The 57,671-nt window shown below is 69.0% G+C and carries 45 protein-coding genes and 2 tRNA genes (2 of these 47 cut by a window edge); 24 read left to right on the top strand and 23 right to left on the bottom strand.

All coding sequences use genetic code 11. The features are described 5' to 3' along the window. Nucleotides 1–424: the end of a peptidoglycan bridge formation glycyltransferase FemA/FemB family protein gene (locus ACIQM3_RS25975; protein ID WP_033296787.1), read on the top strand. 695 nt of this gene lie to the left of the window's left edge; only the last 424 of its 1,119 coding nucleotides appear in the window; its start codon lies off the left edge, out of view; its stop codon occupies nucleotides 422–424. 78 nt (nucleotides 425–502) lie between these two features. Continuing rightward, complete coding sequence (locus tag ACIQM3_RS25970) at nucleotides 503–1,534, top strand: alanine racemase (RefSeq protein ID WP_401628007.1); 1,032 nt, start codon at nucleotides 503–505, stop codon at nucleotides 1,532–1,534. Nucleotides 1,535–1,547: 13 nt separating this feature from the next. Here ACIQM3_RS25970 and ACIQM3_RS25965 read toward each other — a convergent pair whose 3' ends face one another. Further along, nucleotides 1,548–3,053 carry a glycosyltransferase family 87 protein gene (locus ACIQM3_RS25965; protein WP_401628005.1) on the bottom strand — a complete coding sequence of 502 codons (1,506 nt, stop codon included), beginning with the start codon at nucleotides 3,051–3,053 and terminating at the stop codon, nucleotides 1,548–1,550. 168 nt (nucleotides 3,054–3,221) lie between these two features. Further along, a complete protein-coding gene (locus ACIQM3_RS25960) occupies nucleotides 3,222–5,600 on the bottom strand; it encodes a transglycosylase domain-containing protein (protein ID WP_401628004.1) in 2,379 nt (792 codons plus the stop codon). Nucleotides 5,601–6,308: 708 nt separating this feature from the next. Between ACIQM3_RS25960 and ACIQM3_RS25955 the strand changes: the two genes are divergently transcribed. The 3 genes from ACIQM3_RS25955 to ACIQM3_RS25945 all read left to right on the top strand — a co-directional run bounded on the left by ACIQM3_RS25955 (nucleotide 6,309) and on the right by ACIQM3_RS25945 (nucleotide 9,535). Beyond that, the gene (locus tag ACIQM3_RS25955) at nucleotides 6,309–7,010 is read left to right on the top strand and encodes a helix-turn-helix transcriptional regulator (protein WP_401628002.1); all 702 of its coding nucleotides are present in this window, start codon (nucleotides 6,309–6,311) and stop codon (nucleotides 7,008–7,010) included. A gap of 62 nt (nucleotides 7,011–7,072) precedes the next feature. Next, nucleotides 7,073–8,155, top strand: coding sequence for an inositol-3-phosphate synthase (locus ACIQM3_RS25950; RefSeq protein ID WP_401628000.1), 1,083 nt, complete (start codon nucleotides 7,073–7,075; stop codon nucleotides 8,153–8,155). Between the two features lie 90 nt (nucleotides 8,156–8,245). After that, nucleotides 8,246–9,535, top strand: a complete 1,290-nt coding sequence (locus ACIQM3_RS25945) for an MFS transporter (RefSeq protein WP_401627998.1) — start codon at nucleotides 8,246–8,248, stop codon at nucleotides 9,533–9,535. 97 nt (nucleotides 9,536–9,632) lie between these two features. Here ACIQM3_RS25945 and ACIQM3_RS25940 read toward each other — a convergent pair whose 3' ends face one another. Further along, on the bottom strand, nucleotides 9,633–11,075 hold the full coding sequence (locus ACIQM3_RS25940) for a CCA tRNA nucleotidyltransferase (RefSeq protein WP_401627996.1): 1,443 nt from the start codon (nucleotides 11,073–11,075) through the stop codon (nucleotides 9,633–9,635). A gap of 180 nt (nucleotides 11,076–11,255) precedes the next feature. Here ACIQM3_RS25940 and ACIQM3_RS25935 point away from each other — a divergent pair, with 180 nt between their 5' ends. The 7 genes from ACIQM3_RS25935 to trxA all read left to right on the top strand — a co-directional run bounded on the left by ACIQM3_RS25935 (nucleotide 11,256) and on the right by trxA (nucleotide 21,310). Next, nucleotides 11,256–13,553 carry a DUF6049 family protein gene (locus ACIQM3_RS25935; RefSeq protein WP_401627995.1) on the top strand — a complete coding sequence of 766 codons (2,298 nt, stop codon included), beginning with the start codon at nucleotides 11,256–11,258 and terminating at the stop codon, nucleotides 13,551–13,553. Nucleotides 13,554–13,602: 49 nt separating this feature from the next. Then, the gene (gene murJ, locus ACIQM3_RS25930) at nucleotides 13,603–15,762 is read left to right on the top strand and encodes a murein biosynthesis integral membrane protein MurJ (RefSeq protein ID WP_401627993.1); all 2,160 of its coding nucleotides are present in this window, start codon (nucleotides 13,603–13,605) and stop codon (nucleotides 15,760–15,762) included. Nucleotides 15,763–15,891: 129 nt separating this feature from the next. Continuing rightward, nucleotides 15,892–17,610, top strand: coding sequence for a serine/threonine protein kinase (locus ACIQM3_RS25925; RefSeq protein WP_401627991.1), 1,719 nt, complete (start codon nucleotides 15,892–15,894; stop codon nucleotides 17,608–17,610). 605 nt (nucleotides 17,611–18,215) lie between these two features. Next, complete coding sequence (gene sigM / locus ACIQM3_RS25920; protein WP_401627990.1) at nucleotides 18,216–18,914, top strand: RNA polymerase sigma factor SigM; 699 nt, start codon at nucleotides 18,216–18,218, stop codon at nucleotides 18,912–18,914. After that, entirely contained in the window at nucleotides 18,911–19,831 is a 921-nt protein-coding gene (locus ACIQM3_RS25915) for an anti-sigma factor family protein (protein ID WP_401627988.1), read from the top strand. The genes sigM and ACIQM3_RS25915 overlap by 4 nt, the downstream gene beginning before the upstream one ends. A gap of 126 nt (nucleotides 19,832–19,957) precedes the next feature. Then, nucleotides 19,958–20,929 carry a thioredoxin-disulfide reductase gene (gene trxB, locus ACIQM3_RS25910; RefSeq protein ID WP_401627987.1) on the top strand — a complete coding sequence of 324 codons (972 nt, stop codon included), beginning with the start codon at nucleotides 19,958–19,960 and terminating at the stop codon, nucleotides 20,927–20,929. A 45-nt stretch (nucleotides 20,930–20,974) separates the two neighbouring features. Then, nucleotides 20,975–21,310, top strand: coding sequence for a thioredoxin (trxA, locus tag ACIQM3_RS25905; protein ID WP_401627986.1), 336 nt, complete (start codon nucleotides 20,975–20,977; stop codon nucleotides 21,308–21,310). A 104-nt stretch (nucleotides 21,311–21,414) separates the two neighbouring features. Here trxA and ACIQM3_RS25900 read toward each other — a convergent pair whose 3' ends face one another. From ACIQM3_RS25900 to rpmH, 9 genes are all read right to left on the bottom strand, one after another. After that, on the bottom strand, nucleotides 21,415–22,032 hold the full coding sequence (locus tag ACIQM3_RS25900) for a GNAT family N-acetyltransferase (protein ID WP_401627985.1): 618 nt from the start codon (nucleotides 22,030–22,032) through the stop codon (nucleotides 21,415–21,417). A 307-nt stretch (nucleotides 22,033–22,339) separates the two neighbouring features. After that, entirely contained in the window at nucleotides 22,340–23,437 is a 1,098-nt protein-coding gene (locus ACIQM3_RS25895) for a ParB/RepB/Spo0J family partition protein (RefSeq protein ID WP_401627983.1), read from the bottom strand. Continuing rightward, nucleotides 23,434–24,528, bottom strand: coding sequence for a ParA family protein (locus tag ACIQM3_RS25890; RefSeq protein ID WP_401628376.1), 1,095 nt, complete (start codon nucleotides 24,526–24,528; stop codon nucleotides 23,434–23,436). Before ACIQM3_RS25890 ends, ACIQM3_RS25895 begins: the two co-directional genes overlap by 4 nt. A 303-nt stretch (nucleotides 24,529–24,831) precedes the next feature. Next, a complete protein-coding gene (rsmG, locus tag ACIQM3_RS25885) occupies nucleotides 24,832–25,548 on the bottom strand; it encodes a 16S rRNA (guanine(527)-N(7))-methyltransferase RsmG (protein WP_329230755.1) in 717 nt (238 codons plus the stop codon). 100 nt (nucleotides 25,549–25,648) lie between these two features. Continuing rightward, on the bottom strand, nucleotides 25,649–26,158 hold the full coding sequence (locus tag ACIQM3_RS25880; protein ID WP_393763648.1) for a protein jag: 510 nt from the start codon (nucleotides 26,156–26,158) through the stop codon (nucleotides 25,649–25,651). A gap of 14 nt (nucleotides 26,159–26,172) precedes the next feature. Beyond that, complete coding sequence (gene yidC / locus ACIQM3_RS25875) at nucleotides 26,173–27,441, bottom strand: membrane protein insertase YidC (RefSeq protein WP_401627980.1); 1,269 nt, start codon at nucleotides 27,439–27,441, stop codon at nucleotides 26,173–26,175. Between the two features lie 3 nt (nucleotides 27,442–27,444). After that, nucleotides 27,445–27,804 (bottom strand): membrane protein insertion efficiency factor YidD, encoded by a 360-nt coding sequence (yidD, locus tag ACIQM3_RS25870; protein WP_078850490.1) that lies wholly within the window; start codon nucleotides 27,802–27,804, stop codon nucleotides 27,445–27,447. Continuing rightward, nucleotides 27,801–28,172: a ribonuclease P protein component gene (gene rnpA / locus ACIQM3_RS25865; protein WP_401627979.1), complete on the bottom strand. Its 372-nt coding sequence runs from the start codon at nucleotides 28,170–28,172 to the stop codon at nucleotides 27,801–27,803. Before rnpA ends, yidD begins: the two co-directional genes overlap by 4 nt. Nucleotides 28,173–28,191: 19 nt before the next feature. Beyond that, nucleotides 28,192–28,329, bottom strand: a complete 138-nt coding sequence (rpmH, locus tag ACIQM3_RS25860) for a 50S ribosomal protein L34 (protein ID WP_003967884.1) — start codon at nucleotides 28,327–28,329, stop codon at nucleotides 28,192–28,194. A gap of 380 nt (nucleotides 28,330–28,709) precedes the next feature. Between rpmH and dnaA the strand changes: the two genes are divergently transcribed. The 9 genes from dnaA (at nucleotide 28,710) to ACIQM3_RS25815 (ending at nucleotide 41,406) form a co-directional block, all read left to right on the top strand. Then, the gene (gene dnaA, locus ACIQM3_RS25855; protein ID WP_401627977.1) at nucleotides 28,710–30,491 is read left to right on the top strand and encodes a chromosomal replication initiator protein DnaA; all 1,782 of its coding nucleotides are present in this window, start codon (nucleotides 28,710–28,712) and stop codon (nucleotides 30,489–30,491) included. Between the two features lie 980 nt (nucleotides 30,492–31,471). Next, nucleotides 31,472–32,602 (top strand): DNA polymerase III subunit beta, encoded by a 1,131-nt coding sequence (dnaN, locus tag ACIQM3_RS25850; RefSeq protein ID WP_033296764.1) that lies wholly within the window; start codon nucleotides 31,472–31,474, stop codon nucleotides 32,600–32,602. 145 nt (nucleotides 32,603–32,747) lie between these two features. Next, nucleotides 32,748–33,626, top strand: a complete 879-nt coding sequence (gnd, locus tag ACIQM3_RS25845; protein ID WP_383112766.1) for a phosphogluconate dehydrogenase (NAD(+)-dependent, decarboxylating) — start codon at nucleotides 32,748–32,750, stop codon at nucleotides 33,624–33,626. Between the two features lie 52 nt (nucleotides 33,627–33,678). After that, nucleotides 33,679–34,809: a DNA replication/repair protein RecF gene (recF, locus tag ACIQM3_RS25840; RefSeq protein ID WP_401627975.1), complete on the top strand. Its 1,131-nt coding sequence runs from the start codon at nucleotides 33,679–33,681 to the stop codon at nucleotides 34,807–34,809. Then, on the top strand, nucleotides 34,806–35,390 hold the full coding sequence (locus ACIQM3_RS25835) for a DUF721 domain-containing protein (RefSeq protein ID WP_401627973.1): 585 nt from the start codon (nucleotides 34,806–34,808) through the stop codon (nucleotides 35,388–35,390). Before recF ends, ACIQM3_RS25835 begins: the two co-directional genes overlap by 4 nt. Before the next feature lie 412 nt (nucleotides 35,391–35,802). Further along, nucleotides 35,803–37,872: a DNA topoisomerase (ATP-hydrolyzing) subunit B gene (gene gyrB, locus ACIQM3_RS25830; protein ID WP_401627971.1), complete on the top strand. Its 2,070-nt coding sequence runs from the start codon at nucleotides 35,803–35,805 to the stop codon at nucleotides 37,870–37,872. Between the two features lie 68 nt (nucleotides 37,873–37,940). Next, nucleotides 37,941–40,568, top strand: a complete 2,628-nt coding sequence (gyrA, locus tag ACIQM3_RS25825; RefSeq protein ID WP_401627969.1) for a DNA gyrase subunit A — start codon at nucleotides 37,941–37,943, stop codon at nucleotides 40,566–40,568. A gap of 93 nt (nucleotides 40,569–40,661) precedes the next feature. Next, nucleotides 40,662–41,258 carry a DUF3566 domain-containing protein gene (locus ACIQM3_RS25820; RefSeq protein ID WP_104787387.1) on the top strand — a complete coding sequence of 199 codons (597 nt, stop codon included), beginning with the start codon at nucleotides 40,662–40,664 and terminating at the stop codon, nucleotides 41,256–41,258. A gap of 71 nt (nucleotides 41,259–41,329) precedes the next feature. Then, nucleotides 41,330–41,406 (top strand) — tRNA-Ile (locus ACIQM3_RS25815). A 334-nt stretch (nucleotides 41,407–41,740) separates the two neighbouring features. Here ACIQM3_RS25815 and ACIQM3_RS25810 read toward each other — a convergent pair. Continuing rightward, on the bottom strand, nucleotides 41,741–42,100 hold the full coding sequence (locus tag ACIQM3_RS25810) for a DUF6344 domain-containing protein (protein ID WP_401627967.1): 360 nt from the start codon (nucleotides 42,098–42,100) through the stop codon (nucleotides 41,741–41,743). Between the two features lie 281 nt (nucleotides 42,101–42,381). Between ACIQM3_RS25810 and ACIQM3_RS25805 the strand changes: the two genes are divergently transcribed. Both ACIQM3_RS25805 and ACIQM3_RS25800 read left to right on the top strand, forming a co-directional pair. Beyond that, nucleotides 42,382–42,516 (top strand): DLW-39 family protein, encoded by a 135-nt coding sequence (locus ACIQM3_RS25805; RefSeq protein ID WP_003958712.1) that lies wholly within the window; start codon nucleotides 42,382–42,384, stop codon nucleotides 42,514–42,516. A gap of 468 nt (nucleotides 42,517–42,984) precedes the next feature. Beyond that, nucleotides 42,985–44,322, top strand: coding sequence for a hypothetical protein (locus ACIQM3_RS25800; protein WP_401627965.1), 1,338 nt, complete (start codon nucleotides 42,985–42,987; stop codon nucleotides 44,320–44,322). A 25-nt stretch (nucleotides 44,323–44,347) separates the two neighbouring features. Here ACIQM3_RS25800 and ACIQM3_RS25795 read toward each other — a convergent pair whose 3' ends face one another. Both ACIQM3_RS25795 and ACIQM3_RS25790 read right to left on the bottom strand, forming a co-directional pair. Further along, nucleotides 44,348–45,796, bottom strand: a complete 1,449-nt coding sequence (locus ACIQM3_RS25795; RefSeq protein WP_401627964.1) for a serine/threonine-protein kinase — start codon at nucleotides 45,794–45,796, stop codon at nucleotides 44,348–44,350. Nucleotides 45,797–45,887: 91 nt separating this feature from the next. Next, a complete protein-coding gene (locus ACIQM3_RS25790; RefSeq protein WP_401523231.1) occupies nucleotides 45,888–46,436 on the bottom strand; it encodes a helix-turn-helix domain-containing protein in 549 nt (182 codons plus the stop codon). Nucleotides 46,437–46,607: 171 nt separating this feature from the next. Between ACIQM3_RS25790 and ACIQM3_RS25785 the strand changes: the two genes are divergently transcribed. Further along, nucleotides 46,608–46,680: transfer RNA gene (locus tag ACIQM3_RS25785), tRNA-Ala, on the top strand. A gap of 64 nt (nucleotides 46,681–46,744) precedes the next feature. Here ACIQM3_RS25785 and ACIQM3_RS25780 read toward each other — a convergent pair. The 8 genes from ACIQM3_RS25780 to ACIQM3_RS25745 all read right to left on the bottom strand — a co-directional run. After that, entirely contained in the window at nucleotides 46,745–48,085 is a 1,341-nt protein-coding gene (locus ACIQM3_RS25780) for a metallophosphoesterase (protein ID WP_401627962.1), read from the bottom strand. Further along, complete coding sequence (locus ACIQM3_RS25775; protein ID WP_401627960.1) at nucleotides 48,085–50,322, bottom strand: MMPL family transporter; 2,238 nt, start codon at nucleotides 50,320–50,322, stop codon at nucleotides 48,085–48,087. Before ACIQM3_RS25775 ends, ACIQM3_RS25780 begins: the two co-directional genes overlap by 1 nt. Nucleotides 50,323–50,506: 184 nt before the next feature. Next, nucleotides 50,507–51,637, bottom strand: coding sequence for an alpha/beta hydrolase (locus ACIQM3_RS25770; RefSeq protein ID WP_401627959.1), 1,131 nt, complete (start codon nucleotides 51,635–51,637; stop codon nucleotides 50,507–50,509). Next, nucleotides 51,634–52,710: an NAD-dependent epimerase/dehydratase family protein gene (locus ACIQM3_RS25765; RefSeq protein ID WP_401627957.1), complete on the bottom strand. Its 1,077-nt coding sequence runs from the start codon at nucleotides 52,708–52,710 to the stop codon at nucleotides 51,634–51,636. Before ACIQM3_RS25765 ends, ACIQM3_RS25770 begins: the two co-directional genes overlap by 4 nt. Continuing rightward, a complete protein-coding gene (locus ACIQM3_RS25760; RefSeq protein ID WP_401627955.1) occupies nucleotides 52,707–54,965 on the bottom strand; it encodes an MMPL family transporter in 2,259 nt (752 codons plus the stop codon). Before ACIQM3_RS25760 ends, ACIQM3_RS25765 begins: the two co-directional genes overlap by 4 nt. Further along, entirely contained in the window at nucleotides 54,934–56,580 is a 1,647-nt protein-coding gene (locus ACIQM3_RS25755) for an FAD-dependent monooxygenase (RefSeq protein ID WP_401627953.1), read from the bottom strand. Before ACIQM3_RS25755 ends, ACIQM3_RS25760 begins: the two co-directional genes overlap by 32 nt. Beyond that, a complete protein-coding gene (locus tag ACIQM3_RS25750; protein ID WP_401627952.1) occupies nucleotides 56,577–57,290 on the bottom strand; it encodes an HAD family hydrolase in 714 nt (237 codons plus the stop codon). The genes ACIQM3_RS25755 and ACIQM3_RS25750 overlap by 4 nt, the downstream gene beginning before the upstream one ends. Continuing rightward, on the bottom strand, nucleotides 57,287–57,671 hold the 3' end of the coding sequence (locus ACIQM3_RS25745) for a ScbA/BarX family gamma-butyrolactone biosynthesis protein (protein ID WP_401627950.1). It continues 653 nt past the right edge of the window; the window shows 385 of its 1,038 coding nt (coding positions 654–1,038); its start codon lies off the right edge, out of view; the stop codon is at nucleotides 57,287–57,289. Before ACIQM3_RS25745 ends, ACIQM3_RS25750 begins: the two co-directional genes overlap by 4 nt.

Genomic DNA, 57,671 nt, shown 5'->3' with positions numbered 1-57,671 from the left:
CCACTTCCGGCCGCGCCCGCTCTCGTACTTCCAGCGCATGTGGTCGGTGCTCAACTCCGAGGACCCGAACCGCATGCGGCTCTACTTCGCCCGGCACAACGGTGTGAACCTGTCCGCAGCCACGATGCTCGTCGTCGGCGGACACGTCTGGTACTCCTACGGCGCCTCGGACAACATCGGCCGCGAGGTGCGCCCCTCGAACGCCATGCAGTGGCGGATGCTCCGCGACTCGTACGCGATGGGCGCGACCGTCTACGACCTGCGCGGCATCAGCGACTCGCTGGACGAGACCGACCACCTCTTCGGCCTGATCCAGTTCAAGGTCGGCACGGGCGGGGAAGCCGTCGAGTACGTCGGCGAGTGGGACTTCCCCCTCAACAAGCTGCTGCACAAGGCGCTCGATATGTACATGTCGCGCCGCTGAGCGCATCCTGACCACCATCCATCAGCTCCTCCCCTCTCTCACCCACACCGCAGCCACCAGAAAGGTTCCGGGCCGGCCATGGCGCTCTCCCTCTACGTCGACACCGCGCGCTGGCGGGCGCACCAGAAGTCCGTCCTGGACCAGTTCCCGGGCCTCGTGCCCGTCTGCAAGGGCAACGGCTACGGCTTCGGACACGAGCGCCTGGCCGACGAGGCGATCCGCTTCGGCTCCGACACGCTGGCCGTCGGGACCACGTACGAGGCCGCTCGCATCAAGGACTGGTTCAGCGGCGACCTGCTGGTGCTGACGCCCTTCCGCCGGGGCGAGGAGCCGGTTCCGCTGCCCGACCGCGTGATCCGTTCCGTCTCCTCCGTGGACGGTGTGCACGCCTTGGTCGGCGCGCGCGTCGTCATCGAGTGCATGAGCTCGATGAAGCGCCACGGTGTGAAGGAGGAGGAGCTGGGCCAGCTCCACGCGGCCATCGAGGACGTACGCCTCGAAGGCTTCGCGCTGCACCTGCCGCTCGACCGCACGGACGGGTCCGACGCGGTCGAGGAGGTCATCACCTGGATGGACCGCCTGCGCGCCGCCCGGCTGCCGCTGCACACGATGTTCGTCAGCCATCTGCGGGCCGAGGAGCTGGCGCGGCTGCGGCAGCAGTTCCCGCAGACCCACTTCCGCGCGCGCATCGGCACACGGCTCTGGCTCGGCGACCACGAGGCGACGGAGTACCGCGGCGCGGTGCTCGACGTCACGCCCGTGGTCAAGGGGGACCGTTTCGGCTACCGCCAGCAGAAGGCCGCGTCCGACGGATGGCTGGTGGTCGTCGCCGGCGGAACCTCCCACGGCGTCGGCCTGGAGGCCCCGAAGGCCCTGCACGGAGTGATGCCGCGGGCCAAGGGCGTCGCGCGCGCCGGGCTGGCCACGGTCAACCGCAACCTGTCGCCGTTCGTCTGGGCGGGCAAGCAGCGCTGGTTCGCCGAGCCGCCGCACATGCAGGTGTCGATCCTCTTCGTGCCCTCGGACGCCCAGGAGCCGAGGGTCGGCGACGAACTGGTGGCCCACCTGCGCCACACCACCACCCAGTTCGACCGCCTCGTGGACCGGTAGCCCCGGCCCTCCCTCAGTCGGAAGCCGTCCTCCCGCCAGTGCCCCACTCCACCCGCGGTCCCTCGACCGCGGGTGCTGTGTGCTGGTCCGGATGAGGGCGCACCTGCAGGAATGCCTTCCGGTCCGGCGCCCCGTCGAGCGCCCCGCCGGACGGATCGTCGGAACCGTCGAGCCTCACGGGATCCCGCTCCGGCCTCAGGATGTCCCTGACGATCAGGGCGCAGAGGTAGAGCGTTCCCGCCAGGTGCAGGGCGATAGCGACCTGATAGCCCTCCTGGGGCAGTCCCTGGTGCTTGTCGCCGCTCGTCGTGTACGCGAGGTAGAACCAGATCCCCAGGAAGTACATGACCTCGCAGGCCTGCCAGACGAGGAAGTCCCGCCAGCGAGGCCTGGCGAGCGCGGCCAGAGGGATCAGCCAGAGCACGTACTGCGGTGAGTAGACCTTGTTCGTCAGGATGAAGGCGGCCACCACGAGGAACGCCAGCTGGGCGAAGCGCGGCCGGTGCCGGGCGGTCAGTGCCAGCCCCGCGATGCCCGCGCACAGCACGGCCATCAGCAGCACCGAGGCCGTGTTCACCGTGTCCACGTCGATGGGCCGGCCGGTCCGCTGGGTGATGATCAGCCAGAACGAGCCGTAGTCGATCTGCCGTTCCTGGCTGAACGTGTAGAACTTCTTCCACCCCTCGGGGGCGTACAGCATCACCGGCAGGTTGACCACCAGCCAGGCCGTGGCCGCGCCGAGGAGCGCCGTTCCGTACTCCCGCCACCTCCCGGCCCTCCAGCACAGCACCAGCAGGGGCCCGAGGAGCAGTACGGGGTAGAGCTTCGCGGCGGTGGCGAGGCCGATGAGGATGCCGAAGGCCACGCTCCTGCCGCGCGACCACATGAGCATCGCGGCGGCTGTCAGCGCGACGGCGAGCAGGTCCCAGTTGATCGTCGCGGTGAGCGCGAGCGCGGGTGCGAGGGCCACCAGCAGACCGTCCCAGGGGCGGCGCCGGTGCGTACGGGCGACACACACCGCGAGGATCACGGCGCAGATCATCAGCATGCCCGCGTTGACCATCCAGTACATCTGCTCGCGCTGCTGTGCGGGGTCCGAGGACGGCGTGAGCGTCAGCCAGGACGCGACCTGCATGAAGAGGCCGGTGAGGACGGGGTACTCGAGGTACGCCATGTCGCCGCTCAGCCGGTCGAAGTACGGCACGAGGCCGTCGGCGAAGCCGCGTCCGACATAGAGGTGCGGGATGTCCGAGTAGCACGCGTGCGCGTACTGCGAGCTGGTTCCGCGGAACCACGCCCAGTTGTAGCAGGGGATCTTCTGCACCATGCCGAGCGCGAACATCCCGATCGCCGCGAGCGCGATGACGCGCACCGGTGTGAGCGGTCCCGATCCGAACCGTGCCCAGCGGCCCGCGGGCCCGCCGATCAGTTCGCTGCCCGCTGCGGCGATCTCGTCCTGTCGCGTGGGCGGTACGACGGACGGCTCCTGGTGCACGCTCGTGTCTTCTGCGCTTGGCATGCCGCACATCCTGCCGTACGGGGCTGTGTACGGGCGTTGCCCGCGTCCGGGACACACGAAGGGCCGCCGGCACCTGCCAGGTGCCGACGGCCCTCTTGTACGTGCCCGGAGGGCCCTCACAGGGCTCCCGGAGGGCGCGGGGTGTGATCCACGCCGCCCTGAGGGGTGCTAACCGCCGCCGCCGAAGATCCCGCCTCGGCCGTTCTCCTCGCCCTCGGTCGTGCCCTCGGTCGTTCCTTCGGTCGTCCCGGTGTCCGTCCCGCCGTCGGTGGCACCGGTGTCCGTCCCACCGTCGGTCGACCCGTCGGTGGTCCCTTCGTTGCCGTTGCCGTTGCCGTTGCCGTTGCCGTCGGTGGTCCCGCCGTCCTGGTTGTTCCTGCACTCCCAGTCGAGCGGCGCGCACGTCTCGCTCGGCGAAGCCGTCGGGGACGACGGTGTGGCAGACGGCGTCGGCTCCTTGCTGGACTCCGAAGGCGAAGGCGTCGGGCTCGGCGTCGGGCTGGGGCTGACCGCGCCGCCGCCGTAGAGCCTCTCGCCGATCGGTTCCGGCTTCGGGAAGTTCACGACCTTCGTGCCCTTCACCGCGTCGGTCATGTAGTCCTGCCAGATCTGCGCCGGGAACGAGGCTCCGTGGATCGACTTCTCGCCACCCGTGCCGTACATCTCCAGGAACTCGCGGTCCTTCTTCGTCTCGTCGTCGTCCATCCGGAACATGCTGACGGCCGTCGAGATCTGCGGGGTGTAGCCGACGAACCACGCCGACTTGTTGCCGTCCGTCGTACCGGTCTTGCCGGCCACGTCACGCCCTGGGATCTGGGCCGGCGTACCCGTCCCGTTCTCGACGACGTTCTTCAGCACGTCGGTGACGTTGTCCGCAACCCTGCTGGGGAACGCCTGCTTGGTCACCGCGTCGTGCTGGTAGATGACGTCGCCCCTGTGCTTGACCTCGGTGACCGAGAAGGGCTCCCGCTGCTTGCCGCTGGTGGCGAAGGTGGAGTACGCGCCGGCCATCCGGATGGCGCTCGGCGAGGACGTCCCGATGGAGAACGAGGGGAAGTTCGAGTCCGCCATGTACTCGTCGTCGCGCAGCCCCGCCTTCACGGCGGCCTCCTTCACCTTGTCGGTGCCGACGTCCATGCCGAGCTGGACATAGGGGGAGTTGGCCGACTCCTGCATGGCGTAGCGGAGGGTGATGTCTCCGTAGTCGTGGTCTCCGTCGTTCGTCTGGAGCCACTCCTTGCCTTCCTTGTTCTGCCAGACCTGACCGTTGTACTGATTGATCTTCAGCTTGTTGTCGCCGTTGTAGATGCTCTTCGGCGAGACGGGCGTACGCTCCGAGTCGGTCTGCTCCTCGCCACCGTCGGGATCGCGCTTCCCGTGCTCCATGGCGGCCGCCAGCACGAACGGCTTGAACGTCGAACCGACCTGCGCACCGGTCGCGTCGGCGTTGTTGGTGTAGTGCTGCGTCGCGTCCTGACCGCCGTACGTGGCGATGATGGCGCCCGTCTTGGTGTCCACCGACGCACCACCGAACTCGACGTGCGTGTCCTTGTCGGGTCGCTTCTCAGGGTCGATCTTGGCGTCGTACACCTTCTTGATCGACTTCTCGAGCTCCGAGACCTTCTTCTTGCTGAAGGTCGTGTGGATCTCGTAGCCGCCCTGGGCCAGTTCCTTCTCGGTGACGCCCTCGTCGTTGTGCGCGAGGAAGTACTTCGTGGCGAGGTCGACCAGGTATCCGGTCTGACCACCCAGCTTGGCGTCCTTCTTCGGCGGATCCGGCATGGGGAACTCGGTGAAGGTCGCGCGCTTTGCCGCGCTCAGCCGGCCGTCCTTGACCTCCTCGTCGAGGATCCAGCTCCAGCGCTTCTTGGCCCGCTCGAGGTTCTTCGCCGCTGTCGCGTTCACCCGGTCCACGTCGGGGGCACCCGCTGGGTCGTAGTAGCTCGCGCCCTTGAGCAGCGTCGCCAGGAAGGCGCACTCGCTCGCGTTGAGCTTCTCGGCGTCCTTGCCGTAGTACGTACGCGCCGCCGCCTGAAGCCCCGACGCATTCCGTCCGTAGTAGGAGACGTTGAGGTAACCCGCCATGACCTCCTTCTTACCTCTCGTCTCACCGACCTTGAGCGTGATGAAGAGTTCCTTGACCTTCCGGCTCAGGGTCTGGTCCTGGGAAAGCATGGAGTTCTTCACGTACTGCTGAGTGATCGTGGAACCGCCCTGGGTCTCTCCTCCCCGGGCCATGTTCCAGAAGGCGCGGGCGATACCCATGGGGTCGATGCCCCTGTCGGACTCGAACGACTTGTTCTCGGCCGAGATGACAGCGTTCCGCATCGCTTCGGGGATCTGGGCGTAATCGATCTCCTGGCGGTTGACGGAACCGCCGGTGGCGACCATCTGTGTGTTGTCGTCCCAGTAGTAGACGTTGTTCTGCGCCTTGGCGAGGCTCTGGACCTCGGGCGGCACCACCAGCGCGTACGCGAGCCCGGCCGCCCCCATCATCAGGCCCAGGAAGCCCAGGCACAGGCCGGAGACCAGCCTCCACGACGGCACCCAGCGGCGGAAGCCGTACTTACCGGCCCGCGGGTAGTCGATGAAGCGCTTCTTGCCGGAGTCGGCGCGACCCCGGCCACGGCCCTCGTGACCACTGCTGTCGCCACCTCCCCGCCGCCTGCTCCCGCCGCGCTGGGCGGCTCGACGGGCCTCGGCGCGGCCGCCGTACGACGGATCCTCGCCCTGCGCTTCGGAAGGTGATGCTGAGGTGGCTCTGCGTGACGAATCGGTGCGGCGTCCAGCAGGCTGTTGGGCGGCTCGTCTGGCCGCTGCGCGCCCGCCACCTTGCGGTTGCGGCGTTTTGCGACGGTGCTCGCTCATCGAACGACTACTCCTCGGGCAGGCAAGAGCGCCTGGAAGCGGCAGTTGAGATCCGGTCCCCCCGAATTACGGACGAGCCGTGCGGAAGGCTCACCCGCAGTACATCCGACAGTCCGCGATGACTGACGCTCGACGGCGTCTCACGGTTCCCGGTGGTCTGCATGCCGCACAGACTACGCACGGTCAAAAACCTCCGGGGACCGAACTTCACCCCAAATTACGCAAGTCACTCCCTATGAATCGGGGATGTGACGCCGCTCACGAACCCTCCCCTTGTCGAACATCGCGGGCCGATCTATCGTGCTGATGTATCGAGTCGATACATCAGCACGGCATAAGGTGGGTCCGACAGCCCGTGGATGTACCAGGCGGAGGAGGAGGCGAAGGATGAGCAGACGCTCCGGCATCCTCGAATTCGCCGTACTCGGCCTGCTCCGCGAGTCACCCATGCACGGGTACGAGCTGCGCAAGCGCCTCAACACGTCGCTGGGGATCTTCCGCGCCTTCAGCTACGGCACCCTCTACCCCTGCCTCAAGACGCTGGTCGCCAACGGCTGGTTGATCGAGGAACCGGGAAGTGTTCCGGCACAGCCACCTGCCACAGGCCGTGGGGTCGCCCCCTCGTCCTCGCTGGCCGGGCGCCGCGCCAAGATCGTCTACCGGTTGACGGCAGAAGGTAAGGAGCACTTCGAGGAGCTGCTCTCGCACACCGGTCCGGACTCCTGGGAGGACGAGCACTTCGCGGCTCGGTTCGCCTTCTTCGGACAGACGGAGCGCGAGGTGCGGATGCGCGTGCTCGAAGGACGCCGCAGCAGGCTGGAGGAGCGCCTCGAAAAGATGCGCGCCTCTCTCGCCCGCACCCGTGAACGACTCGATGACTACACGCTTGAGCTGCAGCGGCACGGCATGGAGTCCGTGGAGCGCGAAGTGCGCTGGCTGAACGAGCTCATCGAGAGCGAGCGGTCGGGACGGGATCAGCGACGATCCTCGCCCGAGGGCTCCGCTCAGCACGACACATCAGGAGAGACGGGCGGCCTGCCCCGGCACCGGGACGACACCCGGCCGGATCCGTCCGACGACACCAAGTGATATCCCCGCAGACCCGCAAGGCGTCATCGGGGAACACCGAGAACACACAGGGAGCAATCGGCATGGGTTCGGTTCGCGTAGCCATCGTCGGCGTGGGCAACTGCGCCGCCTCGCTGGTGCAGGGCGTCGAGTACTACAAGGACGCCGATCCGGCCGGCAAGGTGCCCGGTCTGATGCACGTTCAGTTCGGCGAGTACCACGTGAGCGACGTCGAGTTCGTCGCCGCCTTCGACGTCGACGCGAAGAAGGTCGGCCTCGACCTCGCGGACGCCATCGGCGCCAGTGAGAACAACACCATCAAGATCGCCGACGTGCCGAACACCGGCGTGACCGTTCAGCGCGGCCACACCCACGACGGCCTGGGCAAGTACTACCGCGAGACGATCGAGGAGTCGGCGGACGCCCCCGTCGACATCGTCCAGATCCTCAAGGACAAGCAGGTCGACGTCCTTGTCTGCTACCTGCCCGTCGGTTCCGAGGTGGCTGCGAAGTTCTACGCGCAGTGCGCCATCGACGCCAAGGTCGCGTTCGTCAACGCTCTCCCGGTGTTCATCGCCGGCACCAAGGAGTGGGCCGACAAGTTCACCGAGGCCGGTGTCCCGATCGTCGGCGACGACATCAAGTCCCAGGTCGGCGCCACCATCACGCACCGCGTGATGGCGAAGCTCTTCGAGGACCGGGGCGTCGTCCTGGACCGCACGATGCAGCTGAACGTCGGCGGCAACATGGACTTCAAGAACATGCTCGAGCGTGAGCGCCTGGAGTCCAAGAAGATCTCGAAGACGCAGGCCGTCACCTCGCAGATCCGTGACCGCGAGCTCGGTGCGGACAACGTCCACATCGGCCCCTCGGACTACGTGGCCTGGCTGGACGACCGCAAGTGGGCGTACGTGCGCCTCGAGGGCCGCGCCTTCGGTGACGTTCCGCTGAACCTGGAGTACAAGCTCGAGGTCTGGGACTCCCCGAACTCCGCCGGTGTCATCATCGACGCCGTGCGCGCCGCGAAGATCGCCAAGGACCGCGGCATCGGCGGCCCGATCCTCTCGGCCTCCTCGTACTTCATGAAGTCCCCGCCGGTCCAGTACTTCGACGACGAGGCCCGCGAGAACGTCGAGAAGTTCATCGCCGGCGACGTCGAGCGCTGATCCGGCGGATCACTGCTTCACGCCTGTCCATGTCGGGGGGTCCCCGGGCAATCCGCCCGGAGGCCCCCCGCATGTGTGACCCTTGCACACATGCCTGTCGTGCGTGATCTGGGCGTACTCCTGCGCCTTCGGAACTTCCGTCGCCTGCTCGCCGTACGACTTCTCTCCCAGTCGGCTGACGGCGTCTATCAGGTCGCGCTCGCCACGTACGTCGTCTTCTCGCCGGAGAACCAGACCACACCGGGTGCCATCGCCTCCGCCATGGCCGTGCTGCTGCTCCCCTATTCGCTGATCGGCCCGTTCGCAGGAGTCCTGCTCGACCGCTGGCCCCGCCGCCAGGTCTTCCTGTACGGGAACCTGCTGCGCGCCGCGCTGGCCTGCTGCACGGCCCTGCTGCTCCTGAGTTCCGTACCGGACTGGCTCTTCTACGCCTCCGCGCTCTGCGTCACCGCCGTCAACCGTTTCGTGCTGGCCGGGCTCTCGGCAGCGCTCCCTCGCGTCGTCGACACCGAGCGGCTCGTCCTCGCCAACTCCCTCTCCCCGACGGCCGGCACGCTGTCCGCCACTGCGGGCGGTGGCCTCGCCCTGGGCATCCAGCTACTGACGGACGGGTCCGATGCCGCCGTGGTCATGCTGGGCGCCGTCCTCTACCTCCTCTCGGCGGTAGCCTCCCTGGCCTTGCCCCGCACGCTCCTCGGACCGGACCGGGACCTGCACCATGTGCCACTTCGCGAGGCACTCGGCACCACCGCCCGGGGGCTCGTCGCAGGGTTGCGCCATCTGGCCGAGCGAAGGGACGCGGCGCACGCGCTTGCGGCCATAACGGTGCTCCGCTTCTGCTACGGAGCGCTGACGGTGATGGTGCTGATGCTGTGCCGCTACGCATGGTCCGACAGCGAGTCCGACGGTCTCGCCCTCCTCGGGCTCGCGCTCGGCGCGTCAGCGGCGGGGTACTTCGTCGCTGCCCTCACGTCCCCGTGGGCGGTCGGACGCTTCGGGCGGTACGGGTGGATGGCGGGGTGCGCCGGGGCAGCCGCTGTCCTGGAGCCTGCATTGGGGCTCCCGTTCACCCCCGGCCCGATGCTGGTGGCGGCATTCGTTCTGGGGCTGGTGACCCAGGGAGCAAAGATCGCGACGGATACCGAGGTGCAGACCTCCGTGGACGACGCTTATCGCGGCCGGGTCTTCTCGCTCTATGACGTGTTGTTCAACGTCGCCTTCGTCGCCGCCGCCGGAGTGTCCGCCCTCGCACTCCCCCCTGACGGGCGGTCCGTCGTCGTGGTGCTCAGCGTCGCCGTGCTCTACGCCATCGTCTCGATGGCCATGATTCATCGGCGGCGGGTGAGCATCGCGCTCCAGCGCGCCCACATCAACGAGTGAGGGGCGATGTTTCACGTGAAACATCGCCCCTCACCGACTGCCTTGGCTCACCCTCCGGCGCCCGGCACCATGTTTCACGTGAAACACGGCGGGCTCCTCACCCTTGTGCGGCCCACCACTCCTTGAGGGCGGCGACCGCGGCATCGCGCCCCATCGGGCCGTTCTCCAGCCTCAACTCCAGCAGGAACGAGTAGGCCTTGCCGATCACCGGCCCGGGCCCCACACCCAGGATCTGCATGATCTCGTTGCCGTCCAGGTCGGGCCGGATCGCCTCCAGCTCCTCCTGCTCCTGCAGCTGCCCGATGCGCTCCTCGAGCCCGTCGTAGGTGCGCGACAGGGCGTTCGCCTTGCGCTTGTTCCGCGTCGTGCAGTCGGAGCGCGTCAGCTTGTGCAGCCGGCCCAGCAGCGGCCCCGCGTCCCGCACATACCTGCGCACCGCGGAGTCGGTCCATTCCCCGTCGCCGTATCCGTGGAAGCGCAGATGCAGCTCCACGAGCCTGGAGACGTCCTTGACCATGTCGTTGGAGTACTTGAGCTCGGTCATCCGCTTCTTGGCCATCTTGGCCCCCACCACCTCGTGGTGGTGGAAGGAGACGCGGCCGTCCTTCTCGAAGCGTCGCGTCCTCGGCTTCCCGATGTCGTGGAGCAGGGCCGCGAGGCGCAGCACGAGATCCGCACCGTCCTCCTCCAGATCGATGGCCTGCTCCAGGACGGTCAAGGAGTGCTCGTAGACGTCCTTGTGACGGTGATGCTCATCACTTTCCAGGCGCAGAGCAGGGAGCTCGGGCAGCACACGGTCGGCCAGACCTGTGTCCACGAGGAGTCCCAGTCCCTTACGGGGGTGACCGGAGAGCAGCAGTTTGTTGAGTTCCTCACGGACCCGCTCGGCCGAGACGATCTCGATGCGCCCCGCCATGTCCGTCATGGCCTTGACGACGTTGGGAGCCACCTCGAAGTCCAGCTGCGCGGCAAAGCGAGCGGCGCGCAGCATGCGCAGCGGATCGTCGGAGAAGGACGCCTCAGGTGTGCCCGGAGTGCGCAGGACGCGCTGAGCCAGGTCGTCGAGGCCGCCGTGCGGGTCGATGAACTCCTTCTGCGGAAGGGCGACGGCCATGGCGTTGACCGTGAAGTCACGGCGTACGAGGTCTTCCTCGATCGAGTCGCCGTAGGAGACCTCGGGCTTGCGTGAGGTCCTGTCGTACGCCTCCGACCTGTAGGTCGTCACCTCGATCTGGTAGCCGTCCTTCTGCGAGCCGACGGTGCCGAAGGCGATTCCGACCTCCCAGACCGAGTCGGCCCAGGGGCGGACGATCTTGAGTACGTCCTCCGGGCGGGCGTCGGTCGTGAAGTCCAGGTCGTTTCCGAGCCTGCCGAGCAACGCATCGCGGACGGACCCGCCGACCAGGGCGAGGCCGAATCCGGCCTCCTGGAATCGGAGAGCGAGGTCATCGGCGACGGGGGACACCCGCAGCAGTTCACTGACTGCGCGGTGCTGCACCTGACTCAGTGCACGGGGGCTGTCTTCGTTGGCGTTCGGCACAACAGAAAAGGGTACGTGCACCGACCGGCCCGGGCGTCATCGCTTCTTGCGTCCCTGCGAGACTCTCCCGATCATGTGGCACGGTCCCCGGCACTCAGGCGTCGGGCGCATCGTTACCATGCGGGGACGCAGAGACCGGCAGGGCCGGCACCAGCTGACGACGACGAGGGACGGATACGCGTGGCCGAGGCGGCAGACTTTCAGGGGATGAATCTCTCCCCTGCCCGCCGGTGGCTCCGGCGCACAGCCTCCTTGATCGTCGGGGCACCACTGATCGCCGGCCTACTGGCCGGTCCCGCAGCGCCCTCGGCTCAGGCCGAGGGGGCCACGAAGGCCCCGACCGGTTCGCGCACCGTCGATGTGTCCCTCGACACGCTCGCGCCCAGCGCACCGGTCGAGGGCGACACGCTCACCGTCTCCGGCACCCTCACGAACAGAGGGAAGAAGACGGTCACGGACTCGGAGGTCGACCTGCGCGTCGGGCCGAGGCTGTCCGACAGGGGCGCGGTCGACGAGGCCGCCAAGCGCACCGGGTACCTGCCCGGGAGCGACCCGGCAAAGCTCGGCGGCGCGTACACGCTGAAGGTCCCCGAGCTCGCGGCCGGGGTCAGCCGGGACTTCACCCTCTCCGTGCCGGTGGACAAGCTGGACCTGGGCACGGAGGGCGTCTACCAGCTCGGGGTATCCCTCACGGGCCGGACCACCGACTACGCCTACGACCAGGTGCTCGGCATCCAGCGCACCTTCCTGCCGTGGCAGCCGGAGGACGCCGCGAGCAAGACCAACCTCACCTTCCTCTGGCCGCTGATCGCATCGGCACATGTCACGGCGGAGACCGGGTCCGACGAGCAGCAGACCCCCGTGTTCGCCAATGACGATCTGGCTCTCGAACTCGCTCCCGGCGGCCGCCTGGAACAGCTGGTCTCGCTGGGACGACAGCTCCCTGTCACCTGGGTGATCGACCCCGACCTGTTGGCCTCCGTCGATGCGATGACGAAGAACTACCGCGTCAAGGTCGGCGACACCACGGTCGCCGGGACGAACCAGGCCATCGCCAAGAAGTGGCTCACGGACCTGCAAGCGGCGGTGAAGGACGGGAAGGTGGTAGCCCTGCCGTTCGCCGACCCCGATCTCGCGTCCATCGCCCACCGCGGCAAGAACGTCTCGGGTGCCCTCAGCCATCTGCAGACGGCGACCGAGGTCGCGGGCACAACGGTCGAGACCGTCCTTCATGTGAAGCCGTCCACCGACTTCGCCTGGCCCGTGGACGGTGCGATCGATCCCTCGGTCGTCGACGTCGCCACCTCCGCCGGGGCACACAAGGTGATCGCCCGCAGCGACAGCCTCCGGGAGACCGGCGGGCTGCCCTACACACCGACATCGGCGCGGCCGATCGGTGGTGGCACCACCGCCGTCGTCTCCGACCACCGGCTCTCCACCGCGTTCACCGGCGACATGTCCAAGGCCGGCGCCTCGACCCTGGCCGTCCAGAAATTCCTGGCCCAGACGCTGGCGGTGACGGAGCAGGCCCCCGACAAGGAGCGCAGCATCGTCGTCGCCCCGCAGCGGACTCCCACCGCTGCGCAGGCCCAGAGCATGGCGCGCGCGCTTCAGGCCCTCACGGCCGAACACTGGACACAGCCACTCGACCTGACGGCGGCAGCGGAGCAGAAGCCCGACGCACAAGCCATCACCAAGGTCCCCAGCGCCTCCCGGTACCCGAAGAAGCTGCGAAGCCAGGAGCTGCCCACCCAGGCGTTCCAGGACATCAGGACGACGCAGGACTCGCTCGACAGCTTCCAGATCATCCTGACGCAGCCCGACCGTGTGGTGACCCCCTTCGGGAACGCGATCAACCGCTCCGTGTCGACATCGTGGCGCGGCAAGCCGCTGGAGGCGCAGCGGTACCGTGACGCCGTCCGCACCTATCTGCAGGGCCTCAGCAACGAGGTCCAGCTGATCACGAAGTCGGATGTGACCCTGTCCGGGCGCAGCGCCACGATTCCTGTGACCGTGCAGAACAAACTGGTCCAGGGTGTCGATCACCTCGTCCTCCGTCTGACGTCGGGCAATGCCACACGGCTCAAGCTCAACGACGGCAAAGCGGTCGCCGAGGAGCCCGTCGAGATCGCGGGGGGGCACAGCCAGTCGGTGAAGTTCGACGCCTCGGCCAACGCCAACGGACAGGCCCAGGTCACGGCGCGGCTCTTCACCGCGGACGGCGTGCCCTACGGCGAGGAGATGACCTTCATCGTGAAGGTCTCGGAAGTCACACCGACGGTGCTTCTGGTAATCGCCGGCGGACTGCTGCTGCTGGTCCTGGCGGGCATCAGGATGTACACCCACCGCAAGCGCACCGTCGCGGGCGGCGCAGTGGAGAACAACGGCGGCGAACCCGAGCAGCCGAGTGACCCGACGCCGGACACCGGTCCGGAAAGCGGGAACCCGTCGGGCCCGGGTGAGAAAGTGGACCGTTGAGCGATGTCTGTCGGGGCCTGTCGGCCGGGGACAATGAGGTGGGGTTTCGATGAACGCGCCGTACGACGGTGACCGCGGCCAGGGCGCGGGCGGAGCTGGGTCTTCCAGCGGTCCGCCGGTGCCACCGGGCGCCGGGCAGGACGGAGAGGCACCCGACCCGTACCTGCAGCACGCGTACGACCACGACCCGTACCGTGCCCAGGACCTCGCGGCCCAGGACCCGGTGGCCGAGGCGCTCTACGACCGCGCCTCGCATCCTCCGCCGCCTCCGGGCACCTATCAGGAGCCGCAGGCCCTCTACCAGCAGCCTCCCGCTGCCCAGTACGCTCCCGACCCCCGGATCTGGGCCCAGACGCCGCCACCGGAGCCCGCAGGCCCCTCCCGGCACCTTCCGTACGGCGACCACGCAGCGACCACTCAGTACGTAGGTGTGGACGACCTGGTCACCCAGGCCTCCGGCGACCATGGCGAGCAGGATGCCTTCGCGCACCTCTTCCGCGACCAGGAGGGGTCGGGCCGGCCTCCCGGCCCTCCCGCCGAGCCCGAGCCGGCTCCGGCACCCGTGCCGCCGAAGTCCGGAGGCCGTGCCGCCGGAATACTGAAGTCCAGTGCGGTGATGGCGGCGGGCACCCTGGTGTCTCGGCTCACCGGCTTCGTCCGCAGCCTCGTGATCACCGCGGCGCTGGGCGCGGCCCTGCTCGGTGACAGCTTCACCATCGCGTACACCCTGCCGACGATGATCTACATCCTCACCGTGGGCGGTGGGCTGAACTCGGTCTTCGTTCCCCAGCTCGTCCGGTCCATGAAGGACGACGAGGACGGCGGCGAGGCCTTCGCCAACCGGCTGCTGACGCTGGTGATGGTCGCCCTCGCTGTGATCGTCGCCCTCGCCGTCTTCGCTGCGCCATGGCTCATCCACATGATGTCGCCGACGATCGCGAACAACGAGGCCGCCAACAGCGTCGCGGTCACCTTCGCCCGCTACTGCCTGCCGACCATCTTCTTCATGGGCATCCATGTGGTCATGGGCCAGATCCTCAATGCCCGCGGCCGGTTCGGCGCGATGATGTGGACCCCGGTCCTCAACAACATCGTCATGATCTTCACCTTCGGCCTGTTCATCTGGGTCTACGGCACCTCCGCCGAATCCCGGATGGGCGTGGAGACGATCCCGCCGGAGGGTGTCAAGCTCCTGGGCATCGGCACCCTGCTCGGTCTGGTCGTGCAGGCCCTGGCCATGATCCCGTACCTCCGTGAGGCAGGGTTCCGCTTCCGTCCCCGCTTCGACTGGAAGGGCCACGGACTCGGGAAGACGATCAAGCTCGCCAAGTGGACCGTCCTGTTCGTGCTGGCCAACCAGGCAGGCGTCATCGTCGTCACCCAGCTGGCGACCTCGGCGGGCAGCCTCTCCGGCAAGGACGGCACGGGCTTTCTCGCCTACTCGAACGCCCAGCTGATCTGGGGCATGCCGCAGGCCATCATCACCGTCTCGGTCATGGCGGCCCTGCTGCCCCGCATCTCCCGCGCAGCCCATGACAACGACCCGGGAGCCGTCCGCGACGACATCTCACAGGGGCTGCGCAACTCGGCGGTGGCCATCGTCCCGGTCGCCTTCACCTTCCTGGCGCTCGGCCTGCCGATGTGCACCCTGCTCTACGCCTCCAGCGGCACCGAGGCCGCACGGTCGATGGGCTTCATCCTGATGGCGTTCGGCCTCGGCCTCATCCCGTACTCCGTGCAGTACGTAGTACTCCGCGGCTTCTACGCGTACGAGGACACCCGCACCCCCTTCTACAACACGGTGATCGTGGCAGCGGTCAATGCTGCGGCATCCGCCCTCTGCTACGTGATTCTTCCGGCGCAGTGGGCAGTCGTGGGAATGGCGGCCTCCTACGGGCTGGCCTACGCGGTCGGTGTCGGGATCGCCTGGCGACGGCTCAGCAGCCGCCTCGGCGGGGACCTCGACGGAGCCCGCGTGGTGCGGACCTACGCCCGTCTCTGCCTGGCCGCGATCCCCGCGGCGGTGATCGGCGGCGGCGTGGGCTTCGCTCTTCTGAAGGCCCTCGGCGACGGAGCCGGCGGCTCCGTGGTGGCATTGGTCTGTGGCAGCGTCATCCTGCTGGGCATCTTCTTCGTCGCTGCGAAGAAGATGCGTATCGAGGAGCTCAACGGCATGGTCGGCATGGTCCGGGGACGGCTCGGACGCTGAATGCGCTCCGAGCCGCACAACCATCGCTGGACACCGCGTGTCGTGCATAGCGCCGGAGTGTGGGCACAATTGGCGTGACTGTGCAGAGCTGGCTGGCATCGCGCAACGGATGGGGAGGCAGGAACGACGGTGGCGGAACGTAGCACGGCTGCTGTCGACGTGGCCGACAACGGCGGCGACGAGCCGCTGACCGCCAAGGCGGACGCGGCCACGACCGACGGGACGGCACAAACCCAGGACTCAGAGGGCGCAGGCCCGCTGGACGCGGAGAGCGAGCGCGACAGCTCGACGGACTCCGTACCGGCGTCGCCCGACCTGCACAGCGGTCACAAGCTGGCCGGACGGTACCGCCTCGAGGAGTGCGTCACCCGACTGGACGGATTCAGCAGCTGGCGTGCTGTCGACGAAAAACTGCGGCGCGCGGTAGGCGTTCATCTCCTGCCCGCCGATCACCCGCGCGCCCGCTCGGTGCTGGCCGCGGCCCGCTCCTCGGCGCTGCTCGGTGACCCGCGCTTCGTCCAGGTCCTGGACGCCGTGGAGGAGGACGACCTCGTCTACGTCGTCCACGAATGGCTCCCCGACGCCACCGAGCTCACGGCGCTGCTGGCCGCAGGCCCCTTCGAAGCCCACGACGCCTACCAGCTCGTGAGCCAGATCTCCCAGGCCATGGCCGCCGCCCACCGCGAAGGGCTCGCGCATCTGCGCCTCACCCCCGGCGCCGTACTGCGCAGCTCCACAGGCCAGTACCGGATCCGCGGTCTGGCCGTGAACGCCGCACTGCGCGGCGTCACCGCCGACCAGCCGCTGCGTACCGACACCGAGGCCATCGGCGCCCTGCTCTATGCCGCCCTCACCCGGCGCTGGCCCTACGAGAGCGATGCCTACGGTCTCACCGGGCTCCCCAAGGACCTGGGTCTGATTCCCCCGGACCAGGTGCGGGCCGGCGTGCACCGAGGTCTGTCCGAACTGGCCATGCGCGCCCTCGCCAACGACGGCGCAACCGCGTCGCGCCAGGAACAGCCGTGCACCACCCCGGACGAGCTGGCGAAGGCCGTCGCCGCCATGCCCCGCATCCTGCCGCCGGAACCCGCCTTCACCGCGCCGCCGGAGTACCAGCGCACGACGTACCAGCAAGGCACCTACGGGCGCCCGTCGGTACGACCCACCTCGGCGGCCCAGCCTGTCATCGCAGTTCCTCCGCCTCCTCTCCAGAGCCGCACGGGCAAGGCACTCAAGTGGGCCGTCTCCGCACTGCTCATCGCCGCTCTGGGTCTCGGCAGCTGGCAGCTGGCCGAAACCGTGCTCAACCGGGACAGCGACTCCGGGGAACCGACTCCGACACAGACCGCCGAGGACGGTGCCGACAACAAGGTGCCGGCCCACCTCAAGGACCTCCGCATCGTCGACGCCGAGGAGTTCACTCCCAGCGGTTCCGGAATTCAGCAGCAGGACGTCCCGAACACCATCGACGGCAAGTCGGACACCGCTTGGGTCACTCCCCGGTACGTGGGTTATGCCAACTTCGGCAACCTTGCGAACCGCAAGCAGGGCAGCGGCATAATCGTTGACCTCGGCAGCGCACAGGACGTCGCCGGCATCGACATCAAGATGTACCGGGGCCAGCAGAAGGCCGAAGTGCTGGCAGCAGGCGAAGATGCTTCCCAGCCCACTTCGCTGTCCGACTTCCCTCATCGCCTCACGAACCTGGAGACGGCGGGGAGCACCGTACGTAAGACCCTCACCGAGCCGGTCCGGACCCGTTACATTCTGGTCCGTATCGCGGAGCTGCCTCCCGACGGCTCATCAGGCTTCCGGGGCGGCATCTCGGAGATCTCGGTTCTCGGCTGAACGAACGGGCCGGCGAGGAAACTCCTCACCGGCCCGTTTTGCGCCTCCGCCTGCGTGACTCCGCACCTGTCTCATCGCGGTCCTACGGCAGTGAATGTCCAGCCGCAGTGGCCCCACTCGCTCTCCGTGCCGACCATGCCCATGCGCCCGCCGAACTGCACACACATGCCCTTCGCGTAGATCGTGACAGATCCTGCGTACTGGCTTTAGAGACCGTAGTCGGAAACCTGGGTGCCACCGTTCACCTTGATGAAGACCCCCATCTGAAGCTTGGCGCCGGGCTTCCTGGGGATAGCTACGGCACAGTTGTAACCGCCGTTCGCGTACAGATCGAGCCAGCGCAGCAGAACTTGCCGTACCCGCTCCTCCAACAACGCCCACACCAGCAAGCGTTGCGACTGAGATACTCATGGTCGCCGCCGTCTTAAAAGCTAGGCTTCTTCATCTCTATGCTCTCCTCGGTCGAACCGTGATAGACAGGCCGGCACTCTGACCAGGTCGACCAGACCATGATCAAATGCGTGCGCTCGGACTGTCCGCAGCAAGATCAAGAAAGAGTGCTACCGATCCCATGCCGGCAGGGCCCAGAAGTAGGGAGGGGGACAGTGCATCAATCCGACCCGCCCAGCGACCAGGATCTCCTGGCCCAGCACGTCGCAGGCGACCCTGACGCCTTCGGTGAGCTCGTGCGACGACACCGTGACCGCCTCTGGGCCGTGGCCCTGCGCACACTGGGCGACCGTGAGGAAGCAGCCGACGCCGTGCAGGATGCCCTTGTCTCCGCGTTCCGTGCCGCCCATACCTTCCGCGGCCAGTCAGCTGTGACCACATGGCTGCACAGGATCACCGTCAACGCTTGCCTGGACCGTGCCCGCAAGGCCGCTTCCCGGAAGACCGCACCGGTCGACGACACCGAGCGGCTCGACCAGCTCATGGAGCCTCACGAGTCCGCCGAGGCTCCCGCTGAGCGGCAGGACCTGCACCGAGAGCTCGTGGCGGCACTGGCCACCCTGCCCGCCGAGCAGCGCGCCGCGCTCGTCCTTGTGGATATGCAGGCCTACCCCGTCGCCGAGGCTGCCCGCATCCTCGACGTACCGACCGGCACCGTGAAGAGCCGCTGTGCGCGCGGCCGGGCCAGACTCCTCCCCCTGCTGACCCATCTGCGAACCAACAGAGAGGACGGCAAGGAGGTCTCCATGGAAAGGAACCGGACGCAGGGGCCATCCGTCCCACCGGCGTCAGGACCAAGAGACGCAGGCGACAGTGATCCTGCCGGCGTAAAGGGTGGAGGTGGGCTCGCATGACATCCACAGCCGACACGGCTCAGCACCCGGACGTCTCCGAGATCTCCGACCTCATCGAAGGTCTCCTCCAGCCGTCCCGCGAGGCAGAACTCCGCCGCCACATCGACGCCTGCGAAGAGTGCGCCGACATCCACTCCTCGCTGGAAGAGATCCGCGCGCTGCTGGGGGAGGGAGGGCCCCTTCCTGAGCGCATGCCCGACGACGTAGCCGACCGGATCGACGCGGCGCTGGCATCGGAAGCCGCGACCGCCGCCCAGGCACCCACCGCCGGGAATCCTGTTTCACGTGAAACAGAGGCAGAGGGCAAGACGGCAGCCCCTCGGCCCGCGGGCCACCCTCGTGGCGCCACAGGCCCCGGCCGGAGTCCGGCCCGTCGTCGGCGCCGCACCGTGATCCTGGGCGCCGCCTTCGGCGCAGCCGCAGTCGGCATGAGTGTCTTCCTGCTCCAGTCCGTCCAGGTGTCCCAGGACTCGGCCGGCAAGATGGCTGACAGCGGAGTCAGCGCTGCGGAAGGGAGCCGAGAAGACTTCTCGAAGGGCACGCTGGAAGGCCGCGTCCATACACTTCTGAGCGAGTCTGGGGCATCCGAGGCTGCCGGCGATGACTCGGGCAAGCCGTCGATGGATACCAAGTCCTCCCCGGGGGAGCTGTCTACCGGCGCCGCTTCCCCCCGTACCCCCCTGCGCGCACCGATCGTGGACGTTCCGCCCTGCGTCCAGCAGGGCACCGGCCGGGACGCACCTGCTCTCGCTGTGGAAGAGGGCAACTACGAAGGGACGGCCGCATTCCTTGTCGTGCTGCCCGATGCGACCGACTCCACTCGCGTCCAGGCCTATGTCGTCGACGCAGCCTGTGTGGATTCCACCCCCGCGGCAAAGGGACGGCTGCTGCTCACACACTCCTACGCACGGCCCTGAGGACCTTGCCGGGAGCCGGACCGGTATTTCGGGAATGCATGCCCCGTAGGATCCGTTGGGTGGGGTGAGAGTCGTGGAACCGACCCCAGTAGGCAGTAGGCAGTCTGCAGAGACGAGGAAGAACCCGTGAGCGACGTCCGTAATGTGATCATCATCGGCTCCGGGCCGGCTGGTTACACCGCCGCCCTGTACACCGCTCGCGCGTCGCTGAAGCCGCTGGTGTTCGAGGGCGCCGTCACCGCCGGCGGTGCACTGATGAACACCACCGACGTGGAGAACTTCCCGGGCTTCCAGGACGGAATCATGGGCCCTGAGCTCATGGACAACATGCGCGCCCAGGCTGAGCGCTTCGGCGCCGAGCTCATCCCCGACGATGTCGTCTCCGTCGACCTCTCCGGAGACGTCAAGACCGTCACTGACACCGCCGGCACGGTGCACCGCGCCAAGGCCGTCATCGTCACCACGGGATCCCAGCACCGCAAGCTCGGCCTGCCCAACGAGGACGCGCTCTCCGGACGCGGTGTCTCCTGGTGTGCGACCTGCGATGGCTTCTTCTTCAAGGACCAGGACATCGCCGTGGTCGGTGGCGGCGACACCGCCATGGAAGAGGCGACTTTCCTCTCCCGGTTCGCCAAGTCCGTCACGATCGTGCACCGCCGCGACTCCCTGCGCGCCTCCAAGGCCATGCAGGACCGCGCCTTCGCCGACCCGAAGATCAAGTTCGCGTGGGACAGCGAGGTGGCCACGGTCCACGGGGACCAGAAGCTCTCCAGCCTCACCCTGCGCAACACCAAGACCGGTGAGACCTCAGAGCTTCCGGTGACCGGCCTGTTCATCGCTGTCGGCCACGACCCCCGCACGGAGCTCTTCAAGGGCCAGCTCGACCTCGATGACGAGGGCTACCTCAAGGTCGAGGCTCCCTCGACGCGCACCAACCTGAAGGGTGTCTTCGGCGCCGGCGACGTCGTCGATCACACCTACCGACAGGCCATCACAGCAGCCGGTACCGGCTGCTCGGCCGCTCTCGACGCTGAGCGCTTCCTGGCCGCGCTCTCCGACGAGCAGCTCGCCGAGCCGGAGAAGACTCCGGCAGTCTGACTGCATCCCCCGAACCCCACACCCCGCGAAGTTAAGGAGGCCGCCGTGGCCGGCGCCCTGAAGACCGTAACCGACGACTCTTTCGATGAGGACGTCCTGAAGAACGACAAGCCCGTGCTGGTGGACTTCTGGGCCGCCTGGTGCGGACCGTGCCGCCAGATCGCGCCTTCGCTGGAGGCCATCGCGGCTGAGTACGGCGACGAGATCGAGATCGTCAAGCTCAACATCGACGAGAACCCGGCCACCGCGGCGAAGTACGGCGTGATGTCGATCCCCACGCTGAACGTGTACCAGGGCGGCGAGGTCGCCAAGACCATCGTCGGCGCCAAGCCGAAGGCCGCGATTCTCCGCGACCTCGAGGGCTTCATCGTCCAGAAGTAGTGCCTGACTGTTTCACGTGAAACGGGCCCACCCCTCGGGGTGGGCCCGTTCTGCATGCTCGGGCCGTTCTGCACGCCCCTCAGCCACAGATCGGAACGCGAGAGTCAGAGGGGGCGCAGCGCCGGCTCCTTCTGCACGGCGCCCAGCAGCCTGTCCAGCGCCAGCTCGACGTCTTCCTTCCAGGAGAGCGTCGTACGCAGTTCAAGTCTCAGCCGCGGATGCGCTGGGTGAGGACGCACCGTCTTGAAGCCGACCGCGAGCAAGTGATCTGCAGGCAGCACACACGCCGGCTCCTTCCAGCGGGCGTCGCCAAAGGCCTCGATCGCCTTGAAGCCGCGTCGCAACAAGTCCTTGGCGACTGTCTGCACCATCACGCGCCCCAGCCCTTGCCCCTGGAATCCCGGCACGATCAACGCGGTCATCAGTTGCACGGCATCGGGGGAGACAGGACTGGTGGGAAACGCCGTGGACCGGGGAACGTACGCAGGCGGCGCGTAGAGAACGAAGCCGGCCGCGACATCGTCCACGTAGACGACCCGGCCGCAGGATCCCCACTCCAGCAATACGGCGGAGATCCAGGCTTCCTTCTCGAGTTCGGGCCTGCCTGCCTTTACCGCAGCTTCCCCGCGGACCGGATCAAGTTCCCAGAAGACACACGAGCGGCAGCGCCTGGGGAGATCCGGAAGGTTGTCCAGTGTGAGCGGTACGAGCCGTCGCCCCATGTAGGCGGTTCCTCACTTCCTTCGCCCGCCGCATCACGTGCGGATGCCAGCGCACTCCGTTCTCGGAACAGGCTGCCGACGAACCCCCCGACAGCACCAAGCCCCAAACCGACTGTCACCAGGTGGCTGCGATTCACTGATCGCACGGCCCCCGCCTCCTCTGAGGTGGATCACGGTGTGTGGATACGCCATACCAGAACGCATCGTATCCACCCAGAGGTGATGGGGACACCGAGAGACAGCAAAGGGCGGGTCGAGTTCCGGAGAACTTCCCGGAGCTCGGCCCGCCCTTGACTGTCCTGCTGGCTCAGGCCTCGTCGGCCTCGGCCTCTTCCTCGACGCTCCGTTCCAGCACCCGTCCCTCGCCCGGAGCAAGGCTGCCGAGAATGCGATCCAGATCCTCCATCGAGGCGAACTCGACGACGATCTTCCCCTTCTTCTGCCCGAGGTCGACCTTCACCCGTGTCTCGAACCGGTCGGAGAGGCGGGAGGCAAGATCGGTCAGTGCCGGTGAGACCCGCCCCCCGGCCCGGGGTCCCCGCGGCTTCGCGGAGCTCGTCGGCTCGGAACCCAGAAGGTTCACGATCTCCTCGACCGCCCGCACCGACAGCCCCTCGGCCACGATGCGGTGTGCCAACCGGTCCTGCTCCTCGGAATCGTCCACCGACAGCAAGGCCCTCGCGTGGCCGGCCGAGAGGACCCCCGCCGCGACCCTGCGCTGCACCGGCGGGGAGAGCCGCAGCAGACGGAGCGTGTTCGACACCTGCGGGCGGGACCGGCCGATCCGGTCCGCCAGCTGATCATGCGTGCACTTGAAGTCCTTCAGCAGCTGGTCGTACGCCGCCGCCTCCTCCAAGGGATTCAGCTGGGCCCGGTGCAGGTTCTCCAGGAGCGCGTCGAGCAGCAGCTTCTCGTCGTCGGTCGCACGGACGATGGCCGGGATGCGTTCCAGACCGGCTTCGCCGCACGCCCTCCAACGGCGCTCACCCATGATGAGCTCGTAGCGGTCATCGTCGACCTTGCGTACGACGACGGGCTGGAGGAGACCGACCTCCTTGATGGAGGTGACCAGCTCGGCCAGAGCATCCTCGTCGAAGACCTCGCGAGGCTGCTTGGGGTTGGGCGTGATCGAAGTCAGCGGGATCTCAGCGAAGTACGCCCCGGCCGAATCGGTCTGCTCGGTGGCGGTCTTCTGCTCGCCGACGGGAGAACTCGGCTCCGGGACCAGCGTGCCGGAAGGCAGCGCCGCCAGCTTTGCGGCAGCCACCCCACGCTCGGCGGTCAGGATGGGAGACGCGCCACCCGCATTCGTACCGGAAGCAGGACTCGCGACCTGCTTCTCCTGCGGGGCTGCGGGAATCAGTGCACCGAGCCCACGCCCCAGCCCTCTACGACGCTCACTCACTGCATGCCCTCCGAATGACTCTGCTGACTGTTCTGGGCGCCCGTATGGGCAGGCTCGGCCGCCGGTGCGTGCTGGGCCTCGTAATGCACTCCGACGCCTCTCAGCGCGATCTCGCGGGCCGCCTCGAGGTAGGACAGGGATCCGCTGGAGCCCGGATCGTATGTCAGGACGGTCTGCCCGTAGCTGGGTGCCTCCGAGATGCGCACAGAACGCGGGATGCTGGTCCGCAGAACCTCCTTGCCGAAGTGGCTGCGCACCTCCTCCGCGACCTGTGAAGCAAGCCTCGTCCTGCCGTCGTACATGGTGAGCAGGATCGTCGAGACGTGGAGATCGGGGTTCAGATGCCCACGGACCAGGTCGACGTTGCGAAGCAGCTGTCCGAGGCCCTCCAGTGCGTAGTACTCACACTGAATCGGGATGAGCACCTCAGCTCCGGCCACGAGCGCGTTGACCGTCAGCAGACCGAGCGAGGGCGGGCAGTCGATGAGGATGTAGTCCAGTGGCTGGTCGTACGCCTGGATGGCCCGCTGCAGCCGGCTCTCCCGCGCCACCAGCGATACCAGCTCGATCTCCGCCCCGGCGAGATCGATGGTCGCCGGCGCACAGAAGAGGCCTTCGACGTCAGGGACCGGCTGAACCACCTCGGAGAGCGGCATGCTCTCCACCAGTACGTCGTAGATGGAGGGGACTTCCGCATGATGATCGATCCCCAGAGCCGTGGAGGCGTTCCCCTGCGGATCGAGGTCCACCACCAGGCCGCGTGCGCCATGCAGCGCGAGCGAAGCGGCGAGGTTGACCGTCGAGGTCGTCTTCCCCACACCACCCTTCTGGTTGGCCACGACCATGACGCGTGTCCGGTCAGGTCGTGGCAGCCCCTCGCCGGCGCGGCCGAGGGCCTCGACCGCCAGCTGGGCCGCACGACCAATGGGTGTGTCGTCCATCGGCGGAGGTGTTTCACGTGAAACACCGTCCCCCAGGGACTCGGTACGGGGACCGGGGACCGGATCGGTCATCGGTCCCGCGATGTTGGCGTCGGACCGCAAGGATTCACTCTCCTCGACTTCAGGCTCGCAATGCACAGAGCCTGCCATGCTTTCGGGGTCGTGAACCAGCGAGGCCGACTCTTCTGTGGATGAATCCGGTTCTGTGGACAACTCGGTAGCCCTTAGGGGCTTGCGGTCGCGCGGCGCGGCAGCCGCACGACCGCGACCGATGATTCCCTGCAGCAGAGAGCGACGTTTCACGTGAAACACGATGCCTGTGCAGCCCAGTGGCGGGCTCCCGACACTCCGCAGGCTCCGCATATCGCTGCTTGCATGGACCATCAGTGCAAAAAGGCCAGAAGCTTACTAAGCGCACAAATCGTGATCGCCGGATCGTCACTCAGTCAGCGCTTATCGGCGTCGCCGCGTCCTGCCCACCCGTGCGGCCTTGGCCCGCTTTGCGGCGAACCTCACACCGCCCGGGCTCTCTCCGACCACCACACGCACCACCGTGGACGCAGGGTCGACCAAGCCCTCACCGACCTGCAGCACCTCGGTCTCCACCACTCCGAGCTTGCTCAGAGCGGCCCGAGCCCCCTGGATCTCTTCCTCAGCCGTGCCCCCCTTGAGCGCCAGCATCTCTCCGTAGGGGCGCAGCAAGGGCACTCCCCATCCGGCGAGCCTGTCGAGCGGCGCAACCGCCCGGGCCGTCACCACGTGAACCGGCTGAAGTGTCCCCAGCACCTCCTCGGCCCGGCCGCGGACGACCGTCACATGATCCAGGCCCAGGAGCTCGACGACTTCCTGAAGGAAATTCGTGCGCCGCAGCAGCGGCTCGAGCAGCGTGATCTTGAGGTCGGGTCGTACCAGCGCGAGCGGGATACCGGGAAGGCCGGCCCCCGAACCCACGTCGCACACCGTGACGCCCTCGGGGACCACTTCGGAGAGCACCGCGCAGTTCAGCAGGTGGCGTTCCCACAGGCGCGGCACCTCGCGCGGACCGATCAGCCCGCGCTTGACGCCGGCGTCCGCGAGGAGCTCCGCATACCTGACAGCCTCTGGGAAGAACTCACCGAATACCGCCTGCGCCTCCTTGGGCGCCTGAGGGAGCTCTGCTTCCTCCGTCACGGGGGACCGTCCTTCCGTACCGCATTAGCACGCTGACTATCAGGCTGACAAAGATCGGCCCCGCCTGCGAACAGACGGGGCCGACAGTACAAGGATCCGGTCAGGCCGGGAGAACGACGACGAAGCGCTGAGGCTCCTCGCCCTCGGACTCGCTGCGCAGACCTGCGGCCGCGATCGCGTCGTGCACGACCTTGCGCTCGAACGGCGTCATCGGCTCGAGCTTCACCGGCTCACCCGAGCTCTTGACCTCATCCGCGGCCTTGGCACCGAGGGCGGCCAGGACCTCACGCTTCTTGGCACGGAACCCGCCGATGTCCAGCATCAGGCGGCTGCGGTCACCGGTCTCGCGGTGGACGGCCAGGCGCGTCAGCTCCTGGAGCGCCTCCAGCACCTCACCATCGCGGCCCACAAGCTTCTGCAGGTCACGCGCCGAGTCGCTGATGATCGAGACCGCGGCCCGGTCCGCCTCCACGTCCATGTCGATGTCACCGTCGAGGTCGGCGATGTCGAGCAGGCCTTCGAGGTAGTCAGCCGCGATCTCCCCCTCCTGCTCGAGGCGGGTCAGAGTGTCGCTGCCCTCAGCGGCCGTGGTGGTGGTGCCTTCCGTCACGGATGGACTCCTTCTTACTTCTTGGACGGGTGCTTGGGCCGCTGCGGGCCCTTGCGCTGTCCGGACTTGGCTTGGCGTGAGGAGCCGGACGCGGCGCGATTGGCCGCCGGCTTCGGCTTGTCGTCCTGCGGTGCGTCCTGCTTCTCCAGCGAGGTCTTGGATTCCGAGCCCGTGGAGCCGGTCCCCTTGTCCGTGCCGGGATGCGTGGCAGCGGTGTGGCGCTTCGACTTCGTCTGGCGCTTGGGCTGCTGCCGCTTGGGCGCAGCACCACCCTCGGCCTCGAGAACGGCGGCTTCGCTCTTCGCGACCGTCCCGTCCTCCTGGGCGGCGAGGCCGAGCTTGCCCAGACCGGTGATGAACTTGCGCTCGATGTCGTTGCGGTCGGGGCCCTTGGCGACGATCCGCTTGACGGTGTTGCGCCGCGTCCGGCCACGCACCTCGCCATGTGCGGTCACGCTCTTCAGCACACGGTTCAGGTACTGGTCCTGCGCCTTGCTGCCCGGAGTCGGATTCTGGTTGATCACGTACATCTGCTGACCCATGGTCCAGACGTTGGTGGTCAGCCAGTACACGAGGACACCGACGGGGAAGTTGATGCCCATGACGGCGAAGATCAGCGGGAAGATGTACATCAGCATCTTCTGCTGCTGCATGTACGGAGTCTTCACCGTCAGGTCGACGTTCTTCGTCATCAGCTGGCGCTGCGTGAAGAACTGCGACGCGGACATCATCACGATCATGATCGCGGTCACGACACGGACGTCGGTCAGGGAGGCGCCGAGCGCCTGCACCTTCTCTTCGCTGTCCATGAACTTCGCGGCCAGCGGGGCGCCGAAGATGTGTGCCTGCCGGGCACTGTCCAGCAGGGGCTGGTCGATGACACCGATCGTCTTGCCCGAGGCGATGGCCGAGAGCACGTGATACAGGGCGAAGAAGAACGGGGACTGCGCCAGGATCGGAAGGCACGAGGAGAGCGGGTTGGTACCCGTCTCCTTGTACAGCTTCATCATCTCTTCGGACTGACGCTGTTTGTCGTTCTTGTAGCGCTCCTGGATCGCCTTCATCTTCGGCTGGAGCACCTGCATGTTCCGGGTCGACTTGATCTGCTTCACGAAAAGCGGGATCAGACAGATCCGGATCAGGACCACCAGGGACACGATGGACAGGCCCCAGGCCCACCCCGTGTCATCGCCGAACAACGCTCCGTAGAGCTTGTGGAACTGGACGATGACCCACGAAACAGGTGTGGTGATAAAGCTGAACAGACTGGCAATCGTGTCCACTAATCAGGCTCCTTGAGCTTTGGGCGAGGTCTCTGTGGCCGGGCTCAGGGGTTCGGAGACCGACCCCCCGGAAGGCACATCGGCGGCGGAGTCCCCGCCCTTGCCGCCACGCACACAGCTGCGCAGCATTTCGTGCCAACGCGGACGTTTGCGTGGCGGTACGTGATCCACGCCGCCGGGTGACCACGGATTGCAACGCAGGATGCGCCATGCGGTCAGCGCTGTTCCCTTGATCGCACCGTGCCGGTCGATCGCCGTATATCCATAGTGGGAACACGACGGGTAGTAGCGGCAGACGGGCCCTAGGAGCGGGCTGATCGTCCACTGATACAGCTTGATGAGAGCCAGCAGCGGGTACTTCATCGCGCACCCCCTCCCAGCAGCCGCTGAAAGGCGGCGTCCAGGTCTCGGGCCAGCTGTGCATGGTCGGCGTCACCCGATCCGGGCAGCGCTCGTACGACAACAAGGCTACCGGGGGGCAGCTGAGCAAGCCGATCGCGGACCAGATGGCGAAGCTTCCGCTTCACCGCGGTGCGAACGACTGCTCCTCCCACTGCTTTGCTGACAACGAAACCCGCACGCGGCGGGGGAACACTCTCCCCTGTCACGTGCGGGTCCGTAGCACCGCTGCGTAGGTGCACGACGAGTAGCGGACGCCCGGCTCGGCGTCCTCGTCGTACCGCGGTCGCGAAGTCCTCGCGCCGCCTCAGCCGATTCTCGGTAGGCAGCACGTCATGGACCTGTAAGCGATCAGGCGGACAGGCTGCTGCGGCCCTTGCCACGGCGGTTCGCGAGAATCGCGCGGCCGGCACGGGTACGCATACGCAGCCGGAAGCCATGGGTCTTGGCGCGACGACGGTTGTTCGGCTGGAAGGTGCGCTTGCTCACTCGGGGGCTCCAGAAATGATTCGTGTGTTGGCGGGACATCGCCTGGCTGTCACCGTGCGCCCACGAGGAACTCGCGTAAACGCCTTAGTGCACCGCTTCACAATCACAGATCGTGATGTTTGCCCATCGGAGGCAGGCGGCAGCAGCCATCGACAACTCGACCTGGTCACGGTACGCGCGGCTACGCCATCCGGTCAAACCGGCCTCGCGCCACCCCCTGCTGTACACAGCCTGTGGACAACAACTTGAACCGCGCGGGTCGGCCTGACTACCGTGGCTGAACTCCGGTTCTTTTCCTTCCTGCCTGCCGGGCCTCACCCGACCCGACCCATCCGTCCCGAGAAGCACACATTCGTGGGACATGCGAGAGAGCGTGCCTTGTGGCTGACGTACCTGCCGATCTTGCCGCAGTGTGGCCGCGAGTGCTGGAACAACTCCTCGGGGAGGGCCAGCAGGGCATCGAGCCGAAGGACAAGCAGTGGATCGAGCGCTGCCAGCCCCTGGCACTCGTCGCCGACACCGCACTGCTGGCCGTACCCAACGAGTGGGGCAAGCGCGTCCTGGAGGGCCGGCTCGCCCCGCTGATCAGCGAGACGCTCACCCGTGAGTGCGGGCGGCCGATCCGGATCGCGATCACCGTCGACGACTCCGCGGGAGAGCCCCCCGCTCCGCCGGCGCCCCCGATGCGTCAGCCCCACCAAGGACAGCAGTCCCACCGCTACCAGGGACCGCAGCACGACGAGCCCTCGCGCAACGACGGGTACGACAGCTACGGCCCCAGGTCCTCCGACGACGGCATGCCGACGGCCCGCCCCGCCTACCCGGACTACCAGCAGCACCGCCCCGAGCCCGGCGCCTGGCCCCGGGTCCAGGACGATCTCTCCTGGCAGCCCCGGCACGGTGGCTACCAGGACCGCGACCCGTACGCGAGCCCGCGCCCCCAGCAGCCGCAGCACGACTACCGCCCGCAGCCGCCCGAGCACCAGGGTTACGACCCGCGGGACAGCCGCGACCGCCACGATCCGCAGGACCAGCAGCCCCAGCACCGTCAGGGCGGCCCCGGGACCGGCAGGAACGACGGCAGCCCCATGGGCACCCAGTCCGCGCCTCCGCCCGGCACCGGTGAGCCGCACGCCCGGCTCAATCCGAAGTACCTCTTCGACACCTTTGTGATCGGGGCGTCCAACCGCTTCGCGCACGCAGCGGCGGTCGCCGTCGCCGAGGCCCCCGCGAAGGCGTACAACCCCCTCTTCATCTACGGGGAGTCGGGGCTCGGCAAGACCCACCTGCTGCACGCGATCGGACATTACGCACGAAGCCTCTACCCCGGCACGCGGGTGCGGTACGTGAGCTCCGAGGAGTTCACGAACGAATTCATCAACTCGATCCGCGACGGCAAGGGCGACACCTTCCGCAAGCGCTACCGCGACGTGGACATCCTCCTGGTCGACGACATCCAGTTCCTGGCGAGCAAGGAGTCGACGCAGGAGGAGTTCTTCCACACCTTCAACACGCTCCACAACGCCAACAAGCAGATCGTGCTGTCCTCGGACCGGGCGCCGAGACAACTGGTGACCCTGGAGGACCGGCTGCGCAGCCGGTTCGAGTGGGGCCTCACCACCGATGTGCAGCCGCCGGAGCTGGAGACGCGTATCGCGATCCTCCGTAAGAAGGCCGTGCAGGAGCAGCTCAACGCCCCGCCCGAGGTACTCGAGTTCATCGCCTCCCGCATCTCGCGCAACATCCGTGAGCTGGAGGGCGCTCTCATCCGTGTGACCGCCTTCGCGAGCCTGAACCGGCAGCCGGTGGACCTCGGCCTGACCGAGATCGTGCTCAAGGACCTGATCCCCGGCGGCGAGGACTCCGCTCCCGAGATCACCGCGCCGGCGATCATGGCGGCGACCGCGGACTACTTCGGGCTGACGGTGGAGGATCTCTGCGGATCCTCGCGCAGCCGGGTCCTGGTGACGGCACGCCAGATCGCCATGTACCTGTGCCGCGAGCTGACGGACCTGTCCCTGCCCAAGATCGGCGCCCAGTTCGGCGGCCGGGACCACACCACGGTGATGCACGCCGACCGGAAGATCCGGGCTCTCATGGCGGAGCGCCGCTCCATCTACAACCAGGTCACCGAACTCACCAACCGCATCAAGAACGGCTGACGAGCCGGCGGCGGCCGGACCGCCGCACAGCGCGCCCAGGGCGCCCCGCGAGGACCGTACGACGTCCTCGCGGGGCGCCCTTCTTCATACGCGGCTGCTGGGAGCGGGCTCCAGAATCCGGCGTGCAGTGTGCCCGGGACGGCCTTCGGGGCTGCTCCGAGCACCCGATCCGGCTCGACTCCATGGCCTCCGAAACGGCTCCGGCCCTCTGAAGTGTTCGAATACGGGCCCCGGGCCAGCGCTTCTCCACAGAAGTACGAGGAATCCGGCGTCCACAGCCTGGGGACTGTGAAGTTGTCCAGATTGCGTCCACAGGGTCTGCTGTCGATACTCCATCAGGCCAGGTCACGTGCCTGGGGATTTGTGGTCAACGATGATCCACAGCCTGTGGACAGAAATTTCGTCCACAGCGTCCCGATGGTGTTGTCCACCGGCGGCCCACAGGCGCGGCCCTGTTGTCCCCAGCTTCTCCACACCCCTGTCCACTGTTCGGCAACCCGACACCGCCTTTCACTGCCGAGAGTGAAAGGCGTCACACGGGGACCCTCGGTTTAGCTGTGGGGAACGTGGGTAAAGCTGGGGACAGCCCTGGGGAGAAGTCACCCCGCCCTGTGCATCGGGTGTGCAGAACTTTCGCGTGTCCACAGAAACGCCTGGTTGTCCACCGGTGTCGCCCACAGGGTCGGTGGACAAAATATGGCCCCTGACCTGCGAAAACGACGTTATCCACGGTTTCCACAGGGCCTACTACTACTACCACTCAGAGTTAGCCAGGAATCCGCTTCGAAGTGGGGCCTGTGCACAACTTGAGTGGCGAGCTCCGCGAACCTCTTGGTGCGACTTGACCCCGAGCAGCAACGAGTGTCGGTGCCGTACGTCAGACTGGACCCCGGCGGCCTCCCCCAGCCCTTGGGCAGGGAGACCCCGACCAGACGACGAAGGCCAGCAGGGCGAGCGAGCAACAGCAGGAGGCGGTTCCGGTGAAGATCCGGGTGGAGCGCGATGTACTCGCGGAGGCGGTGGCCTGGGTGGCCCGTAGCCTCCCGGCCCGGCCGCCGGCGCCCGTTCTCGCGGGCCTTCTGCTGAAGGCCGAGGACGGAGCCCTGAGCTTCTCGAGCTTCGACTACGAGGTCTCGGCCAAGGTCTCGGTGGACGCCGAGGTCGAGGAGGACGGCACGGTGCTCGTCTCCGGCCGCCTGCTCGCCGACATCTGCCGCGCCCTGCCGAACAGGCCGGTGGAGATCTCCACCGACGGTGTGCGCGCCACGGTGGTCTGCGGCTCCTCGCGGTTCACACTCCACACACTGCCTGTGGAGGAGTACCCGGCGCTGCCGCAGATGCCGACCGCCACGGGCACCGTCCCCGGTGAGGTCTTCGCCTCCGCGGCGGCCCAGGTCGCCATCGCGGCCGGGCGCGACGACACCTTGCCCGTGCTGACCGGCGTCCGGATCGAGATCGAGGGCGACACCGTCACCCTCGCGTCGACCGACCGCTACCGCTTCGCGGTCCGTGAGTTCCTGTGGAAGCCGGAGAACCCCGACGCCTCCGCAGTGGCCCTGGTCCCCGCCAAGACGCTCCTGGACACCGCCAAGGCACTGACCAGCGGTGACACGGTGACGCTGGCGCTGTCCGGCTCGGGTGCGGGCGAAGGGCTCATCGGTTTCGAGGGCGCCGGCCGCCGTACGACCACGCGCCTGCTCGAGGGCGACCTCCCGAAGTACCGGACGCTCTTCCCCACCGAGTTCAACTCGGTCGCGGTCATCGAGACCGCCCCGTTCGTCGAGGCCGTCAAGCGTGTGGCGCTCGTCGCCGAGCGCAACACGCCGGTGCGCCTCAGCTTCGAGCAGGGTGTGCTCATCCTCGAGGCCGGTTCCAGCGACGACGCACAGGCTGTGGAGCGCGTCGACGCCGTGCTGGAGGGCGACGACATCTCCATCGCCTTCAACCCGACCTTCCTGCTGGACGGGCTCAGCGCGATCGACTCCCCGGTCGCGCAGCTCTCCTTCACGACGTCGACCAAGCCCGCCCTGCTCAGCGGCCGGCCGGCCGTCGACGCCGAGGCCGACGACGCGTACAAGTACCTGATCATGCCGGTCCGTCTCTCCGGCTGATCCGGCGGTCGTCCCTGTCATGGCAGTTTCCGGCGGGCAGGCTCAGCGCAGAGCGGGCCCTCCGTGCTGCACCCCGCCGTGCTGTCCCGGCCGGGCGTAGGCTCGGTCCTGGGTACGAATCGGCACAACGCTTAAGGAATCTCTGATGGAGCTCGGTCTCGTCGGCCTCGGCAAGATGGGCGGGAACATGCGCGAGCGCATCCGCCGCGCAGGCCACACGGTCATCGGTTACGACCGCAACCCGGACGTCGCCGATGTCCACAGCCTCGAAGAGCTTGTGGGCAAGCTCAAGGGTCCGCGCGTCGTGTGGGTGATGGTCCCGGCCGGTGCCGCGACCCAGTCCACCATCGACGAGCTGGCCGAGCTGCTCTCCCCGGGTGATGTCGTCGTGGACGGCGGGAACTCCCGCTGGACGGACGACGAGAAGCACGCCGTCGAGCTGGGCATCAAGGGCATCGGCTTCGTCGACTGCGGCGTCTCCGGTGGCGTCTGGGGCCTGGAGAACGGCTACGCCCTGATGTACGGCGGCGAGACCGCGAACGTCGAGAAGGTCCAGCCGGTCTTCGACGCCCTCAAGCCCGAGGGCGACTTCGGTTCCGTCCACGCGGGCAAGGTCGGCGCCGGCCACTTCGCCAAGATGGTCCACAACGGCATCGAGTACGCCATGATGCAGGCCTATGCCGAGGGCTGGGAGCTCCTGGAGAAGGTCGACTCCGTCACCGACGTGCGCGAGGTCTTCCGCTCCTGGCAGGAGGGGACGGTCATCCGTTCCTGGCTGCTCGACCTGGCGGTCAACGCGCTGGACGACGACGAGCACCTCGACCAGCTCCGTGGTTTCGCGGCGGACTCCGGCGAGGGCCGGTGGACGGTCGAGGCCGCCATCGACAACGCCGTCCCGCTGCCCGCGATCACCGCGTCCCTGTTCGCGCGCTTCGCCTCGCGTCAGGACGACTCGCCGCAGATGAAGATGATCGCCGCGCTGCGCAACCAGTTCGGCGGGCACGCGGTCGAGAACAAGAAGTAGCCAGCGGTACAGCAGCACACAGCAGAGCACGTAGTCGGAAGGGTCGGCGACCATGCACGTCACGCATCTCTCGCTGGCCGACTTCCGCTCGTACGCCCGGGTCGAGGTTCCTCTCGACCCGGGCGTCACCGTGTTCGTGGGGGCCAACGGCCAGGGCAAGACGAATCTGGTGGAGGCGGTCGGCTATCTGGCGACGCTCGGCAGCCACCGGGTGTCGTCCGACGCCCCCCTGGTGCGCATGGGCGCGGAGCGCGCCGTCGTACGGGCCGCGGTCACCCAGGGGGAGCGCTCGCAGCTGATCGAGCTGGAGCTCAACCCGGGCCGTGCGAACCGGGCCCGTATCAACAGGTCGTCGCAGGTCAGGCCGCGTGACGTGCTGGGCATGGTGCGGACTGTGCTCTTCGCCCCTGAGGACCTGGCCTTGGTGAAGGGTGACCCGGGTGAGCGCAGACGTTTCCTGGACGAGCTGATCACGGCACGGTCCCCCCGCATGGCCGGGGTCCGCTCCGACTACGAGCGAGTGCTGAAGCAGCGCAACACCCTGCTGAAGTCCGCCGCCATGGCCCGCCGACACGGTGGCCGGTCGATGGATCTGTCCACCCTGGACGTGTGGGACCAGCATCTGGGCAGAGTGGCGGCGGAGCTGCTGGCGCAGCGGCTGGACCTGATCGCCACCCTGCAGCCGCTGGCGGACAAGGCATACGCGGACGTGGCCCCCGGTGGTGGCCCCACCACCCTGGAGTACCGCAGCTCGGTCGGGGCCGACGTGGAGCTCGCGCGCACCCGCGAGGAGCTGTACGAGCAGGTGATGGCGGCCCTGGCCGAGGCGCGCAAGCAGGAGATCGAGCGCGGGGTGACCTTGGTCGGTCCGCACCGCGACGACCTGGTGCTCGGCCTGCGCGGCATGCCGGCGAAGGGGTACGCGAGCCACGGTGAGTCCTGGTCGTACGCCCTGGCCCTGCGGCTGGCCTCCTACGATCTGCTCCGCACCGAGGGCAACGAGCCGGTGCTGGTGCTGGACGACGTGTTCGCCGAGCTGGACGCGCGCCGTCGCGAGCGGCTGGCCGAGCTGGTGGCCCCCGGTGAGCAGGTGCTGGTGACGGCGGCCGTGGACGACGACGTCCCGGGTGTGCTGGCGGGAGCCCGGTACGCCGTGTCCGCCGGTGCGGTGGAGCGGCTGTGAGCGGCCCCGACGAGCAGGGCGGGTTGGGGCAGGCGAAGCCGGCCGGAGCGGGGCCGGATCCGGTGAAGCCGCCGGAGGTGTCCGGCGTGGATCTGGCGCGTGTGGCCCTGCGTGCCGCGAAGGAACAGGCCCGTGCCCGGGGCGCCGCGGCGCAGCAGAGGAATCAGGCGAGGCGGGGCGGCGGCCTGCGGTCGGGCGCCCGGTCCGACGGGCGTGACCCGCTGCCTCTGGGGTCGGCGATCAACCGGCTGATCACCGAGAGGGGCTGGGAGACACCGGCGGCCGTCGGCGGTGTGATGGGCCGCTGGCCGCAGATCGTCGGTGACGATCTGGCCAACCACTGTGTCCCCGTGCGGTACGACGAGGATCCGGCCGAGCGGGTACTGACCGTGCAGTGCGACTCGACTGCGTGGGCGACGCAGCTCCGGCTGCTGGCCCCGCAGCTCGTGGCCAGGCTGAACACGGACCTGGGCCACGGCACCGTGCGGATGATCAAGGTGCTCGGTCCGGGAGGTCCACCGCGCAGATTCGGCCCTCTCCGGACTCCCGGGAGCAAAGGTCCGGGCGACACCTACGGCTGAACAGGCTGAGCAGGCCTTTTCCTCGTCCGGCGCCTTCGGGCACCGGCCTGAGCCGAGGACGGCCCGGGCTGATGTTCATCCGCGTTTGTCCCAATTCGCCAAGGACCCGGCCTTTCCGGTCTGTACGGCTATGTGGTGATTTGGTTCGCGCGGAGAGAGTGGAGCGTCCCTCACCGTAGCGGGAGGTTGACAGCCCGAAGCGCGCAAAGCCCTCGTGAGCCCCCCGGGGCCCCTTCCTGAATATGGGGAGTCGTCAGCCGCTCATCCAGGGCGGCACATGCGTACTCAGGCACCGGCAAACCCCCATTCATGTCGGCGCTACCGGTAGACTGGTGCACAATCCCGCTTCCTCGCGGGAGTCGTCGATACAAGCCGAACGACGCAGCCGCTCCCGCCTGCCGGAGAACGGCCTGTGCTGTGCCAGAAAGGGCGCTTCGTGGCCGATTCCGGCAACCCCAACGAGAACATCCCGTCCACAGCCGGTGAGCACGGCGAGGTCACCGCCTCGTACGACGCCAGCGCGATCACCGTGCTCGAAGGCCTGGACGCGGTCCGCAAGCGACCCGGTATGTACATCGGGTCCACCGGTGAGCGCGGTCTCCATCACCTCGTGCAAGAGGTTGTCGACAACTCGGTCGACGAGGCCATGGCCGGGCACGCGGACACCATCGACGTCACGATCCTCGCCGACGGCGGGGTGCGTGTGATCGACAACGGTCGCGGTATCCCGGTCGGCATCGTGCCGTCCGAGGGCAAGCCGGCCGTCGAGGTCGTCCTCACCGTGCTGCACGCCGGCGGCAAGTTCGGCGGCGGCGGCTACGCCGTCTCCGGTGGTCTGCACGGCGTCGGCGTGTCCGTCGTCAACGCCCTTTCCACACGGGTGGCCGTGGAGGTCAAGACGGACGGCTACCGCTGGACCCAGGACTACAAGCTCGGTGTCCCGACAGCCCCTCTGGCCCGTAACGAGGCCACCGAGGAGACGGGGACGACCGTCACCTTCTGGGCCGACGGAGACGTCTTCGAGACCACCGACTACTCCTTCGAGACCCTTTCGCGCCGCTTCCAGGAGATGGCGTTCCTCAACAAGGGACTCACTCTCAAGCTCACCGACGAGCGTGAGGCGGCCAAGGCCACGGCGGGCGCGGACAGCGCCGAGGTGGTCGACGTCCCCGACGAGGAGCCGACGCGCACGGTCACGTATCACTACGAGAACGGCATCGTCGACTTCGTCAAGTACCTCAACTCCCGCAAGGGCGAGCTCATTCACCAGTCGGTGATCGACATCGAGGCCGAGGACAAGGACAGGCTCCTCTCGGCCGAGATCGCCATGCAGTGGAACACGCAGTACAGCGAGGGTGTCTACTCCTTCGCCAACGCGATCCACACGCACGAGGGCGGCACGCACGAGGAGGGCTTCCGTGCGGCGCTGACCTCGCTGGTCAACCGATACGCGCGCGACAAGAAGCTGCTGCGCGAGAAGGACGACAACCTCACCGGTGAGGACGTCCGTGAGGGTCTGACCGCGATCATCTCGGTGAAGCTCGGTGAGCCGCAGTTCGAGGGCCAGACGAAGACGAAGCTGGGCAACACCGAGGCGAAGACCTTCGTGCAGAAGGTCGTCCACGAGCAGTTGACGGACTGGTTCGACCGGAACCCCAACGAGGCCGCCGACATCATCCGCAAGGGCATCGCGGCGTCCACGGCCCGTGTCGCGGCCCGCAAGGCACGTGACCTGACGCGGCGCAAGGGGCTCCTGGAGAGCGCCTCGCTGCCCGGCAAGCTGAGCGACTGCCAGTCCAACGACCCGACGAAGTGCGAGATCTTCATCGTCGAGGGTGACTCCGCCGGTGGTTCGGCGAAGTCCGGCCGTAACCCGATGTACCAGGCCATCCTGCCGATCCGAGGCAAGATCCTGAACGTCGAGAAGGCCAGGATCGACAAGATCCTGCAGAACACCGAGGTCCAGGCGCTGATCTCGGCCTTCGGTACCGGGGTCCACGAGGACTTCGACATCGAGAAGCTCCGCTATCACAAGATCATCTTGATGGCGGACGCCGACGTCGACGGCCAGCACATCAACACCCTGCTGCTGACGTTCCTGTTCCGCTTCATGCGACCGCTGGTCGAGTCCGGGCACGTGTACCTCTCGCGCCCGCCGCTCTACAAGATCAAGTGGGGCCGTGACGACTTCGAGTACGCGTACTCGGACCGTGAGCGCGACGCCCTGGTGGCGCTCGGCAAGCAGAACGGCAAGCGGATCAAGGAAGACTCGATCCAGCGCTTCAAGGGCCTCGGCGAGATGAACGCCGAGGAGCTGCGCGTCACCACGATGGACGTCGACCACCGTGTGCTGGGCCAGGTCACGCTGGACGACGCGGCTCAGGCCGACGACCTGTTCTCCGTGCTGATGGGCGAGGACGTCGAGGCGCGGCGCTCGTTCATCCAGCGCAACGCCAAGGACGTCCGCTTCCTCGACATCTGAGTCGGCCGTACAAGGAGGAGGGCCCGGCGGACCCTCCAAGCCGCAGCGCGAAAGGACTTTGACCAGCAATGGCCGACGAGAACACCCCTGTGATGCCCGAAGAGGAGCCCACCGTCCCGGGTGTGGGCATGCGTGTCGAGCCCGTCGGGCTCGAGACGGAGATGCAGCGCTCCTACCTCGACTACGCGATGTCCGTCATCGTGTCGCGTGCCCTGCCCGACGTGCGGGACGGCCTGAAGCCCGTCCACCGCCGGGTGCTGTACGCGATGTACGACGGCGGCTACCGGCCCGAGAAGGGCTTCTACAAGTGCGCCCGCGTCGTCGGTGACGTCATGGGTACGTACCACCCGCACGGCGACTCCTCGATCTACGACGCGCTCGTGCGACTGGCGCAGCACTGGTCGATGCGCATGCCGCTGGTGGACTCCAACGGCAACTTCGGTTCCCCGGGCAACGACCCGGCCGCGGCCATGCGGTACACCGAGTGCAAGATGATGCCGCTGTCCATGGAGATGGTCCGGGACATCGACGAGGAGACCGTCGACTTCCAGGACAACTACGACGGCCGCAACCAGGAGCCGACGGTTCTGCCGGCGCGCTTCCCGAACCTCCTGGTGAACGGTTCCGCCGGCATCGCGGTCGGTATGGCGACCAACATCCCGCCGCACAACCTGCGTGAGGTCGCCGCCGGCGCCCAGTGGTACCTGGAGCACCCGGAGGCCTCGCACGAGGAGCTCCTGGACGCCCTCATCGAGCGGATCAAGGGCCCGGACTTCCCGACCGGCGCGCTGGTCGTGGGCCGTAAGGGCATCGAGGAGGCGTACCGCACGGGCCGTGGCTCGATCACGATGCGTGCGGTCGTCGCGGTCGAGGAGATCCAGAACAGGCAGTGCCTGGTCGTCACGGAGCTCCCGTACCAGACCAACCCCGACAACCTCGCGCAGAAGATCGCCGACCTGGTTAAGGACGGCAAGGTCGGCGGCATCGCGGACGTCCGGGACGAGACGTCCTCGCGTACGGGCCAGCGCCTGGTCGTCGTGCTGAAGCGTGACGCGGTCGCCAAGGTCGTGCTGAACAACCTCTACAAGCACACCGACCTGCAGTCGAACTTCGGCGCGAACATGCTGGCGCTCGTCGACGGGGTGCCGCGCACGCTGTCGATCGACGCGTTCATCCGCCACTGGGTGACGCACCAGATCGAGGTCATCGTCCGGCGTACGAAGTTCCGGCTGCGCAAGGCCGAGGAGCGGGCGCACATCCTGCGCGGCCTGCTCAAGGCGCTGGACGCGATCGACGAGGTCATCGCACTCATCCGGCGCAGCAACACCGTGGAGATCGCGCGCGAGGGCCTGATGGGCCTGCTGGAGATCGACGAGCTCCAGGCGAACGCGATCCTGGAGATGCAGCTGCGCCGCCTGGCCGCGCTGGAGCACCAGAAGATCACCGCCGAGCACGACGAGCTCCAGGCGAAGATCAACGAGTACAACGAGATCCTGGCCTCGCCCGCGAGGCAGCGTCAGATCGTCAGCGAGGAGCTGGCGGCGATCGTCGACAAGTTCGGCGACGACCGGCGCTCCAAGCTGGTCCCCTTCGACGGCGACATGTCCATCGAGGACCTGATCGCCGAGGAAGACATCGTCGTCACCATCTCGCGCGGCGGCTACGTCAAGCGCACGAAGACGGACGACTACCGCTCGCAGAAGCGCGGCGGGAAGGGCGTCCGGGGCACGAAGCTCAGGGAAGACGACATCGTCGACCACTTCTTCGTGTCGACGACCCATCACTGGCTGCTGTTCTTCACGAACAAGGGCCGTGTCTACCGGGCCAAGGCGTACGAACTGCCGGACGCCGGCCGGGACGCGCGTGGCCAGCACGTCGCGAACCTGCTGGCGTTCCAGCCGGACGAGCAGATCGCACAGATCCTGGCGATCCGCGACTACGAGGCCGCGCCCTATCTGATCCTGGCCACGAAGGGCGGTCTGGTGAAGAAGACCGCGCTGAAGGACTACGACTCCCCGCGTTCGGGCGGTGTCATCGCGATCAACCTGCGGGAGACCCAGGACGGCAGCGACGACGAACTGATCGGCGCCGAGCTGGTGTCGGCCGAGGACGACCTGCTGCTCATCAGCAGGAAGGCCCAGTCGATCAGGTTCACCGCGACGGACGACGCGCTGCGCCCGATGGGCCGCGCCACCTCGGGCGTGAAGGGCATGAGTTTCCGCGAAGGCGACGAACTGCTCTCGATGAATGTTGTCCGGCCCGGTACGTTCGTGTTCACTGCCACCGACGGCGGTTACGCGAAGCGGACCGCGGTGGACGAGTACCGCGTCCAGGGTCGTGGTGGTCTGGGCATCAAGGCCGCCAAGATCGTCGAGGACCGCGGAACGCTCGTCGGCGCGCTGGTGGTGGAGGAAGCGGACGAGATCCTCGCCATCACGCTCGGCGGTGGTGTGATTCGTACGCGAGTCAATGAAGTCAGGGAGACGGGCCGTGACACCATGGGCGTCCAACTGATCAATCTGGGCAAGCGTGATGCCGTCGTCGGCATCGCGCGCAACGCCGAGGCCGGTCGTGAGGCCGAAGAGGTCGACGGGACCGATGAGGCCGAAGGCGCCACGGTCGAGGCCGATGCCGCGAGCGTGGTCGAGGGCACAGCCGAGGGCACGGCGCCTTCGGCCGGGGAGCACGAGGAGTAGAGCGTGAGTGGAGCCACGGGCGCCGGTTCGGCCGCTTCCGGAGCAGGCGCGCACGGCGCCCGTGGCCCTGCCACGGACTCCCAAGGGGGCACTGTGACGGACACTCGGGGACCTCAGCCGCAGTACGAGGGTTACGCGACCGGGCCGTTGCCCGGCGAGCGTGAGCCCGCGGCGGGACAGGCGGGTCCCTACCACCCGCCGCAGGCGTACCAGTCCCCTGCGGGCGGTACGCAGGGCGGCGGCACTCAGGGCGGTGTACAGGGCGTGGGCGGAGCGCAGGCGACCCGGCTGCCCCGGACCGGGGCGCGGACCACTCCGCGTACCCGCAAGGCGCGACTGCGGGTGGCGAAGGCCGATCCGTGGTCGGTGATGAAGGTCAGCTTCCTGCTCTCCATCGCGCTGGGCATCTGCACGGTGGTCGCGGCCGCCGTGCTGTGGATGGTGATGGACGCCATGGGCGTCTTCGAGACCGTGGGCGGCACGATCAGTGAGGCCACCGGCTCGAACGAGAGCAACGGCTTCGATCTGCAGTCGTTCCTGTCGCTGCCGCGCGTCCTCATCTTCACGTCGGTCATCGCGGTGATCGACGTGGTGCTGGCCACCGCGCTGGCGACGCTGGGCGCGTTCATCTACAACCTGTCGGCCGGCTTCGTCGGTGGCGTGGAGCTCACTCTCGCCGAGGACGAGTAGGGCGCCGGGTATCGATTTTGGGACTGGCCCCGACGTGCGCTAATCTTCAGAAGTCAGCGCAGCAGCGCGGCGGGGCTATAGCTCAGTTGGTTAGAGCGCATCCCTGATAAGGATGAGGCCACAGGTTCAAATCCTGTTAGCCCCACCAGCACGAAGGCCCCTCACCGGAAACGGTGGGGGGCCTTCTGCATGTGCGGGGGAGTCCAAGGCCGGCGGCGTCTGTGACCTGACCACCGCCCGGGGGCGCTTCCGGATGGCCGGACACCGTCAGGGACCTTCGGGAGAGAGAAGCCGCAGACCGTCCGGCACAGCCCCCGGGCGAGAAGCGCGACGCCCGCCCCCGGGCGAGAAGCCCGACGCCGTCCGGGGCCGCCCCGGAGGCGCTCCCCCCGCGGGCCTCGGCGGGAGCGCGTACGCGGGCACGGAAAAGGCCCCCGCCGGTGTGAACCGGACCAGGGGCCTGGGTGGCGTTCGCGGCGCCCTCAGGGTGGCAGCGGGGCCGAGTCCCCGGCAGGTGTGGCGCTGTGGGCGGAGCGGGTGCTGTTCGTCGCCTCGGCGGCGTCCGTGGTGTCGGCGGACAGCTGGCGGGTGGCGGGCGAGGAGCCGTGCGCCTCGGCGCGGATGCGCTGCTTCATCGTGGGTGGCAGCGCCCTGTCACGCGGAAGGGTCCATCGCACCGACGGCGTGGCCGCGGTTGCCGGGTTCGCACCCGTGTGCTCGTGGCTCGTGACCGTCGGCTCCGCGGCCGTGGCCTGGGCGGTGGCGAGGCCCAGCGACGCGAGAAGCGCGAAGAAGGCGGTGATGAAGGCGGTCCAGATGCTCTTGACCCTGAAGGTGCTCATGGCCCCTCGCTTTCAGGTGGTCCGGTTTGCTTACCTTTCCGATGATGTGGATCCGGGCCGTGGAAACCGGGACCGACGCCCCCGGTGCGCCGATCTTCCGATGAACACCACTCTTATGGTTCAACCGGCTGGGAAAACCCGCTTCGGGGGTCCCGGAGGGTCTCGACAGGGGGCCGGAGCAGGCGGCTAGCGGGTGCCGGGGAGGTCACCGATCGGTATCGGTCGGTGTGTATAGTCGGGCGGCAGAAGTCCCTTACGTCAAGGAAAGACGAGGTCGCGCGGTGAAGAAGCTTCTCCTGGTCGCACTGGCCGCCATCGGCGGGCTCCTCGTGTACCGCCAGATCCAGGCGGATCGCGCCGAGCAGGATCTGTGGACGGAGGCGACCGACTCCGTGCCCGCAGGTTCAGGTGTGTGAGACGGAACAGTCTGCTAGAAGCCCCGGCCGCCGAGCGGCCGGGGCTTTCTGCTGCCCGGGACCCGCTGTTGCGGGACCGTGACGACCGCACTCTTGAGTTCACCTAAGCAAATCATTAGGTTGCATGCGTGAAGCAGTGGTGACGGCGGGTGGCCGAGGGGCCCCAGCCCGGTGCGGCCGTCGACAGCCTCGTGCAGGCGGCGCTTCCGACGGGCGGTCCGCGCGACGTACGGGCCGGCCGGCCGGTCCCGGGCACGGGGCCCGGCACCGGCGCAGGAGCCGGGCGGTACGAAGGCGGGCAATGACGGCAGTACGGCGGGGGCCGCAGACAGCATTGGTACGGGCGGGGCAGGATGGACCGGCATCGCGGCCGCCGCCGGAGCGGGCGCCGCGGTCGCTCCGACCGCCGGGTTCCTGCTCGTACGCGGCCGACGCGGGGGCAGGCACGGAGACGACGAGGGGAAGCGCGTGAACAGGCAGCGCAACAGGGGCCGGGTGACGCTCGCGACGTTCGCGGCGGTGTGCGCGGTGGCGGCGTTGCCGGGGCAGGCGCACGCGGCCGACGGCCCTGCGGCGTACACCTTCGATCCCGCGGCGGAGGCGGTCCAGGGCGCGGAGTCCAACGCCGACGCCACGGAGCTGAAGCCGGGTTCGGTCTACAAGAGCTCCATCGGGCAGGGGCAGAAGCTCTACTACCGTCTGGAGCTCGACGACAGGACGGATGCCTACGTCTCCGCCGTGGCGGTGCCGAAGGCCGGTGGGAAGGTCGCCTACGGCGACGGCATCACGATCAGCATGAGGGACCTCGACGACAACCAGTGCAGTTCCGAGGACGCGGACTTCGAGTCGGCGGAGTTCCCCCGCCCGATCGCCGCCTACGCCCACCGGACCGTGGAGAAGGACAGCACCACGTGCGCGGGGGGCGGCACGTACAACGTCCTGATCGAGAGGGAGAGCAAGGCGACGTCGTCTCCCGAAGCCTGGGACCTGGAGCTGCGCTTCGAGAACGAACCGGCGCTCAAGGACGAGAAGTCGATGCCGACCGTGGCGCCGGAGAACTGGCCCTCCGCCTCGCCGACGCCGCCCGCCGGCAGGCAGAAGCGGTCCGGCGGCAGCGGTTTCTACGACGCCACCAGCCTGGACACCGGTGAATGGGCCGACACGATCGCGCCGGGGCAGACCCGCTTCTACCGGGTTCCTGTGGACTGGGGGCAGCAGCTCTTCGCCACGGCCGCGCTGAGCAACAGCGGCAGGTCGACGGAGTACCTCGGCAACGCCCTGGCGCTGGCCCTGGACAACCCGGCACGCGGTCATGTGGACGACGCGACGCTGTCGTACTCCGGGACGCCCAACTCGGTGGCCCTGGACCCGCTTCCGCCGGTGGCGTACGAGAACCGCTACGACTCGGCGGCCGACGTCAGCGCCATGCGCTTCGCGGGCTGGTACTACCTGTCGGTGACGCTCTCGCCCGAGGTCGCCGAGCACTACGGGGACGGGGCCCTCGGGCTGACGCTCAAGGTGAAGGTCGTCAACGACAGCAAGGCGTCGCCCTACCAGGGGGAGGCCGGGATCTTCGGGGTCACGGAGGACGACAGGGACATGGCCGAGAGCGGCCGGAGCGCGCCCGAGGCCGGTGAGAGCGACACGATGAAGACGGTCGCCGCGGCGGGCATCGGCGCGGGCTCCGTGCTGGTGCTGGGGCTCGGGGCGTGGACCCTGCTGGCCAGGCGCCGGGCGGTTCCGGCCGCTGTGCCGCCGGGCGCGGGCGGTCAGCCGCCGTTCGGTGGCCCGCCGCAGGCCTGGTAGGCCGCTCGGACGTCCGGGAGGGCGCTCAGGCCTGGGTGAGTGCCCAGATCCCCACCGCGAAGCAGATCAGCGCCACCACCAGCACCGGGACCGCCACCTTCGGGGGCGGTCCCGGCCGCTTCGCGGGGGCCGGGCGCGGGGCGGCCGGTGCGACGGGCTGGGGAGCCTGCGGGTGCTGCGCGGTGTACGGGCGTGTGGGCGTGGTCCCGTACGGCACGGCGGCCGTGGCGGCCTGGGCGAGATCGGGGCCGGCGTCGGAGGCGTAGGGAGAGGCCGCGTGGGCCGCCGGCGGGGCGGACGACGGCACCTGCGGCTGCGCCGGGTGCGGGATCGGGGCGGGCTGCTGCGGGGGCGGAGCGAGGTGGAAGCTGCCTGTCTCCGACATCGACGAGGGAGGGGCGTACGGCTGTTGCCCCGGCGTGCCCTGCGGAGTGGCGTAGGGCTGCTGCCCCGGCGTCCCCTGCGGAGTGGCGTAGGGCTGCTGTCCCCGGCCCTCCGGCGCGTACGGCTGCTGCGACGGCTGGGGTGCGGGCGGCGGCGCCCCGACGGCCTGTGCGGGCGCCTGCGGCCCGTTGCCGGGTGTCCCGGGGCCGGTGGCGGGTCCTTCGGGGCCGAATCCCGCGGGGAGCGGGCCGATCTGGTCGAACACCTCGACCCGCTCGTCGTCCGGGCCGGCCTCCGGCAGCATCTCGACCGCCGCGGTCAGCGCCTTGCGCGCCCCTGTGGCCGTACGGAAACGGGCGTGCGGGTCCGGCTGCAGCAGACCGGCGAGAACCTGCCACAAGGGCTCCGGCACGCCCCGGGGCGCGCCCGGGGTGCCGTGCGCGGCGAAGTACTCGATCAGGGCCTTGGAGTCCGGCTTCTGGCCCTGCAGCAGATAGAGCGCGACGAGCCCGACGGCGAAGAGGTCCGCCGGGAAGTCGGGCTCCGCTCCCATCATCTGCTCGGGAGCGAAGTAACCGGGCGTGCCCACCACGTAGTTGGTCTCCGTCAGCCGCGGCTCACCCTTCCGCATCGAGATGCCGAAGTCGGAGAGCCGCAGATGCGGCCGGCCCGTACCGGTGGCCTCCATAAGGATGTTGGCCGGTTTGATGTCACGGTGCACGACCCCCTCGGCGTGCACCGTGGACAGCCCGGACAGCAGCTGGTCGAGCAGGAGGCAGACGAACCGCGGGGGCAACGGGCCGTAGTCGCCGATGACATGGGCCAGCGAGCCGCCGCTGACCAGATCCATCGTGAACAGGACCTTGTCGTCGTCTGCGGCCCAGCTGGCCGGGGCGAGGACGTGCGGATGCTCGATCCGCAACGCCTGCTCACGGACGAAGCGCAGCAGCGTGTGCGCGTCGCTCTGCTGCAGGACCTTGGCCGCCACGTACCGGCGGCGCCGGTGGTCCCACGCGCGCCAGACGGCGCCGACCCCACCACGTCCGATCGGATCGACCAGCTCGTACCGACCAGCGAAGACCTCACCCATTGCGCTGCGCCCGCTCCCGTTCCCGTTTCGGTTCGTGCCCCGGCTGTCGGGATACTGCCACGGCCGGCCGCCCGGAGGGCGGCCCCGGGCCTCAGCTCTGGTGGCCTTCGTAGTGGGCGACCGCGTCCGCGGTGCGTCCCGCTCCGTACACCCTGAGGAACTCTGCCAGCTCCGGGTGGGCCGGGGCGAGGGAGTCCGCCGCATCGATGATGTCGCCGGCCGCGGCGACCGACCGCAGCAGCGACTGGATCTCACGGACCACACGCCGCACGGTGGGGGCACCGCCCGTGGTGGAGGTGTGGCCGGTGTTGGTCAGGACCGAGCCGCCCTGCGACTTCTTGATCTCTTCCATCCGGTCGGTGGCCTCTCCCGCGCTGACGCTGCCGTCCGCCACCTGGCTGGCGAGCTCCTGAAGTGCCTGGACCCGCTGGACGACCGCGGGGTTGCCGATCTTGGCCCGCTGCCCGCTCATCAGCTGGGAGAGCATGGGAGCGGACAGTCCGAGCACCGCCGCGAGGCGTGCCTGGTTGAGGCCGAGGTCGTCGATCAGCCTGCGGAAGAGCGCCCCCAACGGCTCTCCGTACCAGCTGCGCTGGAGCTCCCGGGCTCTAGCCGTCGCCTCTTGCTGCGCTGCGTCCATTGCGTCTCCCCTTCGCTGCGGCTTCGCTGCTGCGAACCTCGTCGTGCATCTTACGGAGAGCCGTTGCGCGCCGGGAGCCCCAATCCTTTTGCAGGATTCGGGGGGTCACCCGGTACTCTGTTCTGCGACGGACGTCGCGGCGTGGTTTTGTGCCGGGGTGTCCGGCTTTTCGGGGCCTTAGCTCAGTTGGTAGAGCGCTGCCTTTGCAAGGCAGATGTCAGGAGTTCGAATCTCCTAGGCTCCACAACCCGATGCCCCCTGATCGCCGTAGGCGCAGATCAGGGGGCATTCTTGCGATCGGGCGGCCTTCAGGCGCGCAGTTCGATCACGGTGATCTCGGGCTCGGCACCGACCCGTACCGGCGGGCCGAAGAATCCGGCGCCGTTGGTGACGTACAGCTGGGTGTCTTCGACCTTTCCGAGGCCGGAGACGACGGGGTTGGCGAGCTTGGTGAGTTCCGTGAGCGGGAACATCTGGCCGCCGTGGGTGTGGCCCGAGAGCTGGAGGTCGACCCCGTGCCGGGCCGCCTCCTCGATCATGACGGGCTGATGTGCCATGAGGACGACCGGCCGGCTGGTGTCCCGCCCGCCGAGAGCCCGTGCGTAGTCCGGCCCGCTCCCGTGCTCGGCGGCGGACAGGTCCTCCACGCCGGCCAGATCGAGCACGGCCCCGTGGTGGCGGATCTCCCTCCGCTCGTTGAGGAGCGTGGTGACGCCGAGACCGTGCAGTTCCTCGACCCAGGCTTCCGCCCCGTCGAACATGTACTCGTGGTTGCCCGTCACGAAGAACGCGCCGTGCGTGGATTCCAGATGGCGCAACGGACGGGCCGCCGGGGCCAGTTCGGAGGGCTTCCCGTCCGCCAGGTCGCCGACGACCGTCACGACGTCGGCCTCCAGACCGTTGATCATCCGGACGATCCGCTCCGTGTGGGAGCGCCCCAGGAGCGGACCGAGGTGCAGATCGCTGACGACCGCGATCCGCAGCCCGGAGAGCGGCCGGGCCAGGCCGGCGATGCGGATGGGCACCCGCTTGACCACCGGGTCGCCGAGCGCCGTACGCATGCCGAACCCGGTGGTGGCGGTGGCTACGGCGCCCGCGGTGAGTGCGCCCGCGCGGCTGAGGAAGAGGCGCCGGTCCGGACGTGCGGGCCCGGTGTCCTGCCCGCCGCTGGTGGCGTCGCCCACTTCTCCGAGTGTCTGCTCGGCACCCGGAGAAGCCTTCCCTGTTTCACGTGAAACGGTCGTCGCCGGAACCCTCACGGTCGCCGGAACACTCACTTGCTCCGGGGCCCTCACGGGCTCCGGGACCGCCACCGGGTGCGCCGTGCCGTTCCGTCGCCGTGCGCGGGCCCGGATACCGACGACCGCGCGCGGGATCTCCATCGCCAGCAGAGCGAGCATCAGGTACAGCAGCACACCCAGCCAGACGTACCCGGTCCAGGCCAGCGGCCTTCCCGTGTCCGGGCCGAGGGCCGGTACGAGGATGCGCGGGGCGGCCGCGAGCGCCGCTGAGACGACGGTCGCGGCGGTCCCCACCCGGCGGGCCGTGCCGCCCGGCCGGGTGGTGTCGCGCACCAGCCGGACCCACAGCCACCGGTGGATGAGCGCGGAGGCCACCACGATGAGCAGGTTCACCAGGGGTGCGAGCATTACTTCGCCTCGATCAGGTCCTGGCGGGGCGTCTCGGCGGCGGGCGCCTCACTGATTCCGTACCGCGCGTGCAGCCGGCGCAGCGGGGCCGGCGCCCACCAGTTGGCCTTGCCCGCCAGTCCCATGAAGGCCGGGACGAGGAGGGTCCGGATCAGCAGGGCGTCGACGAGGACGGCCAGCGCCATGCCGATGCCCAGCTCCTTCAGGAAGACCACGCCCCCGGTGGCGTAGGTCGCGAAGGTGAGGGCGAGGATCGCGGCGGCCGAGGTGACGAGCGGGGCGCTGCGCTGGATGCCTTCGGCGACCGCGCTCGTACTGTCCCCGGTCCGGTCGTACGCCTCCTTGATCCGGGCCATGATGAAGACCTCGTAGTCCATGGACAGCCCGTAGGCGATGCAGAACATCAGGATGGGGATGCTCGGCTCCATGCGGCCGCTCGCGGTGAAGCCGAGGAGACCGGAGAGGTTGCCGTCCTGGAAGACCCAGACCAGTACGCCGAACATCACGCTGAGGCTGAGGATGTTGGCGATCGTGGCCTTGGCCGGAATGAGCAGACTGCCCGTCATCAGGAAGAGGATGACGAAGGTGACCAGCAGGATCAGGGCGACGACGTACGGCAGGCGGTCGAGGAGCTCTCCGCGGAAGTCCGTCATCGCGGCGGGGAACCCGCCCACGTGCACTTCGGAGTACGGGGCTTCCACCGCACGGACCCGCTCCACGAATTGCGCCATGTCGCCGGCCAGCGCCTCCTGGTCGGGGACGACCGTCAGACGGGTGTGCTCACCGGCCTCGAAGCGGCCGGGATCGGCCGTCGCGCCCGCCCGGTCGCCGTCGCGGTACGTGCCGCTCCCGGTGTCCACCTGGAAGACGCCGGGGACCTGTGACAGCCGCTCCGGGTAGTCCGAGCCGGACGTGTTCCCCGTCGCCTCGCCGGTGGTGACGACCTGCAGCGCGTCGGTCTCCTCGGCCGCGAAGCCGGTGCGGATCTCCTCCTGCACGACGCGACTGGACGCGCTCGCGGGAAGCACGCGCTCGTCGGGCAGGCCGAACCGGGCGCCGAGGAAGGGCGCGCCCAGGGCGAGCAGGGCGATCAGTACGGGAAGTCCGTAGAGGAGCGGCCTGCGCATGACCTTCAGGGTGTTGCGGTACCAGCGGCCGGACTCCACGGCGGGTTCGGTCCTGCCCGGCCGCAGGGTGCGCCGGCCGACCGCCGCCAGCGCGGCCGGCAGCAGGACGACCGCGCCGAACGCCGCGGACAGGACCACCGCGATGCCGGCCCAAGCGAAGGACTGGAGGAACGGGAAGGGGAAGAGGAACAGGGCCGCCAGCGAGGCGGCGACGGTGAAGCCGCTGAACAGGACGGTCCGGCCGGCGCTGGCCACCGTGCGGACGACCGCCGCGTGCCGGTCCGCGTCGGTGGACCCCGGAGTGGCGGCCATCTCCTCACGGAAGCGGGAGATGATGAACAGGCTGTAGTCCAGGCCGAGTCCGAGGCCGAGGACGAGTGCCAGGTTGGCGGCGAAGGTCGACACCTCGGTGAAGGCGGTGACACCGCGCAGCATCGCGAGCGTGGCCAGTACGGAGAAGAAGCCGACGCCGAGCGTCAGTCCTGCCGCGGACCAGCGGCGGTAGACCCACAGGAGCAGCAGGAGCACGGCCGGGACGACGACGGCCTCCGCGCGCAGGAAGTCCTTTCGGGTCTCCTCGCCGACCTGCCGGAAGACCTCGTCCTGGCCGCCGGGGCGGACGGTGAGGAGCTCGGTGTCCTTGGTGAAGTCGGGGGTGATGGTGGCCAGGTCGGTCCGGACTTCGGTGGCCGTTCCCCGGAGCCAGGCCACCACGAGTGCCTGCGAGCGGTCCTCGCTGACCAGCGCGCTGTTCTCACCGCGCGACCAGTAGGAGCCGGCCGTGTCGACGCCCTCGCGTCCGGCCAGGTCCTCGGTCAGCTTCCGGCCCTCGGCGGCCACCTCGGGGTCGTCGACCGTCCCGCCGTCCTTGGCGGTGACCAGGAGGACGTAGTTCGGGGAGCCGTCCTTGAACTCCTCGTGGAGGATCTGCTCCGCGGTGTCCGACTGGGAGCCGGGCGCCTCGAAGCGCGACAGCGACAGGGCGGCCTGCGCCCCCGCGCCGAATGCCGCGGCGAGCAGGAAGAGGACCGCACCGGCGATCAGGACGGTGCGCCGCCGGGCCGCGGCGAAGGCGCCGAGCCGGTGGAGCGGGGACGGTGTGGCTGACATGGGGTGAGCTCCCTGGGTATCGGGGTGGGAGGAGGGCAGGACGGCTCCGCACGGTCGACGATGACCGCCGCCGCTGACCACTCGCTGGAAGATTCGCTGAAGTCCGGCGGGGCGCGCGGCGGTGGCGGGACGAGGACGTGTGAGGCACGGGCGGGACCGCCGCGCGCGGGGGTTCCGAGCCGGTTCAGCGCCGGTCGAGCCACTCGGCGAGGGTGTCGTGGACCAGCGGGGCCTGGCGTGCCATGCCCATGTAGTGGCCGGCCTTCGGGATGTCGATCAGCTGGGTGTCCTCGGCGCCGGTGAAGAGCGCGCGGTGCTCCTCGCCGCCCTCCACGCGCGCGTCCTTCTCGCCGTACATGAAGAGGACGGGCACGGTGATGGTCTTCAGCTCCCGGAGATCGACGAGGACCGCGCCGAGCTGGGAGACCATGTCGCCGCAGGGGTGGCGGTTCTGGTGCGGCACGGCCAGGTCGAGGACGGCCGGATCCGTGTCGTGGAAGTTGCCGGACCTGAATTCGGCGGGCCCCAGGTCGTAGTAGACGTACCCCTTGGTCCCGCCCCGGAGGCAGGTCTGGAGGGAGGAGAAGAAGCGGGCGTTGGCCTGCGGGGTGAGTCCGCGGTCCGTCCAGTCCATGAGGACGAGGCCGTCGATGTCGCGGAAGGAGTAGGCGGCGATCTGCGCGATCTGGCCGCCGTTGGACTGACCGGCGAGGAAGACCTTGCCGAACGCGGTGGCCTCTTCGCCGCTCCCCTTCGCGCCCCCGCTCCGGTAGGTCCCCTTGCGGAGCTGCTGGACGATCTGGTGCGTGATGTCGGCCTGCCCGCCGATGCAGGTGGCGAGGCCGTCGAGGGTGTCACTGCTGTCGTAACCGATGCGGTCGATGGTCAGCGAGGCGTGGCCCCGTGCGGCCAGCTCTTCCGCGTGGTGGTAGCCGTCGGCCTCGACCCGCCAGTACCACTCGCCCGCGGCGATGCCGTGCTGGTAGAGGGTGACGGCTTTGTCCGCCCCTTCGCCCTCCAGCAGACGGGTGGGAGCGGTGAGGTGGCCGCGGACGGTGTACGTCCGGCCGTCGACCGGGCAGGAGGCCTTCGTCCTGTTGATGTTCCGGACGGTGAAACTGACGGGGACATCGGATATGCCCTTGTCGAGCTTCCACGCCTTCCGCTCCGGGGCACTCGCCGCGTTCGTGCGGTCCGCGGGCGCCTCCGGCGATGTCGCGACGGCGTTCGTCCAGTACACCGGGGTGACGGCCAGCAGCGCCGCCGCCGCACCGAGCAGAACGGTCCGCAGCCGGTTGGTCATGGCGGGAATCACGCAGCACTCTCCTCTGGGACGACGTGGTCGAGCAGACCCGCGCGGTGGTACCAGGCGGCGGTGTCCGCGAGGGTCCGGGCCAGCGGGCGGAAGGTGACACCGAGCTCCCGCTGGGCCCGGGCTGAGGTGATACGGGTCCGGTCGCCGTCGAGCAGGGCGCGTACGCCCTCACGGGTGGCGACGGGCGGGGTGCCGCGCAGTCTCGCCTTGGTCTCCAGGACGGTCGCGAACGCGATCGCCGCCCGGGCCGGGACCTCTCTGGGGGCCGGGACTCCCGTCGCGTGGGCGACCGCCGCGCAGGTCCCCGACAGGGACCGCCACCGGCCCGCGACGATGTAGCGCCGCAGGTGTTCGCCCTGGTCGGCCGCCCTGACCAGGGCGTACGCCACGTCGCGGGCGTCCACGACGTGGTTGCCCGCCCGGGGCACGGCTTTGATGCCGCGCCGGGCGACGGCGAGGAAGAGCCGGCCCGCGGAGGTGGGGCCCGCGTCGGCCGGGCCCCACATCCAGCCGGGCAGGACGAGGGGGACCCGGATCCGGCCCGCGTACTCGGGGTCCTGCGCGAAGGCCCGGACCGCGGCCTCCGCGCGGACCTTGCTGGCGCGGTACGCGTTGCGCTCCCAGCCCGGGGGCGGGCCGGCGGACTCGTTCGCGGGCTCCTCCGCCGTCCCGGCGCCGAGGGTGTTGACGGAGCTCGTCTGGACGACGGTGGGCACCCCCGCGGCGACTGCTTCCCGCAGGAGCGTGGTGACGGCGTCGACGTTGGTGGCGAAGAGCCGGGGGAGGTCGGCGTCGGGGAGGTAGTACTCGCGGAAGTACGCAGCGGTGTGGATCACCGCGGCGACGCCGGGCAGCGCCCCGCGGTAGGTCTCGGGCCGCAGGATGTCGGCCGTGACGACGGTCAGTCCCGGGTGGGGACGGAACTGGCGGGCGGCCTTCCCGGCGTCCCGGACCAGAGCCGTCACCTCCCGACCCTCGCCGAGGAGTTGGCTGACGACGGCTGTTCCGAGGAGACCGGTCGCACCGGTCACCATCACACGGCCGCGCGGGGGGCCGGGTTCAGGCGTGTTCATTTCGCTGTCTCCAGTACGGGTTCCGTGGGTGTCTCGTGGGCCGGGCACGGCGGAACGGCCGGTTCCTCGCGCAGGCCGAAGCGCTGCTGGAAGCGGGCCAGCGGGGCGGGCGCCCACCAGGTGGCCCGGCCGCCGAGCCGCATGACCGCGGGGATGAGAAGCCCCCGGACCACGGTGGCGTCCACGAGAACGGCGAGGGCGGCGCCCAGGCCGAGCATCTTGCTGTTGGTGATCTGGGAGGTGCCGATGGCGACGAAGACCACGGCGATGATCAGTGCGGCCGCCGTGATGACGCCGCTCGTACGGCGTGCGCCGGTGACGATGGCCAGCCGGGGATCGCCGGTGCGGTCGTACTCCTCCTTCATGCGGGACAGCAGGAAGACGCCGTAGTCCATGGAGAGGCCGAAGGCGATGCAGAACATCAGCACCGGCAAGGTCGCCTCGATGGTCCCGGTGGGCGTGAACCCGAGGACTCCGGAGAGATTGCCGTCCTGGAAGACCCACACCACCAGCCCGAACATGGCGGTGAGGCTGAGCGCGCCCGACGCCACGGAGAGGAGCGGGATCAGCAGGCTCCCGGTGAGCAGGAAGACCAGCAGGAGGGAGGTGCCCGCGATGAGCAGTGCGGCGGCGGGCAGCCCGTCGGCTATGGCCTGCTTGCTGTCCTCCAGGACAGCGGCCCGGCCGCCCGCGAGCGGTGCGAGGTGCTCGAAACCGGACGAGGCGGCCCGTACGCCCTCGACGAGGCGCCGGCTCTCCGGTGACACGTCCTCCACGCCCTTCTCCGGGACCACCGACAGGTGCGCCAGGCCGTCGGCCGCGCGGGAGGCGTCGGCGGGCGTGGCGGCATCCTCCTTGCGGCCGTCGCGGTAGGTGCCGAGCGGGGTGTCCACCTCGGCGGCGTGCGGGAGCCGGGAGATCTCCGCCGCGTACCGGCCGAGTCCTTCCGCGTCCCGGACGAGGATCTCCACCCCGCCGGTCGTGCTGGCGGTGAAGTCGTCCCGTATCGCCTCCTGGACCAGGCGGGACTCCGAGGACGCGGGCAGCTGCCTGTCGTCGGCCGTTCCGAACTCGACCTGGAGGAAGGGGACTCCGGCGGCCACGAGGAGGGCGGTGACGGTGACGGCGTACCGGAGCGGGCGGCGCACCACCCGTTCGACGAGGCCGCCCCCCTGCCGGATCGCCGGCGGCTTCCTGCGCAGGCGGAGCGCGTCCACGCGGTGCCCCAGCAGGAGCAGTACCGCCGGCAGCACGATGAGGGACGCCGCGGCGGCCAGCAGCACGACGCTGAGGCCCGCGTAGGCGAAGGAGCGCAGGAAGTACAGCGGGAACACCAGCATCGCGGCCAGCGAGACCGCGACGGTCAGGGCGGAGAAGAGGACCGCGCGGCCCGCCGTGCGCAGCGTCGTACGGACCGCGGTGTGCGGGTCGGCCCCCCGGTGCAGTTCCTCGCGGAACCGCCGCACGATGAGCAGCGCGTAGTCGATGGCCAGGCCCAGGCCGAGCGCGGTGGTGAGGTTCTGCGCGAAGACGGAGACCTCGGTGACCGAGGTCAGCAGACGCAGCACGGCATTGGTGCCCAGGATGGCGAGGACGCCGACGCCGAGCGGCAGCAGTGCCGCTACGGCACCGCCGAAGACGAGCACCAGGATGATCAGCGTCAGCGGCAGCGCGATGAGTTCGGCCGTGAGCAGGTCGGCCGCGATGGTCGTCTCGATCTCTTCCTGCACGGCGACGCTGCCGCCCAGTGAGACGTCCAGCGCGTCCGCGTCCGGCGGGCTGCCCCGGTAGCGCGGGGCCAGCCGGTCGTAGGTTCCGGCGGCCGTGTCGTCGTCGCCTTCGAGGTGCGCGAGGATCAGCGCCTCGGAACGGTCGGCGGACCGCAGACGCTCCGAGCCGGTCTGCCAGTAGGAGACCACGCCGGAGACCCGGGGCTCGAAGGCGAGGCGTTCGGCCAGCCGGGCGCCCTGCGCGGCCACCTGTTCGCTGTCGACGCCCGCACCGTCCTCACCGCGGACCAGCAGCACCAGGTCGGGGGCGCTCGACGGGAGGTGCTTCTCCAGCAGCGCACCGGCGCGCGAGGAGGTGGAGGACGGGTCGTCCGTGCCACCGCCCAGCAGCCGGTCGCCGACATCCGCACCGATGACGGCGGAGTTCGCCGCCAGGAGGAGGGTGAACAGGAGGACGAACCAGGGGCCGGGGCGCCGGCCCGCGGAGCGGGTGTCAGGAGACGTACGGGACACGGCCCTGCTCACCGCCGACCGGGATCCTGGCGAGCAGCTCGGCGATGCGGCCCGGACGGTCGAGGGACACCCGGGCGCCGACGACGCCGTCGGGCCGGACGTACAGGGCCTGGGTGGTGGTGCCGTACCGGCCGGCGGCGACGTCGTGGGCGGGCAGCGCGCTGGGCACGGAGAAGGTGTCGCCGCGGTCGGCCGGGCGGATCAGCAGGACGTCGACGTTGCCGCTCGCCGTGCCGGCGTGACGCCGCGCCGCCGTCTCGGCCGCCCGCACCGCGGCGGTGTCGGTGCCCGAGACGCCGAGCACGACGACGGTGTGCCGCCCGGAGGCCACGTAACCGTGGAGGCTGTCCGCCTCCCGCCCGTACACCATGGACAGCGCGGTGTCGGGGACCCGGCGGCCCGGCCGGACGCCGTCCGAGGGGGTTCCCGAGACGATCGGACTCGCGGTCAGGTCCAGGTCGACCTGCGCGAGTTCGGGCACGAGCCGCTTCTCCAGTGCTCCGCTCGCCGAGAGCCTGCGGAGCAGGGTGTCCCGGAGGAAGCGGGAGACCGTCGAGCGCAGCAGCCAGAGCTTCGTCTGCCGGTCGGCGTTGCCCACGGCCCGGACCGCGCTGGGCCGCCGCTCGGCCTCGTAGCTGTCGAGCAGGCCTGGTTCCGCGCCCGCGCAGACCGCCGCGAGCTTCCAGCCCAGGTCGTAGCCGTCCTGGACCCCGGTGTTGAGACCCTGGCCGCCCGCCGGGCTGTGGCAGTGCGCCGCGTCACCCGCGAGGAAGACCGGACCCGACCTGAAGGCCGCGGCGACCTTGGTGTGCACCCGGAACCTGCTGGTCCAGGCGGTGCTGGTCAGGGTCCAGCCCCCGGGCCCGCGTGCGTCGAGCAGCCTCTGGAGCTCGGCGTCGTCCGGGGGGCCCTCGCCGCTGCCGGCCGGCAGGTCGAAGAAGACCCGGTGGCCGCCCTCCGGCAGCGCGACCACGACCAGCACACCGTCGGGCGTGAGGTGGTACTGCGCCTCGGCGGCGGGCAGCCGGGTGGGGCCTCCGGCCTCCAGCACCCCGTCACCGAGGAGGAAGTCACGGGCGTACGTGCTGCCTTCGAAGGGGATGCCGAGAACTTCCCGCACCTTGCTGTGCGCACCGTCGGCGGCGATCAGCCAACGGGCCGTTGCCGTGCCGCGGTCCCCGCGTGGGCCCTTCAGCTCGACGGTGGCCTCCTCGGCCGCCACGGTGACCGACTCGGCCTCCGTCGACCATTCGACGGCGCCGCCCAGCTGGATCAGCCGCTCGTACAGCAGCTCCTCCGTAACGGGCTGCGGCACGCACAGGGGGCCGGGGAAGCGGGTGCCGCTCAGAGCACCGAACCCGAGTCCGGCGATCCTCCTGCCACGTGACCAGTACGAAGCGCCGCTGAGAGGCAGTGACCGCTCACCGATGGCGACCGCCGTCTCCAGCCGGTCGAGCACCTCAAGGGCTCCGCTCCACAGGATCAGCGCCTTGGGGGCGCCGGTGGGTCCGTGCCGGCGGTCCACGACCCTGACCTTGACCCCGTGCCGCAGCAGGGTGCAGGCCGCGGTGAGACCGGTGGGACCGGCTCCGACGATCAGCACCTGAGGGGTGGGCGAACGGGTCATGAGGTACCTCCGGAAGGTTCGTCGACGAGAGCGGGCAGGCGCATCAGACGGCCCACGTCCCGGACGGCCTGGTCCGTCGTGTCGAAGCGGATCGCGTGCATTCCCCGCGCCCGGGCGGCGGCGCAGTTCTCCTCCAGGTCGTCCAGGAGGAGCACGGTGGCGGGGTCGGCGCCGAGCCGGGCGACGAGCCTCCGGTAGATCTCGGGATCGGGCTTGCGCACGCCCTCCCGGGAGGAGTCGACGACGATGTCGAACAGCTCCGCGACGGGGAGCGTCGCGCGCCAGCGCGGCTCCCACTCCCGGACGTTGTTGGTGAGCAGCCCGACCCGGTGGCCGGCCGCCCGGACGGTACGGAGGAAGGCGGTGAGTTCCTCGTTGGTGCGCCTGCCGCGGAACCAGACCTCGCCGAACGGGCGGCCCCGGAGAACGTCTCCGGGATCCGTGTCCAGCTCGGACAGCACACGGCGTACGAGTTCGTCCTCGGCGATGGCGCCGGTCTCCAGTTCCGCCATGGGGCTCACCCCGTACCGCCGGGTGGACCGGCCGAAGGCCACCTGGAGGTCCTCGACCGGGATTCCGGTGCTGTCGGAGAAGACCGCGTAGGTCTCGGCGAGCGGGTTCGTCAGGACGCCCCCGTAGTCGCAGACCAGCGTCGTGACCGCGGGAGCGCCGGCGAACGCGGTCGCGGCCGACCGGGTCTCGTCGGTCACGCCCACTGGGCCACCTCCACATTGACCTCGCTCACCGAGGAGCCGCCCTGGCCGAGGCGCACCTCGACGGGGACGGTCAGGGTGCCCAGTGACTCCGCGTGCTGGACGCCGTCGACATGGGCGGTCACCGGGGTGCTGAGACCGAGCTCGGCGAAGTCGGTGAAGCGGGCGCGCACGGACGTCACGACCAGGTCCACCGGCGACAGCCCGTGCAGTCGTGCGACCGAGGCCACGGCGAGCTGCCGGGCGGCCTCCAGCTGGAGGTTCCCGGGCACATGGTCCAGCTGGTGGTCGAAAAGGTGCGGGTGGGCGGTGTCGACGACCAGGAACGCGGAGGCGTCGCCGCCGACACCGACGGCGGGCTCGGTCAGCACCACGTTC

Origin of the sequence: Streptomyces sp. NPDC091271 (assembly GCF_044757505.1) — a bacterium.
Taxonomy (GTDB): domain Bacteria; phylum Actinomycetota; class Actinomycetes; order Streptomycetales; family Streptomycetaceae; genus Streptomyces.
This window is presented reverse-complemented; position numbering and strand designations above follow the sequence as displayed.

Bases quoted from the DNA above. Each gene is read 5' to 3' on its own strand.
- murJ (WP_401627993.1), top strand. From the start codon at position 13,603: ATGAACGCGCCGTACGACGGTGACCGCGGCCAGGGCGCGGGCGGAGCT.
- gnd (WP_383112766.1), top strand. From the start codon at position 32,748: ATGGAGCTCGGTCTCGTCGGCCTCGGCAAGATGGGCGGGAACATGCGC.
- recF (WP_401627975.1), top strand. From the start codon at position 33,679: ATGCACGTCACGCATCTCTCGCTGGCCGACTTCCGCTCGTACGCCCGG.
- ACIQM3_RS25810 (WP_401627967.1), bottom strand. From the start codon at position 42,100: ATGAGCACCTTCAGGGTCAAGAGCATCTGGACCGCCTTCATCACCGCC.
- ACIQM3_RS25950 (WP_401628000.1), top strand. From the start codon at position 7,073: ATGGGTTCGGTTCGCGTAGCCATCGTCGGCGTGGGCAACTGCGCCGCC.
- ACIQM3_RS25945 (WP_401627998.1), top strand. From the start codon at position 8,246: ATGCCTGTCGTGCGTGATCTGGGCGTACTCCTGCGCCTTCGGAACTTC.
- yidD (WP_078850490.1), bottom strand. From the start codon at position 27,804: ATGAAGTACCCGCTGCTGGCTCTCATCAAGCTGTATCAGTGGACGATC.
- ACIQM3_RS25970 (WP_401628007.1), top strand. From the start codon at position 503: ATGGCGCTCTCCCTCTACGTCGACACCGCGCGCTGGCGGGCGCACCAG.
- ACIQM3_RS25765 (WP_401627957.1), bottom strand. From the start codon at position 52,710: ATGAACACGCCTGAACCCGGCCCCCCGCGCGGCCGTGTGATGGTGACC.
- ACIQM3_RS25790 (WP_401523231.1), bottom strand. From the start codon at position 46,436: ATGGACGCAGCGCAGCAAGAGGCGACGGCTAGAGCCCGGGAGCTCCAG.
- ACIQM3_RS25890 (WP_401628376.1), bottom strand. From the start codon at position 24,528: ATGGCAGGCTCTGTGCATTGCGAGCCTGAAGTCGAGGAGAGTGAATCC.
- ACIQM3_RS25955 (WP_401628002.1), top strand. From the start codon at position 6,309: ATGAGCAGACGCTCCGGCATCCTCGAATTCGCCGTACTCGGCCTGCTC.
- ACIQM3_RS25915 (WP_401627988.1), top strand. From the start codon at position 18,911: ATGACATCCACAGCCGACACGGCTCAGCACCCGGACGTCTCCGAGATC.
- gyrA (WP_401627969.1), top strand. From the start codon at position 37,941: ATGGCCGACGAGAACACCCCTGTGATGCCCGAAGAGGAGCCCACCGTC.
- ACIQM3_RS25965 (WP_401628005.1), bottom strand. From the start codon at position 3,053: ATGCCAAGCGCAGAAGACACGAGCGTGCACCAGGAGCCGTCCGTCGTA.
- ACIQM3_RS25775 (WP_401627960.1), bottom strand. From the start codon at position 50,322: ATGTCAGCCACACCGTCCCCGCTCCACCGGCTCGGCGCCTTCGCCGCG.
- ACIQM3_RS25780 (WP_401627962.1), bottom strand. From the start codon at position 48,085: ATGCTCGCACCCCTGGTGAACCTGCTCATCGTGGTGGCCTCCGCGCTC.
- ACIQM3_RS25900 (WP_401627985.1), bottom strand. From the start codon at position 22,032: ATGGGGCGACGGCTCGTACCGCTCACACTGGACAACCTTCCGGATCTC.
- ACIQM3_RS25795 (WP_401627964.1), bottom strand. From the start codon at position 45,796: ATGGGTGAGGTCTTCGCTGGTCGGTACGAGCTGGTCGATCCGATCGGA.
- ACIQM3_RS25755 (WP_401627953.1), bottom strand. From the start codon at position 56,580: ATGACCCGTTCGCCCACCCCTCAGGTGCTGATCGTCGGAGCCGGTCCC.